Below are 56478 nucleotides of genomic sequence, written 5' to 3'. Positions count from 1 at the left end.
GACATACCTAAAGGTATTGAATACAGCTTGATAGATTATTGTGAACTAGTCGATTGTACAGGCCGTTGCATTCGAGACGATAAAGCAGGCCACATAGCGCACCATAACAATCCAATTCTAGAGCGAATTGGACTCAATTCAGAGCAGTGGTTAATCCTCACTACAGAGTTTGAACAACACTTTCATACCGCAGTTGGCAGTGAACACATGTTACAGCAATTCAAACAACACACCGACCATCAGCGAATACGAGGGATGGCAAAGGCTAGAGTGTTACTTCAACAAGCCTAAATCCCTTCAAAACAAATTAAGAAATTTAGCGAAATCAATTGGCGACTCATGGTGCCCGCAATTTGAGTTTAGTCACAGATTTGGGTCAACTTCCTCCTATAAATGCACAAATCAGCGCTAATTCTAGATTTTAGAACCATAAGTGATAGTAACGCTCATATTTTATGCTTGTTGAATTCACTGTTTTTGCGTAATTTATAACAATGAGTGTCTTAGTTAGTTTAATTAAGAAATTTAGCGAAATCAATTGGCGACTCATGGTGCCCGCAATTTGAGTTTAGTCACAGATTTGGGTCAACTTCCTCCTATAAATGCACAAATCAGCGCTAATTCTAGATTTTAGAACCATAAGTGATAGTAACGCTCATATTTTATGCTTGTTGAATTCACTGTTTTTGCGTAATTTATAACAATGAGTGTCTTAGTTAGTTTTTCTGCGATGAGTGTCTTAGTTAGTTTTTCTTAGTTAGTTTTAGCGCTCCAAACCAGCCCATTACGCGGGCGTTATGTGCAAAGGATAGATATGGCTGATCTAAGTTGGATTGATATTGTTGATACTGCCGTTAAAGTTGGTTTTGGCGCTCTTGCAAGTGGTTTAGCTACATACAAAGTAACTAAATTGCGCCTCAGTCATGAAAATAAGAAGATTGTTTTTGAAAACAAAGTAGCAATTCTTTGCGATATCGTACGTTGCGTCGAAGAATCAACTAACATCATAAATGATTTCTCTCATAAGTCTCGTTCGATCAGTTTACCTAGTGGTTCTGAGCAAGTTCTAATCGAAAGTGAAAAACTCATGAAAGGCTACACCAAAATGGGTGAAGCACAGGGGCTTTCTCATATGCTTGGATTAGATAAAATGAGCTTAGAAATAGATAAGCTTTGTAGCTCTCTGAATTCTCTTTATTGCCTCATAGCTGATAGCCCCGCTAATTTTGATATAAATAATGCTACAGAAAAAATACTTGTAATTAACGCTAGTTTGACAGCTTTACGTAAAGAGACTGCTGAAGCATATAGTAGTATCGGTATATGAACTAATTGCACATAACAAGCTAATAAATAAGGACAAAAAACAGTTGGCTGTTTTCGTTCCTCAACATTTTAGCCAACAATTTTTTGCCCATTATTAGGGCGTTATTGACCATCCGCTAACCATGCAAACTGACACTTCAAGCCTCTCAACAGCAAGATCCGCTTATGGCACTAAGCAGAGATTCCCAATCAAGTTTGGAATGACGGGACTTGGCACTTCGCTGACGGATAGATATTTGTAAACTAAACATACGCAAAATTTATGAGCAAGCTCTGTTGAATTCGGCCTAGTTTTGTCTCTATTTACAATATAATTGTCTCCATTCAATTCCGCTTGACTCCATTTTCCATCCAATAAACCATTTATACGTTTTGCCCAGCAACCCAACCTGAACTCCAGGCCCATTGGAAATTAAAGCCTCCTAGCCAGCCGGTGACGTCTACAACTTCTCCGATAAAATACAAGCCTTCAACATCTTTGGCCATCATGGTTTTTGATGAGAGTTGATTGGTGTCAACGCCGCCTAGAGTGACTTCGGCGGTGCGATAACCTTCGGTGCCATTGGGTTTTAGTTGCCACTGATGAAAGGCCTGTGCGGCTTGTTCGAGTTGTTTACCTTGGTATTGTTTTAGGGGTTTATTTTCAATGCCTAAATAGGGTAAAGCGGCTTGCACGTATCGTTTGGGGTAATGGTTGCCTAAGGCGGTGCTTAGTTGTACTTCTGGTTGACTTTGAAGGGTTTTGTTCAAATCAGCCAATAAGTCGCCATTGGGAAATAAGTCGAATTCTACAGTTTGTCCCGGCTCCCAGAACGAGGATATTTGTAGCACTGCAGGGCCACTTAAGCCTCTATGGGTAAAGAGGATGTTTTCGTTAAAACTAGTGTTGTTACAACTGGCGCTGGCATCTAAGGAAATACCGCTTAGCTCTGACAATACGCTTTTGTCTTGTTCGTGCAAGGTAAATGGCACTAATCCGGCTCGGGTTGGCTTAACATTTAATCCAAACTGCTCCGCTATTTTATAACCAAATGGGCTAGCGCCGAGTTTCGGCATAGACAATCCACCGGTGGCGACCACTAAGGATTCACATTGATACAGACCTTTTGCGGTGTTGAGGGTGTAACCAGACTCAGTTTTTTCAACGGACAAAATTTCGCATTGATTGGTGACTGTTACATTGGCTTTTTCACATTCGGCTAATAACATATTTAAAATGTCTTTGGCGCTGTCATCACAGAATAACTGGCCCAAAGTTTTTTCGTGGTAGGCAATACCGTAGTCGGCCACCAGACCAATAAAATCCCACTGGGTATAGCGGCTTAAGGCTGATTTACAAAAGTGTGGGTTATCTGACAAAAAGTTTTCGTGACTGGCGTACATGTTGGTAAAATTACAGCGGCCACCACCCGACATTAGAATTTTGCCTCCTAAGCGCTTTGCATGGTCGAGAACCACTACATCACGACCACGTTTGCCAGATTGCGCGGCACAAAATAAACCTGCGGCACCGGCACCTAATACAATTACATCTACACTTTTCAATTTTTGCTCGTTGCTAACATCGCTTTTAATAGGGCGGAATTATAAGGTATTAATAGGGCATTAATAAGGGCTGTTGTTACGGATTTGGCATTTTGTAGAAAGCCAAATAACAAATGTTGATTTGTGCTGAGTTAGGAATTCTAAAAGTAGGAACTATAGCTAGTGTGAGTACTAACTATAGTTCCTACAAATGGGTTAATTTTAAGGATTAAATTTTTGCCACTGTACTACGCAGTAGCAAATCGTTTGGTATGGTTATCAGTGCTACCAAACAAATATTGAATAGTGGTTAAGCGTTTAAATATATGACCTACATCAAGTTCGTCTGTCATGCCAATGCCACCGTGAATTTGGATTGATTCACGACCCACTAAATTGGCCGCTTTACCTATACGGCTTTTGGCTGCTGATATGGCTTTGGCGTCAACGCCTTCGTTGCTATCCATTTTTAACACCGCCATTAGCAAAATTGATTTTGCCTGTTGGTGTTCAATAAACATATTCACCATACGGTGTTGCAGTGCTTGGAAAGAGCCGATGGTATAACCAAATTGTTTTCGGGTTTTTGCGTACTCCAAAGTGCGTTCGTTGGCTATTTGCATAGCACCAACGGCTTCGGCACAAACAGCTAAAGTAGCTTTGTCGATAACATTGTTTATGGCGGGCAAGGCGTTATCTTGATCACCTAACAATTCAAGAGTCGGGGTGTTATCAAACCAAATATCTGCCGCTTGATGACCATCTACATTGGTATAACCTTCGCGTTTAACACTTGGGTGATTAGCATCCACTAAAAACAGGCTGATGCCATTGTTGTCTTGGGTGTCACCAGAGGTGCGCGCTGCCACTACTAAGGTTTCTGCGTTATTACCATTGAGTACCACTGACTTATGGCCATTAATGACAAACTCACCTTGAGTTTCAGTCGCGCTGCATTTGACATTATTTAAATGGTAGCGACTTTGTGGTTCTGCATAAGCAAAAGCCATTTGTAATTCACCAGCCATAATCTTCGGTAAATACAGGTCTTTTTGTTGTTGATTACCAGATGCGGCAATTAGTCCGCCGGCTAGCACAGCCGTGGCAATAAAAGGTTCGACTACTATACCTTTGCCAAACTCTTCCATGACAAGGGCAAGATCAGCCATAGAGCCGCTTAAACCGCCATCTTCTTCTGAGAATGGCAACATTAGCCAACCGAGTTCTGCAAATAAACTCCAATTATCTTGACTGTATCCTGCTGCTGATTTAAGTATTTTTCGACGTGTTTCAAAATCGTAATCATTGAGAATAAACTTCGATACACTATCTTGAATCATTTGTTGTTCGCTGCTTAACGAAAAGTCCATAGTAAATTCCTAATGCTTATTAAAGGCCTAAAACGGCTTTGCTGATAATGTTCGTTTGAATTTCGTTACTACCACCGTAAATGGATGTCTTACGGTTATTGAAGAAAGTTAACGCGCTGTTTGCCGCTGTATCTGGGCCAATGTGTTGCCCGTCAAATCCCTCTTCGAATTGTTGTGGCACATAAGGCATTGAGTAGTACGCCGCCGCTTCAACATATAGTTCATCAATGCCTTGGATTATTTGGGTACCCACAATTTTTAAGATTGACGACTCTGGTCCAGGGGCTTTACCGGTACTTATCGCAGACAGGGTGCGTAACTCAGTGTATTCCAGTGCTAATAAATCTATTTCTAGGTTTGCTACTTTTTGCGCAAAAATAGGGTCGTCCATGAGTTTGCTATTGCCGTCATCAGAGGTTTCAGCCAATTGTTTTAACTGAATCAGACGGTCTTTAGATGGCGCCACGCGTGCAATACCGGTTCGCTCATGGGTTAGCAATACTTTGGCGTATGTCCAACCTTGACCTTCAGCACCAATAAGGTTGTTGGCAGGAACGCGAACTTCATCAAAATGCACTTCGTTGACTTCATGACTTCCATCAATAGTGATAATCGGAGAAACCGTAATTTTAGGGTCGTGCATGTTTATCAGTAAAAAGCTGATGGCTTCTTGGTTTTTAGCACTAGGTGGTCCGGTGCGTACTAAACAAAATATCCAATCGGCATGTTGGCCTAAAGTGGTCCAGGTTTTGGTGCCGTTTACTATGTATTCGTCACCGTCTCTGACTGCTGTTGTTTTAAGCCCGGCAAGATCAGAACCCGCCCCCGTTTCTGAATAGCCCTGACACCACCAGACTTTACTGGCCAAAATATCAGGTAAAAAGCGCTGTTTTTGTTCTTCATTACCAAAGGTATAGATAACAGGGGCAACCATTTTTAAACCAAAAGGGATGACATCAGGGGCACCAGCTTGGGCACATTCATTGTCAAAAATATACTTCTGGGTGCTAGTCCAACCGGTTCCGCCGTGTTCAACGGGCCAGTTAACGCCAGCCCATCCTTGCTTATGCAATATCTGTTGCCATTGCACGTATTCTTCTTTTAATAGGTGCAGTCCTTTTTTGATTTTTGACGAGATGTTTTTTGGCAATTTTTGCTGTAAAAATTGACGAACTTCTTGTTGAAATTCTTTTTCTTCAGCGCTGAAATCTAAATTCATTTTGCGAACCCTTGGTTGTACTCAATTTATTGAACGTTTTATTGATACCGAAATACTGTGACTGACAATCTACTGATTTGCAGATCACCTAAAGCCTTTTTATTAACGTCTATCCTATGAATTAAGTTTTATTTTGGGAAATTATTACTATTAATAATGCTGCATAAGCAATCTGCTAGGCACAGTGAATATTTAGAGAAGAAGTGGTTGAATGCTTAAGTTATTTAGAATTACTGCTTAACTACTAGATCCAACCGTTGAATCTAAATAGGTCATGAATACTTTGCTGGCGTTAGAAAGGTAATGGTTTTTTCTCCACGCCAGGCTTAACTTAAATTCGATCTTGGGTTCAAAGGGTATTGATGTCATCTGCTGTTCGTTTTGTAAAATTCGCGACAGGCAAGTGGTAATACCCACACCGTTACGCACCAAGGATTTTTGCAATTCAATAAGATTGGTTTCCATACGCACATCGAGAGTGAGTTGTTGTTTTTTTGAATACTGACTGACAACTTCACGTAAAAAATATCCTTCGTGAAACAGCACTAAGGGTTGTTGGCAAAATTGTTCAAGTGAAATGGTTTTTTCAGCTGCTAGCGGGTGAGAGCTAACCATACCAGCAACAATTTCTTCATCTATTAGTTCAGTGTATCGTAACTGTGGGTTTTCTATATCCCCCCGTACTAAGGCTAAATCCAGTTCGCTATTGAGTAACATTTTTTCTAGCGCAGCTGTACCTTGATCTACTAATTGAATTTTTATTTTCGGATACTTTTGCTTAAATTCGGTCAATATTTGCGGGAAATAATAAGAACCCATCATGGCGGGTACACCAAAACGAATCGTGCCGCTTTCTAGTTCTCGTAATTCTTCTAATTCTAACTCGACTTGTTTGGCCTGACTTAGCAGTTGCGAAGCCAATTTATATAATACTCGACCTTCAGCGGTTAATAACGAATGTTTGTCGGCCCGATTAATGAGTTTTAAGCCAACTTCTTGTTCGAGCTTTTGTATCGCAACCGTTAATGCAGGTTGTGCTATACCTAGGGTGCGAGCGGCCCGAGTAAAGTTGCCTAACAAGGCTAATTGGCAAAAATACTCAAGACGCTTTAAATTCATATAATTTCAAAATGATAGTTAAACGTTATTAAAAATATAAAAACTATATATTATATTTATTTAATTTTTAAGCATAGAGTAATCCGATAGTTCAATTTACTACCTGTAACGATATTTAAACGGAGTCATCCAATGAGCCAAAACCTCACCCCCTATAACTGGCAAGATCCGATGTTTCTTGATAATCAATTAAGCGAAGAAGAGCGCATGATACGTGATACCGCTTATGATTATTGCCAACAAAAATTGTTGCCACGGGTGCTTGAAGCCAACCGACACGAACGTTTTGATCGCGAAATAATGACAGAACTTGGAGGCTTAGGCTTACTGGGTGCGACTTTGCCAGCCCAATATGGTGGCAGTGAAGTGAATTACGTCAGTTATGGTTTGATTGCTCGTGAAGTTGAGCGAGTTGACAGCGGTTATCGTAGCGCCATGAGTGTGCAGTCGTCTTTGGTGATGCACCCTATCTATAGTTACGGTACTGAAGCGCAACGTATGAAGTACTTACCTAAATTGGCCTCTGGTGAATGGGTGGGATGTTTTGGTTTAACTGAGCCAAACTCGGGCAGTGATCCTGCGTCTATGACTACTCATGCTAAGAAAGTGGACGGTGGTTATGCTTTAACGGGTAACAAAATGTGGATCACCAACTCACCTATAGCTGATGTGTTTGTGGTGTGGGCAAAGCTTGAAGGCAAGATTCGTGGTTTTGTGCTTGAAAAAGGCATGGCGGGTTTAAGCGCACCTAAAATTGAAGGTAAATTCTCGTTGCGTGCGTCTATAACGGGCGAAATTGTGATGGACAATGTGTTTGTACCAGAAGATAACATGTTTCCTGAAATCAAGGGGTTGGCTGGTCCGTTTGGGTGTTTAAATAAAGCGCGATATGGCATTGCTTGGGGCTCTATGGGCGCGGCAGATTTTTGCTTTAATGCGGCTAGAACCTACACACTAGACAGAGAGCAGTTTGGTCGGCCCCTAGCTGCAAACCAGTTAGTACAAAAGAAATTAGCGGATATGCAAACCGACATCGCCTTAGGTTTGCAAGGCTGCTTACAAATGGGCCGTTTGATGGATGCTGAACAATGCCCAGTTGAATTGATTTCTATGATGAAGCGTAACAATTGTGGCAAGGCTCTGGATATCGCACGTGTTGCCCGTGATATGCATGGCGGTAATGGAATCAGTGATGAATTTGGGGTGATTCGTCATGTGATGAACCTAGAAGCAGTGAATACCTACGAAGGAACTCATGATGTGCATGCACTCATTTTAGGCCGTGCCATCACTGACATTCAGGCTTTTTACTAACATTTATGACAGTTGTTGCGCTGAGCAAATGAGGTAGGCCAATTGTTTAGCGCAACTTTGAGTTTTATAAATGAGATAAAGCTTCAATTAATTATAGCCGTGGGGCTATTTCATCTTGAATGATGGATACCAGCGATGGGTTCTGTACATCGTTGGACCACAACTCAAATACCTGAAAACCTTGGTTGATAAAAAAGTCCATCTCAAATCTAAAGGTTTGTTCTGAGGTCCAACCTTGGCCTTGATCAAATCGTTCTGGGCTGGTGGTAAAACTACCAATTGTTTGGCACAGTGCAAAGGATAAAACCGTAGCTTGCTGGGCTATATGATAAACCTTGTATTCTAATTCGTTAGGGTTGGTCGCCATTCGCGACGCACACCACCAAATAGCCACGCCGCAGCGAGAGCCTAATTGCTCATAACAGTGTTCAAAGGCATTATCGGCCAATTCAGACGAATTGAAGACTTCGTGGATTTCCATAATCACAGAAGTAGTTGGGAATGCTTGGTTGTACATATCCATTACGTCATTGTACGCAGTGGATAACCGTTCTGGTGTATAACCTGCAGCGGTATATTCTGCTTCGTCTACGCGCCAATGCATTTCAATGCCGTTAGTCATTGCAGCATAACTAAAATAAATTGCCGAAAGATTAGGGTGGTCATCAAATTGTGCACCTAGCTTAGCCAGTAACGCTTGTTTGAAACCTTGATATTGTTGATCCCAAGGTAGACAGGTTTGATGAGTCTCTTGGTCTCGAAAAACAAAATTAAAAGTCTCACATTGGTCGAGTACGTATTGAGGTATTTCATTACTGTCAAGAATCGCCAAATGTATATTGGAGTCATAAATTGTAGCTTGTGCTAACTCACGTTCTATGGCGGAAAAATCAAATACTCCTTCTGATGGGTTGACTACTTTCCACGCGACTCTGATCAAGGTGCCTGAAATGTAGTCTTGCCCTTCAATATTTGGCTGCACTATGGTGTCGGATTCATTGTTGGAACGGATAAACCCAGCGCTATGGAATATGCCTTGGGAAATAGCTTTAGGTGGGTTTTCGGGTTCGGGCTCTGGTTGCGGCGGGGTGACAACTGGAGGATTATTCGAAGAATCAGCAATCTTAGCAGAATCTGAACTGCCACCGCAGCCGACTAACAGCAAAATCACGAAGAGCACGGAACATGCCCCTACAAAATTAACAAACCAATCTTCATGTACCTTGCTGTTTAAATGTGAATGTTTCATTTAACTCAACCTTGTAGCTTGAATGTGCAATTGATTAAACAGCGGCGTATAGCTAACTCACTTTATACTTAAGATAACTTAGGTCAATAGGTAAAAATCTATACTGAAACACTTTTTAGCTGTTAATCAGGCGTTGCTTCGCTAGAAATTGATTGTATAACTTGAATAAATAGTAAATGTGGTTGGTTTTATACTCTCTTAAAAAAACTTGTCACACTTTTTAAACTCACCGTGCCTTAGATATGTTGGTTTTATTTAATACATAATAAGGAAAGTATCATGTTCAAATCTATGCAAGCAAAAAGCAGGCGTTTTTGGTTAACCTTTACTGTCGCATTTATCTATACGGTTTTATTTCAAATGGCTATCAGCGGCGTTTTGTTTGCCGCAGAAAATACGGCTTCAAACAAACAATTTGTTGCCAAAGTAACAGGCGCTGGTAAGCCTGTTATTCTTATCCCGGGATTAATGTCTGATGGTAGCGTCTGGCAGGATTTAGCTAATGCGTTATCAACCACTTACCAAGTGCATATTATTAATTTAGCTGGGTTTGCTAGCACGCCAGCCAATGATAAACCTTCACTGACACAGGTTAAGCAGCAGCTTTTAGATTATGTGGATACACATAAATTGCATAAACCAGCGGTGATTGGACATAGCCTAGGCGGATTTATGAGTTTTTGGTTAGCCTCTAGTGCTAACACTCAAATAGGCCCAATTATATCGGTAGACGGCTTGCCTTTTATTGGCCCAGTATTTACCCGCACAAATGCAACAACGGTTGCAGATTTAGCAGGGCAAGCACAGCAAATAAAAGCCATGTACGGCAATATGTCGCAACAACAACTGATACAGCAATCCCGTTACGGCTTATCGATACAAGCCAGTAGCGATGAAGCTAAAGCGAAAGTTATGGACATGGTAAAAATCTCAGATCCTAAAACGGTGGGCGAAGCAATATATACTTTAATGAGTCAAGATTTAAGGCAAGAGATTGCCAAGATCACATCACCTGTTTTATTGTTAGGTGCATCGGGGGGCTTTAGTACAGATGATCAACACGCAGCTATGCAAACTTTGTATGCACAACAACTACAGATGTTGCCAAAGGCGCAGTTGGTGATGAACACTCGTTCTCGACATTTTATTATGTATGACGACCCGCAGTGGCTTGAAGAACAAGTCACTACTTTTTTAGGGAGTCATTTATGAATACCGCTGCACACTCGACCTTAAGCCTTCAAGATCAAAGTTTATTTAATGATGTTGAGCTTGCACAAGATGGCGACCAACAAGCATTTGGGCGCTTAATAAATCAAACACGTAATTTGGTAACAAGCATTGCTTTATCTATTGTTAAAGACTTAGACAATAGTGAAGACGTTGCTCAGCAAGTCTATATTGGTGCTTGGCAAAATATGTCTGAGCTAAAAAGTAGCAGTAGCTTTTTGCCTTGGTTACGGCAGATGACACGCTACAAAGCCCTTAATTTTTTGCGAGACAACAAAACCCGCCAAAAAGTAGCGGGTGAAGAAGCAGATCTAATATTGTCGCAGTTTTGCGATCCTAAGTTAGATGTCGATAGCAAGATTGAGCGCGAACAATCAAATGTGATCTTAGAGGATTTCATTAGCCAATTACCTGAAGAAAGCCGAGAAATCGTGCTGCTTTATTACCGAGAGGAACAATCCAGTAAACAAGTTGCGCATTTACTAGAGCAGAGCGAAGCCAATATTCGCAAAAAGTTATCACGAGTAAGACAATTATTACATGAGCAAATCTTGCGTAAACACGGCAAGTTGTTATTAAGTACCGCACCTGCCTTAGGATTTAGCAGTTTGATTTTAGGTGCTATCACTACCAGTACACCTGTGGCGGCCGCAGCCATGAGTTCAGCGGCAGCAGGCAGCAAATCAGGAATGTTACATAAGTTAGGTCTGTTGCTAGGCGGGTCGATGATAGGTGCTCTACTTGGCATTCTCGCTGTGCGCGTTAGCACGTCACACTTACTGAAAAAAGTCTCAAGCGAAGAAGTTAAAGCTAAAATTCTTAACTATCGTAAAACAGTGACCATCTGGCTGATTGTTAGTGGCTTGATGTTATTGGCAAGTTACGAACTAACAACTGGCTGGTGGGCTCCGGTGACAGCCTATTTACTGTTTGCTAGCGTACTTTTTTATCTAGTCACGCGTTTACGTATGGTAGTAACCAACGAAATTTGCCAAGCGGAATCTACCACCACCAAACAAAAAAATATGCGACTACGCTTAGATATCTGTTATTGGTGCGGCTTAGTTTTAGGATTTGGCGGTGGTTTTGTAGGTATGATAAGCGGATTAATCAATAGCGGACGATTACTGCTTTAAAGTGGCGATTCACTTCTTCCTAATTTTTATGTGAAGCGGTTCGGTGTAAATAACCAAATAGCTTGGTGTTATTTGTAGACGTTTGCTGTTCTCTGCTTATTGAGTTGTCGCAAAATTACTATCAAGCTATCGGCTCGGAAAACGACAATGAAATTTAGTTAGCGCTTTTATTGTTGTTTTTTGAGCGGATAACAAACTTTATTGCCCCATAAGAAATAAACTGAGAAATTAACTTTCCGATAGCAGCGAAAAATACACCTTCTCATTGACTGCCTACATACTGCAAAAAACCAAGGATTTAATGCACAAAAAAATTGCACTATTTCTACGGCTATCAGAATAATAATAATCCACTCTAAGAAAGACGAGTGTTTGTGATTTTGCTCGGCTGCCAGCATTTCGTGTAGTTCGTTGATGGTGGATAACTTCATTGTCAGCAGTTCTACCCGTGGTTTGAGGTCTAAGTAGCGACTGACGGTAAGGTATTTTTGTTCTTGCTCGGGGTATTCCCAGAAAAACTCTGGGGTATCAAGTAGGTTGAAGTGCAATAAAATATCACTTTTGGTGCTGAATAACTCACCACGTAACATCGAGAGTTTTTTGCGACTCAAGGGAATCTTACCGGTATTGGCAAGGGTGACCGACAGATAAGCATTGTCTTTAATGGTGCGCTCGGCGAGCACTTCAAAGCGGCCTAGTTTAGCAGATTGTGCCAAAGCATGACTGACTGATAGTAAGGCCATGGTTTTGTAATCGGGTAAAATAAGGTGGTCGTCTACCATAGAGAGGTTAGCGTTTTCTGATAGTTCGAACACATAGTGTTCGCGGTCTTCTTGTATGTTACGTTGCACAACATAGCCGTTGACTATTTCGGCTAGTTGAAGTTTTTTGCTGTCACTTATGCCCCAAGATACGACCACTCCGTAATCAAAAACAAAGACTTGGCCTTTAGGTGTGCTAATGCTCAATGCGTCGCGGAAACGTTTTACAAAGTAGGTTTGGGCAATTTTTTCACTTAGGCCTTTCAGCTGAATAGAATCGCCTAACAAGACTATATCTACTTGGTTGGTCGCAAAATTTGTGGTCATTATTATTCCTCAAAATGGTCTTTGGAAATTACCAAGGCGGTGCGTAACTTGGTTTTTCCGTAGCTCGACAACCTAACAAAATCGTCCAAGGCAACAGGAATATGCTGGCAGTCAAATCCTGATGCATGTTGTTCTGGTACGCTGGGATCATGGAGATACAAACATTCTTCGTCTATTGCAGTAATCGCTACCCAGTGGGGAACTTTGTATCCATCCATTCGATAAGTGCTAATTAGACTCAGTACTTTGCAGCCCTCCATTAGGGCATTTTTTAAAGCGTGCAAATCGAAATCTGCGTAGACTACGGGCAAGTTTTGGTGTTTGGCCCGTGTTTCAAATTGTTGTTCGATTACCTCAACTGTGTGTTTCTTCACGGCTTGGCGTACCCCCGAAGTAAACAAAGGTAAGGCTTGATTGATGTAAACTTGGGTTTTGAACCCTCTTTTTTCTGCCGCTAAGGCTAAACCCAATGGGTGGCAACCTCCGTGCCCAGACATCATAAAAATAGTCGTGGCTTCACGCCATAAGTCGAACTCTAACGGTTGCCCCATTTGTATTTTTTCAGATAGACTCGCCATCGCCATCATTAAGGCTGCTGGGCCACAGGTAAAGTCTGTGGTTTGTGCATACCAAGGATAAGAGGGAAGTTGTTTGTGCTTAGCCACCTGACGGATAGGCTTTTGCATTCTGAATGCATCGCCATTGTTTTCGTAGTAGTGAGCATAGTCACCAAATATTTTGTATCCCATAGACTCATATAAACCTATGGCGCGAGCATTGGTTTTGTCTACTTCTAATCGTAAGAATAATTTACCGGCATCTACAGTGTGTTTTTCTAAGGCCAACATTAATTGGCGACCTATTCCTTTGCCTTCAATGTTTTTATCAATGGCAATGGAATACAGGCGCGCCAAACGAGTGCCCTTGCGCATGATAACCAAGCCATAACCTATGATTTGCGTCTCTTGCTCGACTACCATAAACACGCGATGTTTGGCTTTTATCCAATACGAAAAACTACGTTTGCTTAATCTGTCGGTGTCAAAACAGCGTTGTTCTAACGCCACTAAAGCAGTTAGATCTGCTGCTTTGCAATCTCTAATAGTGAATGCCTGTGAGTGGTCAAGCTGGCTTTTATCCAGTTGCATATTTTGCATCACTAACGGCCTCTTTGTTCGAGGCGATTGGCAAATTCTTGCATGATTTGCATGTATAACTCATATCCTAAGTAACGATCTTCTACACCTTGTTCGATGCTAGGGTTGTCGTTCACTTCTATGACATACACTTTGTCATTCACTTGTTTTAGATCCACACCGTATAAACTGCTACCTATAAAGGAACAGGCGTTGACTGCGGTTTCTAATACTTGGCGAGGCACTTCAAAGGTGGCCATGGTTTCAAAATCACCCGACGAAAAACGTTTTGCGCCATGGTTATAGATTTGCCAATGATTTCTGGCCATGTGGTATCGGCACGCATATATCGCGCGACCATTTAACACCCCAATGCGCCAGTCGTATTCGGTATACAAGTATTCTTGAACCAAGATGATTGCGGAATCGGCTAGTATCGAACTCAATTTTTGCTCAAGAGCGAGTCGGTCAGCTACCTTAAAAACGCCTTTAGAAAAAGAACTCTCTGGCAGCTTTAAAACCATAGGGTAGCTAAACTCTTGTTCTAGTTTCTCAAGTGTGGAGTTGCTGGCATCAGACACAAACAATGTTTTGGGTGATGGCACCGAGTTGTAACTAAAGGCATCATGCAAGAATACTTTGTTGCAGCAACGTAAAATCGATGTGGCGTCGTCTATCACTACCAATCCTTCCTTCTCGGCCTGACGAGCTAATTGATAGGTGTGATGACGGATTGCGGTAGTTTCACGAATAAACAGCGCGTCATAACGGTTTAGCAAACCGATTTCATCGACACTCACTAATTCAGCGTTGATACCAAATTTATTGGCAGCCTTCACAAAGTGTTTCAACGCTTTTGGGTCGCTTGGTGGGGTATCTTCTTGATGATTAACCAAGATAGCCATGTCCCAGCGATAACGTTTACGGCTCTTGTTACTGCGCCACACATTGTTGGTGAAGTTGTTTAGTCTTAGTTGCAAGCTTGCTTGTTGTTCAAGGTTCAACTCTTCAAGGGCACCTAAACGGATAGTCGCTAGCAACTTTTGCTCTTGCCAATGTAATGCCAACTTTAAAATAGGCGCAGGGTATTGCTCAAATACGTATTGGGCAATTTTGTTGATGTGTTCGTCAGCGTGCCAACCAAAATAAACCAGTACATCGCTAGTTGTATTTTTCGCAAAGCTTCGAGCCGTCGTTGCTGGGATAACGACTACTAAGCCTTCTGATTGGCAAGTTAAGTCATTAATGGTGCTGACGCTAGGTAATACCTGGTGTTGCCGTGCTTCGGCTAGCAAAGAGCAATAGTAGCCCTGACTCAAATATTGGGTGGAGTCACATAAGTTAATTAATCTTGTTGTAACGTTTCCCTTTTTTGGAAACTCAGACAAATACTGATTAAAATTCACAATCATTGCGTTAGTGTTTTCGATAACTGAGCTATCGTTCGAAACAATGAGGTTTTTACGCATTTTATGTATCCAACACCTTTAGTAGAAGCCGTTTTTAAAGCGACGAAATTTCGCGGATACTACTTCTTTTGATGGTTTTGTGAATACTTTTCGAAGCTAAATATTTTAATCGTCAGGAACAAATTAATTGTGGCTAAAATCACCACGCAATAGCAGAATAGCGCGGGCCTTTTTAGAGGTTTTATGGTGTTTCTTGGAACTCACAAGGTTCTAAAATTTCTCTTTGCTAATGTGTGAATTTTTATGGATATTCGTTTCTTAGTGACTTTTATGGAAGTAGCGCAAACCAGGCATTTTGGTAAAGCTGCTGAAAATTTGTATTTGACTCAGTCGGCTGTCAGCGCTCGTATCAAACAGCTTGAAGAGTACTTTAACTCGGCGTTGTTTGTACGAAACAGAAATAGTCTGCAACTGACTGCGGCTGGTGAAAAGTTATTACCTTTTGCCTCCTCCTTAGCAGCAACTCTTGAAGAAGCCCGTGCCGCAATGAATGAAGAAAGTATTCAATATTTGAGTATCGCCAGTACTAACAATGCATGGGATATGTATCTAAAACAAAACCTCGATGAGATAAACGAACATCTTGATCATGTTTCATTCAGAGCTGAAATTTGTAGTCAAGAACAACTGAGTCGTATGCTTCATGAACATAGTATCGATTTGGCTTTAACCACTTTACCTTTTAAATCAGATGACGTGGAAATTCTCGAACTAAGTGAATCATCGCTGTCACTTTATTGTTCAGTTGCGATAACCGAACAACCACTCGAACACCTGAATATTGCCTTGGATTGGGGGCAAAAAGTCAATGATTCACTTGAAAAAACCTATCCAGAGATTAAAAAGGCGAGCATGCGGACAAGCTCACTTCAAGTGGCATTGAGTTATTTATCGACAAACAAAAGCGCGATTATTCTTCCTGAAAAAATCGCTGAAAATTTGGTTAATAGGGGGGAGCTACGAGAGCTTGAATCGTTAACACCATTAACGGTTAAGTGTTATTTGATTTATTTAAAACAACCCAAAGATGCGAGACTTAAGACATTTATTGACGTATTCAAAAAAATGACTGAAAAATAACAAGGGCGCTGACGCACCCTTGTTTTAAGGAGGTAAATTTCTCGCGTTAGACTAGTTTGGTGAGGGGTTGATAACCTTCCGAGTCTAATTCTTCATTCACACATTCCAGCAAAAATACTGGTAACTCTTTGCCATCGGTACCGTCTTCTTCAGCTAATTCTGTGCAATATTGTTTGAGCTCTGCAATCAATTCTTTGTCTGCTTCAGGACGCTCATCTGCAAAAACTGCTGTTGTTAATAATAAACCTAGTGTTAACACTACTTTTTTCATCATATTCTCAATAGTTTGAATATTCATTAATGAAAGTCGGCGGCTTGGCGGCGTCTTTCATCGGCTCTTCTTTGGGATAATTTTTTGCCTTTTTTGGCGTCAAACTCGAGTTCATCGCTATATTCGGCATTAAATCTATGCTTTGCAGCTCCATTCATTTTGTCGCTATCATTTTTTTTAAAATGAAAATTTTTGCTCATTACCCTGTCCAAAAAATGGTTGTTAGAAACTACGCACACTACGCACTTAGTTCAGGAATATTATTGAGCTAATTATGGCGATTGGACAACGAAATAATTTGTTCTTAAAGAGCAAAAAGATTGTTCAAAGTATTGACGGACATTTGTGAGCTATCGACTTCGAGTTTTACCCAAGTGCACAGGGGGATTGCCGTTTTTTGACTTAGTTTGCGTTTTGAATTAGATAGACATCGAACCTGTTGGCTTTACCTAACATTTCAATTTCTGGCTTTTTACCCGACAAGTATGGTGCTCCTGAGGGGCGTTTAACTACTACTCGTTTTTTAGCCAGTAACAATGCTGGCTCTAGCAACAAGTCGGCGTCTTCATCTGGGCCAAGTAGTTGCTGAAATAAACGCATTTCTTTTTTAACCGCGGCGCTTTTTTTACGGTGCGGGAACATAGGGTCGAGGTAGACTACGTCTGGGCGGGTGCTCTCCCATTTGTTCAAAAGTTCTATGGCGACACCATGAACTAGCTGCATTCGTTTGGGAAGCCAGTTACATAACTCTTCAGCAACGGCGGCGCGGTCTAGGCCATCTTGTAATAGCGCGGCAACAACAGGTGAGCGTTCAATCATATCAACTACGCACCCTAAACTGCTAAGCACAAAGGCATCTCTACCTAAACCGGCAGTGGCGTCTAAGATCCGCACACACTCTTGGCCTTTTAAACCAACGGCTTTGGCGATGGACTCTTTTTTTCCGCCGCCATGCAAACGCCGGAAGGTAAGGGCGTCGGAACTGAAATCTACTTTAACTGCGCCTACTTTAGGCTCATCTAACTGCCGTAGTTCGAGATGAGAAACTTGTTGTATTAATGCTAACCCCGCATTGACATTATCAACATAAGTAAGCCCCCACTTTGACGCAGTGTATTGCGCTAGCTTGATTAATTCAGGCGTTGCACTTTTGGGTACAGTAACGGGGATGTTTTCTAAAACAGGACTATGCATGACCAAATTGCTCTTTGTTACCCAGCCAACGATTCACAATAGCTTGGGCATTGCCTGGATAGTGCTCCCATAAGTGATTAGCAATATTTTGTATCTGGGGGATAAGTGACGCATCGCGGACCAAATCAGCAATTTTTAAATCCGCTAAACCAGTTTGTTTAGTGCCTAATAATTCGCCCGGACCACGGATTTCTAGATCTTGCTGTGCAATGTAGAAGCCGTCGTTAGATTCTCTGAGCACAGCTAAACGTTTGTTGGCCGTTTTAGACAAAGGACTTTGATACATTAAAACACAATGGCTTTCTACCGAACCTCGACCTACACGACCACGTAATTGGTGCAACTGAGCTAGCCCTAAACGCTCTGGGTTTTCTATGATCATCAGACTCGCATTTGGGACATCAACACCCACTTCAATAACTGTGGTGGCGACTAATAAATCCAACGCACCGGCCTTAAAGTCGGCCATGATTTGCTGTTTTTCATCAGACTTAAGCCTGCCGTGTACTAATCCCACTTTAAGCTCTGGCAATGCCGTACGCAATAAAATAGCGGTGTCTTCGGCAGCTTGGCTTTGTAAAAATTCAGATTCATCTATTAGGGTACACACCCAATAGGTTTGTCTACCTTGCTCAACGCTGGCGTTACGCACACGAGTAATCACGTCTTCACGCCGAGAGTCGGGTAATACTACCGTTTTTACCGGTGTTCTACCTGGGGGCAATTCGTCGATCACTGACGTATCTAGATCGGCATAGGCCGTCATCGCTAATGTACGCGGAATGGGAGTGGCCGTCATAATTAGCTGGTGTGGAAAAGCTCCTTGAGATTCACCTTTTTCACGTAACGCTAAACGTTGATGCACACCAAAACGATGTTGCTCATCTACTATGACTAACGCCAGTGAAGAAAAAACGACGCTTTCTTGAAAAATGGCATGGGTGCCCACCACCATTTTAGTTTCATTATTAGCTAATTGGCTTAACACTTTTTCTCTGGCTTTACCTTTCAACTTGCCGGCTAACCAACCCACTTCTATGCCTAAAGGCTCAAACCATTGCCGAAAATTATTCGCATGTTGTTCAGCGAGTAGTTCAGTAGGCGCCATGAGTCCCACTTGATATCCAGCAGCAATTGCCGACAAAGCCGCCATCGCAGCAACCAAGGTTTTGCCCGACCCGACATCGCCTTGTACCAAACGCATCATTGGACTATTTTGTTGCATATCGTCTTGAATATCAGCTACGACACGTTGTTGGGCATTGGTCGGCCTAAAAGGCAAATTCTCCAAAAATTGATTGAGCAAATCAGCACTAGGTTTGATTGGGAAGGTTGCTTGTTTTTGGCTTTGCTGCCGTACTTTTAATACGCTCAAATGATGCGCCAGTAATTCTTCCATAACTAAACGTTGTTGGGCTGGGTGTTTTCCTTCGTCAAACAATGACAAAGTTACATCGGGTGGAGGACGGTGAACTAAATGTAAGGCGTCAATTAAACTAATTTGTTGTTGATATAAACCTTCAGGTAATAGTTCTGCTAAACCTCCTTTGTCCAAAAGTTTTAAGGCTTGCTCGCTTAAATTTCGTAGCGTAATTTGTTTAATACCGTCAGTGGCTGGATAAACAGGTGTAAGGGATTCCTGCATTTCATTGGGTTGATCTAAACGGATATTTTTGTATTCTGGATGCATTATCTCTAGGCCATATTTACCGGCTCGGACTTCACCAAAACAACGAATAGTAGTGCCTACTTCGAGATTGTTTTTTTGGGCTGCAGAAAAATGGAAAAAACGTAAGGTTACCGTACCTGTTCCATCAGTGATTCTCACGACTAACATACGTTTACGACCAAATTGGATATCGCAGGAGGTTACTTCACCTTGGATACTAGTATGCAAGTGGGGTTGTAAATCTGCGATTGGATAAATGCGAGTCCGGTCTTCATATCTAAGTGGTAAGTGAAATAATAAGTCTTGCACAGAAACAATTGCCAATTTTGCTAGTCTTTCTGCCGCTTTTGCCCCCACACCTTTTAACTCGGTGATTGGCATTTGCGCTAAGCCTTGCATAACACGCCATAGATTTTGGGCCTTAGGCATTTGGGATAATATTTAACAAGACAAATGGCTAGTCGCCAAGAGATATTCACAGAGTTTCCTGATGTTGGTAATTCAATTACACCTATAATCGAAGAAATGCACAACCGAATCAAGCAATTGCTGTTGTATTGATACCTAAAGTAGGCAAAGCTAGGACGCGTTTTTACAATTCAGGATCATTAAAGTGCTGCAAACTCGTTTATTTTTTATATTGGTGATGTGCTTTCAATTTTCAGTTCACGCCTCACAAAACCACGCTCAGATTATCAAGGTGTTAGATTCTTTCCACCAAGCTGCAAGTGAAGCTAATTATCGGCAGTATTTTGATTTATTATCAGATACTGCTGTTTTTATTGGTACTGATGGTGATGAGCGCTGGGGTAAAGGTGCGTTCGAGGACTTCGCTAAACCTTATTTTGAAAAAGGAAAAGGTTGGACTTATATTCCTAGAGATCGTCACGTAACCGTTGCTAGTTCGGGTCAATTTGCTTGGTTTGATGAAATGTTGGATAACCAAAGTTATGGTGAATGTAGAGGCACTGGTGTGTTGGAATTGACTGATAAGGGGTGGAAAATCAGCCAGTATCACTTAACTATACCTGTGCCAAACGAATTGGCAAAAGAGCTAGTACAGCAGATAAAAAAGCTCCCTAGCAAACCGTGAATGACAGCGAAGCAATACTGGATTACTCCAGCGCCCTAAAACTTCTACATTGTCGTTATTGCTAAACCATACTCATCTCGACGATATAATTTTTTTAGAACAAGTGATTTTTTTAAGATTGAAATGCAATAAGCGCGTTATAATATATCTATAATATGGAGGCGAGATGCTAAGGCCCATATGATTTTACGGTGCTTAAGTATTTGTATGTCTATAACACAGTATCAAACTAAATGAATGAGCAATTAGTACAAAATATTCAATATCGTCGCGATGTGATGCGAGTTTTGGTGTCGTTTACTTGTATTGGTGGTTTGCTATTTTCAGTAGTGAACTTCTATCGTGACATCTATATTCTCGCCGCAATTGAGTTTGGGTTTGGTATTTATTCGGTTTTCTTGTGGCGCATCATCCCAAGCACCCCTAACTTCTCTAAATGGGTATTGTTGTACATTATTCCTTGTTTTCTAGTCATCTTGTACGCGCTTTATCTGCCGCAGTCCTCTGAAGCAATGTTTGTTTGGATTTTGACTATTCCTTTGGTGTCCTATTTGTTAATTGGGCGGCAACAAGGTTTTTGGGTCTCGGTGTTTTTTATTGTGTTGGGTATTATCGTTTATCATTGGCGGTTTATAGACGCCAACAATAGTTTCACTTTAAACACCGCAATCTCCATAAATGTGTGTTTCAGTGCTGTTATGTGTATGGCTATGGCTCATGTTTATGAGCTCAACCGTGAGAAAAATGAACAACGTTTACTTGAGTTAGCAGGGACAGATAAACTTACGGGGTTAGCAAATCGTTTGAAATTAGAAGACGGTTTTCAGCATTATTCATTACTGAGTAAACGACACAATATTAATTTTATTATTGCACTGTTCGACTTAGACTTTTTTAAAAATATCAATGATCAATACGGACATGATATCGGTGATAAGGCCTTATGTCATGTGGCAGATTTTTTAAAGAACAATAAAAGAGAAAGTGATTTGTTGGCGAGGTTTGGCGGTGAAGAGTTTTCACTGCTAATGACAAGCTCTGATTTAGATGAAGCCTACAAACACATCAATTTAATGCGAGAAAAACTATCACAGCACCCTTTCATTTGTAACAATCATAATATTAGCATCACTATGAGTGGTGGCTTAGCGACATTTGGAAAAGATGGAACTAGCTTGGAGGCGCTGATGAAAAAGGCCGATGCGCGCTTATATATGGCTAAGGAAAATGGCCGTAATTGCATAGTGACACAAGATCAAAAATAGCATCGGCCAGTATTTTACCAAGCCAGTTACTACTGACTTGGTATATGCCTATTTGCTACAAAGATAGTTTTGCGGCCTGATAAAGTAGTTCAGGCGAAAGGCGAGTTTTAATATTGGGATTAACATAACTGAATACCACTTTACCTGTGGTATCTAAAATAAACACAGCGGGTGCGGGTAACACGGCTCTGCCTGTAGCCTTTTCGTTGTTAAGATTAATATCCCAATTCGATTTATATTTTGTTCGAGTTTCATCTGGTACATAAAAACCAATCCCGAATCCACTTATTGCTTCTAACTCTGGGTCTGCCAATAAACGCACTGTAAATTTGGTCTGTAATTTTTGCTGTTGTAATTGAGCAGGCGTTTCTGGAGAAATGGCTAATATTTGGTAACCTAATTCATCAAGTGGGCCCTCAATGTCCTTCAAACCTGCTAGTTGGCGATTACAATACGGACACCAGCCACCTCGATAAAAAATCAAAACAGTAGGTTTTTCCATGGTTAGCGCCTTTAAACTGACAGGATCGCCATCTACCGTTTGTAATTTGCTGTTTGGTGCAGATTGACCAATTAATAATGGGGTAACGTTTTCGGCTGACTCTGCAATTTGGGTTCGGTCTAGTGCGTTGGACGTGTTTGAAAATAATCCAATGGTTAGAATTACGATTAATACTGATAATGGTTGTCTCATAAGTCTCTCAATTAATGGTGGAATCAAACTGGGAGGACCCAGTATTTTCAAGAATACTTTCAGTTACGATTTAATAACTGCAAAATAATCGGAAAACAGTGTAGTCAGATAATATACAGAAATCTGCCATTCGATAATGGTTACTAACCCGAGCTCAGGTTAACTAAATTTATACTGCGATTGAACGCTGCATTTGTGCCCACCAAGTGTCGCTTGCTTGTATTTGACCTTGGTCATCTACATAAGGGTAATCCAAACCTTTTTGGTCGCATAGCTTTCGTAACCTAGGAAAGCCGCTTTCAAATAGCAGCTTTTGGCAAGCTTGTTCTGATAACTGTTGATTATCATACATACCAGCTAGTTGTCTTTGCCTCTGGGCTTCATACAAAATAAGTGCTGCAGCAACTGATACATTGAGTGATTGCACCATGCCTACCATAGGAATAGTGATATCGTGATCTGCCAAGGTTATGGCTTTGGGAGTAGCCCCTTGTTTTTCTTGCCCTAATATAATCGCCGTTGGTTGGGTATAGTCGATCTCACGAAAATCCACCGCGTTACTTGATAAGTTAGTGACCAACACCTGCATGTTTTTTGATTTTAGATGGGTTACTGCATTTTCGATGCAAGAGTGCTCTTTGGTGTATACCCAGTTTTCGCTGCCCATTGCGGTGCTTTTACGAAATTGAGGCTTTTCATCCCAGACTGCGTGTACTTCAAAAACGCCAACAGCATCACAACTACGCACAATAGCCGAGACATTGTGCGGTTTGTTCAACTGCTCTAAACATAAGGTTAAGCTAGGTTGGCGTAAGCGAAGAAATTGCCTAATCCGCGCATATCGCTCGGCCGACATATAAATATCTGTAGGCATAAAGCTACCCTTATTCAGGTAACTCCATTACGCCATCTATCTCAATTTGTACACCTTTAGGTAAGGCACTAATTTGTACCGCTGCACGAGCAGGATAGGGTTGTTTAAAATACTGGCTCATAATTTCGTTAACTACAGCAAAGTTGGATAAATCGGTTAAGAAAATATTCACCTTTACTAAATGGTTCAAAGAACCATCGTCAACCGCTTCACAAACCGCTCGCACGTTTTTGAATACCTGGTGTGCTTGCTCTGCAAAATCTTCAGATATCACTTCCATAGTTTCAGGTACTAAAGGGATTTGTCCCGAAAGATAAACTGTTGTACCGCTTTTAATTGCTTGGCTATAGGTGCCAATAGCTTTTGGAGCCTTGTCAGTATGGATTACGGACTTAGACATAATTGTGACCTTCTTTTATGTTTAATTGGGTAAGTGGATTAGGGAATGCCTAATTTTGTTTGGCTTGACTGTGTCTAGATACCCGCTGCACTTCAGGCATAGTACGGATTTTACGCATAACATTAGCCAGTTGTAGCCGATTCTTAATGGTTAACTCAATATCTATATAATAAATGTTGCTTTCTTTTTCTTCTGTTTGTAATCCAACAATGTTGGAACCACAGCTTGCAACCCTATTGGTTAATGTTGCTAAGGTGCCTTGATTATTAATCAACTCTATTCGTAGCGCTCCATGAAAATTACCATGAACATCATCACCCCATTGCATGACCAATACTCTATGGGGTTCTTCTTTACTTAATTTACGAATATTACTGCAACCGGTTTGATGGATAGTCATGCCTTTGCCTGGACTTAAAATAGCAACAATTTCGTCATCAGGTATAGGGTGGCAGCATCTGGAATAGGAAACCAATAACCCTTCGGTGCCGCGAATAGCCACTTTATTTTGTTTATCGGACAGCTGAGTGTTGTCGCCTAATAAGCGTCGCGCGACTATTGCGCTAAGTTCGTTGCCTAAGCCAATATCCGCCAATAAATCCTCAAAATTATCGTGTTTTGTTTCGAGCACCACGCGGTCTATATCTGCTTGAGGCAGTTTATCTAGTTTGACTTTGCCCAAGGCATGTCTGAGTAAGCGATTACCCATCACCACGGCTTCTTCAGATCTTTGATTTTTCAAATAATGGCGAATACGAGCTCTTGCTTTGGCGCTGACGACGAAGTTAAGCCAATTCGCATTAGGTTTGGCTCTGGGTGAGGTAATTATCTCTACGGTTTGTCCGTTTTCTAATGGTTTGCTCAGTGAAAACGCTCGTCTTTCTACTTTTACACCTACACAAGAATTACCTATATCAGTATGTACCGCATAGGCAAAATCCACTGCAGTTGCGCCTAGTGGCAATTCGATAATTCTACCATCTGGTGTAAACACATAAATTTCGTCTGGAAATAAATCTGTTTTTACGTTTTCAATGAACTCAAATGAACTACTGGCACTTTGTTGTAGTTCAATTAACGACTGCATCCACTTTCGTGCTCGCACTTGGGCAGTGGTATCGTTACTATCTTTGCTATCTTTATACACCCAATGTGCTGCTACACCTTTGTCAGCCATTTGGTCCATGTCGTTGGTTCGTATTTGAATTTCGACAGGAATACCATGGGGACCAATAAGTGAAGTATGTAGTGATTGATAACCATTCGTCCGTGGGATAGCGATATAGTCTTTAAAACGGCTTTCAATAGGCTTGTATAATCCGTGCATGGCGCCTAATGCTCGGTAGCAGTGATCAACTGAATCTACTACTACTCTAAAAGCATAAATATCCATCACCTCGTTAAACATCAACTCTTTGTTTTTCATCTTGCGATAAATCGAATAGAGATGTTTTTCACGACCTGAAACTACCGCATTGATTGCTACCGAATTGAGCCGAGACTCCACTTCTTTGCGAGTGTTTTCAATGACTTCTTTACGATTGCCTCGGGCTTGTTTAACTGCTGATTTAAGAGCGCGATGCCGCATTGGATACATCGCTTGGAAACCTAAATCCTCTAACTCATTTTTTATATCGTGAATACCGAGTCGATGGGCAATTGGGGAGTAAATTTCTAATGTTTCTCGGGCAATACGACGACGTTTATCAGGCCGCAATGAACCTAAAGTACGCATATTATGGGTACGGTCGGCTAATTTGATTAAAATGACCCGGATATCTTGGACCATGGCCATCATCATTTTTCTAAAATTTTCTGCTTGGGCTTCTTGGGTACTACTAAAGTGAATTTTTTCTAATTTGCTGACACCTTCGACCAGTTCGCCTACCGTTTCGCTAAATTGACTGCTCAAATCTTCTTTATTGTGGTGGGTATCTTCAATGACATCATGTAATAACGCAGCCATAATCGTTTCATGGTCTAAACACATGTCGGCTAATATACCTGCTACCGCAACAGGATGAGTAATATATGGGTCACCGCTAGAGCGCATTTGCCCACTGTGGGCGTCTCTGGCTACAATGAAGGCTCGCTGAATTTCCGCTACCTTTTCGGGTGGCAGATAGGCTTCAAGTTTTTGTTTTAAACCCTCAAAAAGATACACTTTAAACGCTTATACAATGATTCATATGGCTTAAGAATACGGGGAATTTGGCGGGATGCCAACGGCTAAACATCAGATTGATGTAAAGCCGTCACAAAAAGAGAGATTTACTGCTCTTGTAGGATGTTTGCTACAGAAGTAAATTCGGCTTGATCTTGCGCTTCTTGATCGCGAATATTTTCTGCTTCTAGCGTATCTGCTGTTACTAAACCGAGTTCAATTTCTCGCAAAGCAACTACAGTAGGCTTATCTGTGCCACGTTCTACCAAAGGATCTTTACCTTCAATAGCAATTTGGCGAGCACGACGAGCAGCCACTAAAACTAAATCGAATCGGTTGCCAATTTTATCTACAGCATCTTCAACTGTTACGCGGGCCATGATGATCTCCGTCGGGTGGTTATATGAAAAAAAGGTCGCATAGTGTACTGATTAAAATGCAAGTTTAAAAGCTATTTGATCAATTATGATCCCAATAAATTATCAAATAATTTTTGGTGGCGAATAATTTGTTTCTCTTTGCGTAGTCTGCGAGTGGTTACTATCGCGTCTAGCTCAGATAATGCAGCAGAAAAATTATCATTTACCACGACAAAGTCAAATTCATGATAATGAGAAATTTCTGACACTGCTTTAGTCATACGTTGCTCAATGATTTCCGCTGAATCTTGTCCACGTTCGGTTAAACGTCTCTTCAACTCTCCCTTGGAAGGCGGCGCCACAAAAATGGTAGCCGTATCAGGTATTTGAGCTTTAACTTGACGCGCTCCTTGCCAATCAATATCAAGAAACACATCGATTCCTTGGCGTAAGGTTTCTTCTATGACAATTTTAGACGTGCCATAATAATTGCCAAACACCTCTGCATGTTCAAAAAAGGCCTGTTGTTCTATCAGTGACTCAAACTCTGCGTGGTCGACAAAATGATAATGTACCCCGTCAACTTCTCCGGGGCGTGGTGCTCTTGTAGTATGAGACACCGATACTTGCATCGCATTATTGTGTGCGTCTGTCGCTGGGTGTTTTTCTAGAAGGGCTTTGATTAAGCTAGATTTTCCGGCTCCTGATGGCGCCGCTAGAATAAATAAATTTCCAAGGGTTTGAGGCATTTTTTTGTCTTAAAGTGATTAATAATTTGTGTGGTGATTGGTTAGCAATGTTAGCATATTCTTATTATACGCAATATGCTGATGTGGATATCTAACCAAATAATCGTAAAATACCACTTCTCAGTAAAAATATGGGTGCAAGCAACATGAATGATAGTTTATATCATCAAATGACCGATGATTTGTTGATTGATATTGAACAAATGCTCGATGAGTGTGAAGTGGATATCGATTATGAGTCAGCGAGTAGCATACTCACAATGATTTTTCTAAATGGCTCAAAAATCATTATCAATAAACAACCTCCATTACATCAATTATGGGTGGCGACTAAATATAATGGCCATCACTTTAATTTTCAGAATGAGCAGTGGATAGATGAGCGCACTGGCGTAGAGTTTTGGTCGTTTCTTGATGATGCTGTGTCTAAACAAGCAGAAGCAGACGTCAAACTTAGAAAATAACCTAGCAACGAGAATACGTAAATGAGTCAACAAGCTTTACCCTATGTAGAAGTTAACCCTGATGTTAAAGCAAAAGCCACTGTAATATGGCTTCATGGCTTAGGTGATTCGGGAAACGGGTTTGCTCCTATAGTGCCGGATCTAAAATTACCCAGTGAATTAGGGATTAGGTTTGTGTTTCCACATGCGCCTACCCGCCCAGTCACTATCAATAATGGTATGTTGATGCGTGCTTGGTACGATATTACAAGCTTGGACTTCAACCACAGGGCAGATAGCCAAGGGGTAAAAGAGTCGTCTGCTTTTGTCGCAAATTTAATTGAGCAGGAAATTGCTCAAGGGATCCCCGCTAACAAGATAGTGTTAGCGGGATTTTCACAGGGTGGTGTTATAGCGCTACATCTCGGTACACGCTATGAGAAAACATTGGCAGGTATTATGTCTATGTCGAGCTATATGAGTGAGCCAGAAAAGCTAAAAGAAGAGGCGCATAGTGCAAACAAAAATACGCCGATTTTTGTGGCCCACGGGTCTCACGATGATGTGGTTCCCGTTTTTATGGGTAACGCCGCATTTAAAGTATTACAAAGTAACGGTTACCAAGTCACATGGCACGAATATGCAATGCAGCATAACGTGTGTATGCAGCAGCTAAATGATATTTCAAGCTGGTTACAGGAAAAATTAGCATAATTTACTGTAGGGCGTGTGATACTTTTTTACGTTATTTTGAATGATTTTTTACTTAAGTTTGCAAAATGGATGCAAATATCTCTCCGTAAAACTCAACCGCAGCAGCTAACATTTTAAGCTGTTGCGGTAACTATAAGTCGCGCAAAATAATCAATGGGTAGTTCCATGACGATTTTCAAAGCGTCACTTTTTGACACCAAAATCCCTCCACCAAAAATTAAGATGAAAGTTTACTTATCGTTATCCGGTTTAGTCTCACAAGAATTATTGAAATTAGCGGATTGAGAATTTAATGCATAAATTGATGAAATATTTAGTGGCAACGATTTTTACACTTGTAACTTTACCTGCTTTAGCGTTAGACGATGCGGTGAATACAGGGTTCTTTAACAACACTGCGATTGAAGGTTACGATACTGTTGCGTATTTTACCCAAGGAAAACCAGTCGAAGGCAATAAGAAGTTTCAAGTATTATGGCGCGATGCTAACTGGCGTTTCTCTAGCCAAAAGAATCTAGAATTATTTAAACAAAATCCTGAAATGTACGCAGCTCAATACGGTGGTTATTGTGCTTGGGCAATGGCTGATAGCAAAACTGCTGGTATTGATCCTAACGCTTGGCATATCGAAGACGGAAAATTGTATTTGAACTATAACCAAGAAATAAAAAAAGATTGGCTTTTAACCATAGATGCAGACATCGTTTCTGCGAATAAATATTATTCTGAAATTACCAATGTGAAAAAATACCAAGACAACTAAATTAAGTTTTCACAAATCTCAGCCCGTAAATTCGGGCTTTTTTTTGGACAAAAAAAAGTGCAGAGTTAATAACTTACGCACCTAAGCATATTTTGGAGAACACGGTGAAAAAATTCTCGCTGCTATTAATGATTTTATCGTTGGGAATATTTAGTCAATATACAATGGCACAGGTAGAGCGTAGTCAATTGACTAGTAGTATTGAAAATAGAGAGCCCACTGACGATCTTGAGGGGGTGGTGCAGGGGCATGTTGATGAGATGAAGCGCGTTTACTTTTTCACCCAAGTATCTGGACTCGCTAATAAACAGATTATTCACAGATGGTTGTATCAAGGTGAAGAGAAAGCGGCCGTCGTATTAAATATTGGTAGTGATAATTGGCGTACTTATTCGAGCAAGCGCCTACCCAGAGATTGGCAAGGAAAATGGCAAGTGCAGGTATGGCAGGGGGATTTAATGTTAATTACCCATCATTTCGAAGTGGATTATTCTAAATAGTTAAAAATAGTCAGTTTTAATCGGGCCGTAATTTAGTCAAATGGCGCAGTTGGTTTGGTTTATCGAGTCGCTCTAAATACAAGGGGCTGTTCAATAACTAACCAGATGAGAGTATGCTTTAACTTTATTGTCTAATTTGAGATTCCTGACTTGGTATTTAACTTAAGCAAGAGCAATAGTAATATTTTGCCTTGCGTTGTTTTCTATATTTATTTTCTGTGTACAAGTCCTTTGGCTAGTGCTGGAAATTTTGTGATTGGTGTCGAAGACCTAAGCTATTACCCTTATTATGATTTCGCTTCTAACAACACGTCTTTTTCAAAAGTCATTTTTGACCGGTTTGCCCAGGAAAATGGACACCAGATAAGTTACCTGCCGCTACCCATCAAACAGTTTCCTAAATGGTTGTACGAAGAAAATATAGATTTTAAATTTCCAGATAATGTTAGGTGGCAGCAAAGAAATAACGAGCATCATCTGCCTATATATTTTAGTGATGAGGTTGTGGCTATGACCGCTGGGACTTTAGTACTGGCTAAAAACAAAGATAAAGATCCCGATTTCTTTAAGACCATTGGCATCATTGCAGGTTTTTTTCCTACTCTTTGGGCAAAAAAAATCGAGCAGGGCAAGGTTAAGCTCTATGAAGACTCAAGTTCCAAAATATTGGTTAAACATCTTGTAAACGGTTTATTAGATGGTTTAGATATTGATCTTGCGGTCGCAAATGCGGGATTACAAAGTTTGCAAATTCAACAACCTTTGGTGGTCAGCGAAAAACTGCCTAAGCAAATTTTTGCGTACCAAATTTCCACAGTTAAATACCCAGAAATTATTGAACAGTTTAACCAATGGTTAGTGAAACGACGTGAATATGTAGAATCTGTTAAGGCGCAGTTTGGAATTTTGACAATTGAACCACGCCAAGTTAACAACCAAAATCCATAAGTTTTCTGATCAAATAAAATTTCTAATTTAAATATAATTAGGCTTTTAGTTGGGAAGTTTTTAACCTTTCTGATTTTAACGAGATAGCGAGATGACAATAAGTGTAATTAGAAGCGCTAAAGTACAAGAGGCGCAATTACTTAGTGATTTAGCGCTCCGTTCAAAAGGACACTGGGGATACGATGCCGATTTCTTATTGAATTGCAAAACAGAATTAACCTACGATCCAAGCCAGCTGTTATCACCAACATATAGTTTTAAGATAGCGGAGCTAAAACAACAGTATATTGCTGGCTTTTTTGCTTTGAATTTTTTGCAGCCTGAGTTTCCTGAACTCGAAGCTTTATTTATCGACCCAGAATTTATCGGACGAGGATGGGGAAAAAGACTGCTAGACGCCGCTGTCTCTGTGGCACAACACCACCAAGCGCAACGTATAAAAATACAAAGTGATCCCTTCGCTGAGGATTTTTATCTCGCAAATGGCGCCATAAAAGTAGGTGAAACTGAATCTCAAAGTATTCAGGGACGCTTTTTGCCTTTACTTGAAATTTGTCTTTAGCCAAGTACTCAAATTACTCGTCTTTCTGGTAACATGTATCGAGTAATTTTTAGTTCAGGAAGTTTCATGTCAACACGCATTATCCGTATCGCAACACGAAAAAGTGCTTTAGCGTTATGGCAAGCCGAATACGTCAAAGCGGCGCTACTCAACGCCCATAAAAATCTGCAGGTAGAGCTCGTTCCTATGTCGACTAAAGGTGACAAGATCCTAGATACCCCTTTAGCTAAAATAGGGGGGAAAGGCTTGTTTATTAAAGAGTTAGAAGTGGCCATGACTGAAGGTCGTGCAGATATTGCCGTTCATTCTATGAAAGATGTACCTATGGCTTTCCCAGAAGGGTTTGGATTGCATGCTATTTGTGAACGAGAAAACCCGTTTGATGCCTTTGTATCTAATCACTTTAATTCACTCCAAGAGCTACCCCAAAATGCTGTTGTAGGGACCTCAAGTTTAAGACGTCAGTGTCAAATACGGAAAATTAGACCCGATCTGGTGATCAAAGATTTGCGCGGCAACGTTAATACCAGATTAAGTAAACTTGATGCAGGGGAATACGATGCGATAGTGTTAGCTGCGGCAGGTTTGATACGACTGGGTATGCAACAACGTATTCAATCCGAGATTCCTGCACAATTATCACTACCAGCGGTGGGGCAAGGAGCAGTAGGCATTGAGTGTCGCAATGATGACGCTGAATTGATTAACTTGTTAGCGCCATTGAATCACACTGAAACCGCCATTCGAGTCAAAGCAGAGCGCGCTATGAACGCCAAACTAAACGGTGGTTGCCAAGTGCCAATCGGCAGTTTTGCTGAGTTAAATGGACCACATATCACGCTGCGAGGATTAGTTGGCTCGGTCGATGGCAAAGTATTGTTGCATGCGAAACATACTGATGTGCTTGAAAACGCCGAAACTTTGGGTGAACACGTTGCTCAGTTGTTACTTGAGCAGGGGGCAGGGGATATCCTCAGCGCGTTATATGCGGGTTAAGTTGTGACCTTTTTGTTACTTAGACCTCAAGCTAAATGTCAAGCTAGTGCGCAAGCATTTAATATAGCGAAGTTGCCAGCTGTGGCTTGTGGATTGATTGATACTGTTTTAGATAACGACTGTATTGCTGAATTACCTTTAAGAATTGCTGATTTGCGCAATTTAGCAGCAACAGAAATCTATATAGTGGTGACAAGTACCGTGGCGGCGCAACAATGTGTGCTGCTGAAAAATCAATGGCCCGCAAATGTATGCTTTTTCGCAGTTGGCGCTAGCACCGGAAATATTTTACAAAAAGCTGGTTTTGACACGATTGTTCCACAAGCGCCTAGAACTGAAGGTTTGCTTAACCTTGCAGAGCTTAACGATGTGGTTGACAAAAATATTGTTATCATGAAAGGTTTCGGTGGTAGAGAACTGCTTCGCGATACTTTGACAAGCCGCGGTGCAATTGTCTTGGAATGGGAAGTGTATAAAAGGGTTAAACTAGACTTTCCAGTTTGCACACAAGGCTGGCAACAGGACCAAATCCGTTGCATTATTGCTACCAGTGGCGAAGTTATTCAGGCTGCCTTTGAGTATTTTGAGACAAATTGGCTGCAGAAGTTAAACTGGATAGTGGTAAGCCAAAGAACTGCAGATATAGCATCTAAACTGGGTGTGTCCCAAATAAGTATTAGCCGAGACGCCAGTGACCAGGCCCTAATTCAATGCGCAAAACAGTTGATTGCCCGCGCAAGACATTCTTCGGAGCATTAAATGGCAGATGAGAACAAGTTAACCCCGTCAGATGAAGCAAAACTGATAGCGTTAGAAAAACAATTAGCTAAAGAAAAAACGGCTAATCCGTCCGTAAAAGAAGAGTCGGCCGCAACATCTAGCAATAAAACTACACCTAAGCAGCCTGCACACTTTGCTGCAACAGAAAAGAAACAAGCTAGCGTTAAACCCAACAAAAGTGACGCATCACAAGGTAACTCAAAATTGGCACCGAAAAACAAAACAGGCTTTTTGTGGTTCTTCACTATCGTCAATTTACTGGTGCTGGTGGCCGTTCTTGGCGCTGGTTATTGGGCTTGGATGCAATGGCAGGTTCAAAGCCAACAACAACTTGATGCTTCAGTTGCTCAGCAAACTAGTATGGAGCAACGGCAACAAAGTATGCGACAGCAGCGGCTTAGTTTGGAACAACAACAAAATGATATTGCTGAATCTATCGCCTCTAATCAACTTGCCAAGAGGGATTTGCAACAGCAAAATCAAAGTTTGCAAACTAGCTTACAGAACTTAACCGAACAGCTGCAAGTTACCAGTGCACAAGTTCAAACTAATCAACGAAATTTGGCTGATATCTCCGGTCGTAGGCCGGCTGATTGGTTGTTAGCGGAGGCTGACTATCTAATTCGAATCGCTGGACGAAAACTGTGGTTAGAGCATGATGTAAAAACTGCAATGATGATGTTGGAATCAGCAGATAGTCGAATTCAAGATCTAGACGATCCCAGTTTGTTACCTTTACGGTCTATGATTGCTGAGGATTTACTGGCTTTACAACAAGTAAACCAGGTTTCAAGCAGTTCAATTGCAATCGCGATAGGGGCCATGATTAATCAAGTAGACAATCTACCTTTGGCGTTCTTTCAAAGGCCAGAAGCTGAGGTTGTTGACGATAGCATCACTGAGTCTATCGGTGATTGGCGAGCAAATTTAGCGCGTAATTGGAGAGAAGCAACTAAAAACTTTTTCAGCTTTAAAAAGGTGACTACCGAAATTAAACCGTTTATGTCGGAACAACAGCAATGGTTAGCCAAAGCGCAACTTAAGTTTGCATTATTGCAGGCACAAGTGGCGGTGTTACAAGAACAGCCAGCCGTTTATCAACAGGTATTGCAAACCGCGCAGAATACATTAATTGAATCTTTTGATATGAAAAAAGACGGGGTAGTGCGCTTTTCTGAAAGTTTAAGTCAGCTACAAGCAACCGACTTTGAAAAAAATTATCCTCAACAATTTAAAGTCACACCTTTAATAAAAGCTCTAATCGAAGAGCGCTTAGAAAGTCGTTTTGTGAACGGAAGTAATTAATCATGAGGCAATTAATAAGAATATTTTTGGTTTTGGTTATTTTGCTTATTAGTGTAGTGATTGCGGCGATGATATTTGATGATAGTGGCTACGTTATGGTCGAATTTAACGGTTGGGTCGCTGAAATGAATGTTTGGTCACTTTGCCTATCTCTGATTGCTATTTTTGTCGGACTTATGTTAATAAATTTATTGGTCAAAGCCTCTTTGGCAGCAGCCTCTGGCTCAAAGAACTGGCTTGGGAATTGGGGGAGTCGTAAAAAACAAAGAGCCTTTACCGCTGGTTTAATTGCAATGGCTGAAACCAATTATTTGATTGCTAGAGACAACTTCAAAAAAATAGAAAATGAAGACTTCGATGGCATCAATCTACTCGCTGCCGCTGACGCAGAGGTTCAACTAGGCAATTTAGAGAAAGCCAAAAGTTATTGGCGTATGGCTAAAACCTATGAAAAATCTGCTTTGGCAGCGAATTTGTGTTTAATTCGAGACGCTTTACAGCACTATCGGTCAGATGAGGCGCTAGAGCTGATCCACACTCTAAGTGAAAAACAACAGGCACAAACACCAGTATTAAGACTTTGGGCGCAAGCGTTAACCCAGGCAAACAAGTGGCAAGAATTGAAAGACAGGTTAAAAGGATGGAAGAAAGCTCTTGGTGATGATTACGACGTGCTAATGCAACAAGCCTCTAAAGGTAACTTTGCTGAAATAGCCAGTAAAGAAGGAGCGGAACAACTAAAAAGGAACTGGCAATCGTTACCACGTGCCACTCGAAAAGATCCAGCTCAACAAGCTGCGTACACACAAATGCTTATTGACCAAGGAATGCACTTCGATGCTGAGCAAGCCTTACTGGAGTTTCAATCGTCTTCACCGCATCCCTTATTAGTGCCTCTGTTTAAACAAATAAAATTGCCGAATCCATCGGGAGCAATAAAGAAACTCGAAAGTTGGATAAAGAATGACGACCTGAATGTCGAACTGTTATCAACGCTCGGTCATATTGCGTTTAATGCAAATGACAAACTTTTAGCAGAAAAAGCCTTAGCGAAGGCAATTAAGTTAGGTAATCGACAGGAAGATTTAGTTTTGATGTCGAGTATCAAAGAATCACAGGACGATCAAAAACAAGCGTTAACCTTATATAAACAAAGCGTTGAAACTCAAACAACCCAAGCTAAGGTTAAGTGATTGCAACCTAATAGACATATATTATTTATCGCAGTATTAATAATATCGTTTCAACTGCATGGAAAACAAACGTCTGTTAGTTCTAATCCAGAGACGAAAGGCGTATTTGAACTTGTTACTTTGGGCAGTACAGGTGGAATTCAAGATGGCAATCTCAGTGCTTTCTTACTAAGAACTTTATCTGAACCTAATTACATTGCCCTAGACGCAGGTACATTGACTAACGGTATCAACGTTGCGCTCAGTAATAATGCTTTTGAAAATCTCCCTATGCAGACAGATAATACTTTGTCTACAACAGGTAAAATTTTACATCATCACATTAAAGGTTATTTGATTAGCCATGGCCACCTAGATCATGTGGCTGGTTTATTGGTTGCTTCACCTGAAGATAACAACAAACCGATCTACGGGCTGAAGTCGGTCAACCAAACGATGAGCGATACTTATTTTAATTGGCAAGCCTGGGCTAATTTTACCGATAGAGGCAAACCACCCTTGTTAAATAAGTACCAGGTTATAGATTTAGTGCCTCAGCAAACTACGAACCTCAAAGGTACCCAACTAAAAGTCAAAGCATTCAGTTTAAGCCATCCCTTAGAATCAACGGCATTTGTGATTGAATATGAAGATAATCTGTTTGTATATTTTGGTGACACTGGTCCAGATAAAGTCGAAAAGCAAGGAAAGCTCGCTGTCGTTTGGGAATATTTAGCTAAGCAAATGCGAACCAAAAAGCTTAGAGGGGTAGTTATAGAAGTCTCGTTTGCTAACGATCAACCGGATAATTTACTATTTGGTCACCTTACCCCTAAATGGCTATTGTCAGAAATGCATTATTTCTATTCATTAGTTGCCGACAAGCAGCAAATTAAGGATATGAAGGTTATCATCAGCCATATTAAATACAGCCTAAAAAGTGGTACTAATCCAAGACTTAAAATTCAACAAGAATTGAATCAAGGAAATACCCATGGTTTGAAGTTTATACTTGCCAAACAAGGACAACTCCTTATATTGTAGAATATATTTATCATATTATTTTCAAGATGTTACCAATTAGTTGGCAAAATTCAGATGGAAAAACATGCTTGACGATTACAATTGTATTAAACTGCTTCGTGCCGAGAAACTTATGATTATCGACGACTGTTTCTTATATTTTTCAGGGGTTATAAATGATTAGTTGTATGGACAATAAAATAAAATTATCAGCTGCTGTTTTAGTAGCTGGACTAGTTTTATCAGGATGTGGTGGTACTGGAGGAGGTACAGCTGGAAAAACAACTTCAACAGAGGTCAATAAAACTAAGGGAGTTCAGAACAATAAAATTTACGTAGCTGAAGTCGGTTTGACTCCCAGACAACGCTTTAGTAAAGCATTAGAAAAGCTCGAAAATGGCGAAGATGGTCAGGCGTTGGCAGAACTAAACGCATATTTAGAAGCGGTTCCTAGAAGTAATAGTGCGAGAAACTTGGTGGCACAAATTTCAACTGACTCAAGTCAATATTTTCCTGCAGAACATTTCAAAGTAAATTTAACCTCAGGCACTAGTCTATCTACACTAGCAAAAAAATACTTAGGTTCAGCACTAAAGTTTTATGCATTAGCTAAATACAATAATATTGCTAACCCTAGTCGTGTGAATATAGGGCAAGAAATTAAAATCCCAATGACACAGCTGGCTAGAGCGCAACGTGACAAAGACGCAGCCCAAGAACTTGAAACTCCTAGCGTAGACAATGAAGATGCTAGTGTTGATTTAGCAATGCAAGAAGAAATCAATGAGCTAGAAGAATCTGCTGAAGCGGTTGAGGATTTAGTCGAGTCCTCTGAAATACCAGTTGAAGAGGCAGTATTGGAAGAAGTTATTCCAATAGCCCCAGCAGAAACAGCGGAGTCGGCCTTAAGTGATCTAAAAGAATTGGCTCAAAATATGGATTATCAAGCTGCAATTGAAAAGTTAGCGACGCTAAGTACTTTTGGTAAACTAAGTAATGAAAGTAGAGATCTGGCTATATCAACATATATTGGACGAGCCAAAGAAATTGCTGAAACAGATAATGTGTTAGCTGCCACATATTTTGAAAAAGCGGGGCAACTAAATCTACAAAAAGAAGAACCCTTTAGTGCTTTCGAAAACTTCAAAATGGCCACAGATCTAGACGATCAAAATGACCAAGCGATGGAAGAAATGTTGGTATTGCAAAAAGAAATCGCTGATAAATACCACAGAGAGGCATCATCAGCATTTCGACGTCAAGAACTCGATTTAGCAATTGAAAAATGGGATATGGTTTTGAAGGTAAACCCAGACCATTCAAGTGCTAAGTTATATCGGGCACAAGCCTTAGAGCTAAAAGAAAAATTGGATAACCTCAATCGAAATTAGAGCCCTCAGCGGGACAAGAGCCCTCAGCGAGTAAAGAATCTTCGTCTAAAGTAGACTCTTTACTCGCATAACACCCTCAATCAGAATTAGAATCAAGCTTCTGGATTTTCAGTAAATTCTCTCTAATCTTTATGGCTCGCTGCATTAGTTGGCGAGCCTTAACGTTGTTGGGCTGATATTTTAGTGATTGTTCGAAGTAATTAATTGCTTCATCTAAGTCCGTTTTAAAAACTTGATTAGCTAATTTCAAATACCTATTGGCAATAAGCCCAGACAGCTGATCTGTTTTCTTTTGGAGGTTGGGTAACTTTTGACCTTTAACTGCAGCTACTTGCAATGCTTGTTTAAAGAACTTGATAGCTTGCTTTGTATTGTTGCGTTTTTGTTGTTCCTCTCCTAATTTCGAATACGCTAATATTCGATATTCGTTTGGAAGCGGGTGTTTAGGATAGGTGTTTTCAAACTTATCAGCTAGTTGCAATAATTCTTGATATTTCTTATCAGAAACGTACTGCTTTCCCTGTTCAATGTAGTTATTGAGCTGGATTGAAATTTTAGCTTCTTGCTGTGTTTCAATAAAATACTTCTTAATGTTTTCTGTTTTTGAACTGGCTTTCTGATATGCGTAGTTCCATTCAAACTGCCGTAACTCTTCGATCGCTATTTGATTATTAGGGTCTAAGGCTAATATTTTTAGGTAGACCTTGCGCTCCAAATCTTGATCTCCCGAAGCCTTAGCTTTATCTAGAACCGCTAATTGCCGAATGACGCCATCTGATATAAGAAGCTCAAGTCGAAGTATATTTTGTTTGACCACTTCGTCGTCAGGATAGGCTATCTGCAAAATTTTCCACTGTACCAATGCCTCTGCATAACGTTGCTCTTCTTCTAAGGCATTAGCAAGAGGACTGCGTTGTTCAAACATTGCATTGTTATCAACAAAGTTTGTGTTACATGAACAACAAAGTACTATGGTGGCTACGCAGACGATTCGCTCAATCATTTCAGCGTCACAGTTCTATATACATCGAGACTTTTCTTGAATGTATTTAAACTATCTCCTCCATATATCATGGTTCTATGCAATAAATATGGGGCCGAAAACGAAGGGTTGCTACCTTTATGTACAGTGACTGCAAGTTCGTAATCGTTTTGTTTTAGCAGTTCAACGACTCGTAAACTGCTATTCCCATAGGGGTAAGCAAAGTGGTTAAATTTTTGTTTAGTTTTTCGAACCAATACTTTTTCAGCACCTTCTACTTCGATTTTTAGGCGAGCTAAATAATCCTCTTCTGATTCGCCAAGTGGTAATGGAGATAAACTGTCATGGGATTTTGAGTGGGATTGTATGTCTACCAAAGGTGAATTACTGAGGTATGTTATATCTTGCCATTTGAGCGCTCGCCCGGCTCCAATAAAGTCAGGATACACAAACATTGTAGAGGGGAAGTTGTATTTTTTGAGAATGGGATAAGCTACTTCTAGATAACTCCTATAACCATCATCTATGGTTATTACAACAGACTTCTTAGGTAGTTCTTTTTCACCACTGATAAACTCACCCAAGTCGCTTAGCGCTAGTACTTTATAACCATTAGAGGCAAGGTAGTCCATCTGCTGCTCAAAGTCTGCGCGGGGTACAACCATCTTATTTTTGCTTTTACTATCTTCAGTAAATTGGTGATAACACAGAACCGGTACACGTTGGTAGCCGTCAACAAAAACACCAGAACTATTGATCACTTTTTTAGGAATCGCTATATAGCTACCTGAAGAGATAGTTGTTTGCGGATTATATCTTTCGAGAATTTCTGTGTATTGTTTTCCTCCTAAAAACTCTTCCGCAAGCGACCCGAACGTATCATTATTATCTGTCTGTAAAACGATAAAATCATCGTTACTTGCTACTATTTGCCGTTCTACAGTTGAACAGCCAAATAACAAAATAGGCAAAAATACGATTAGAAAATATCTCAACTTTTAGCACTCTGGTCAGAATCAGCAATCGCGTCCTTAGTTGCAGCGTCTTCAGTTTTTACTTTAGCCTTGGCGGGCTTTCGAGGAGTTCTGCGTTTTGCTGGCGGCTTTTTAGTTGGAAGTGGAATTTCTTGCTCCGTAGAGCTAACTTCTGCATCGATTTTTTCAGATTTGCTATCTGCGGTGCTTGGTTCTACTTTTACATCGTCGCTTTTCGTCGATTCGCTTTTCATAATAATTTGGCTAGAAGCGATAACTGTCTGATCAGGATTTTCTTCAATCACAGACTCAGTATCCGGGGTTTCGCCTTGAGGTTCTTTTGGTGGATTCTTTTCATCGGACTCATTTGACGCAATATCTAGATTGATCTGGCTACTGGAAATGATGGTTCTATCAGCGTCAGCATCTGCCACAGAGTCAATATTAGACTGAACCTCAGAAACTTCAGTCGGCTCAATATTTTCCTGTGCTTTTGGTATCGCATCCTGATTAGGTTTGTTTACTAGGTCAATTTGACTGTTGGAAATCACAGTTTCATCTGGCCCTAAATCTGCTGATTCACTTTCTTGCTTCTCAACTTCTTTAACCTCAGCTTCCGAAGCATGTGAACCAGTATCATCCGGTTTATCTGCGGTGACCCCTGTCTTATCTATACCAGTCTGTGCTAACTCATCGGTAACTTCTGTGTATCTATCTTGAATCGCAGCTGCCATATTATTAAAGCAGTCAAAAACTTCACCTATCTCATCATTTCGTGTCAAAGATATTCTGGTGTCTAAATTACCTGCCGCAAACCCCTTCAAAGATTGGTTTAATACTTTAAACGGTCGAGCGATTAACCCACCAAAAATAAACATCACAACAGCAACTGAAGAGGTAGTAATCAAGGCTAGAATAAACATCAAAGAACCAGTAATACTCTTAACCTCATCCAAGCCATCTTGAGACAACCCTAATATTATTTGACCCACTTCAGTGCTTTGAAACAAAATTGGAGTTCGTATATTAAAGATATTCTTACCATCAGCTGTTTCAGTGCTGGTTGTATGCACGTCTTCCGTTTCACTGACTAGTACATCATTTTCATTGGGTTGGTATATCTTACCTACTAAGGTGTTATCACTTGCGCCACGAACAATTCCTGATCTGTCAGTTACTATCAAATAGGAAAAAGTGTCTCTACTCGCGGCATCACCAATAAAGGTTTCTAAGGAAATCCAATCTTCGCTCAGTATGGGTATCGCGGTTTCTGTAGAAATAAATTTTGCAAACGAAGCACCAGAATCAACCGCTTGTTTAGTCATCGCCTTAGATTGCATGTTAAATACAATGTTGATGCTAATAAATGATACCAAGCCCACAATTGCACCAACAGACAAGGTCCAACGTATTTTTAAAGGGATATATTTATGTTTCTTTTGTTCGGCTTGTTGGTCGCTTAAAGTGCTTAATTCTTTGCCCAATGCCTCTGCTAGTTTGTTTCCGGTTTGGAATCGCTTATCAGGAGACTTTTGTAGTAATTTTTGAATTATCTGACGAACGCCAGCAGGAATTTCGGGGCAAAGAGTTTTTAGCGGCTCAGGTTGTTTTTGAGCGATCTGTATCATCAGTGTGGCCATATTACCGGCGTCAAATGCTTTGTTTCCGCTAAGCATTTCGTACATGATTGTGCCTACCGAGAATAAATCCGAACGACCGTCAACAGGATTACCTAAAGCCTGTTCTGGTGACATGTAACGTGGCGTTCCTAACACAGAGCCAACCTGAGTCTTTTGAGATTCTTCAGTTTCGTTCATTCTTGCTATGCCGAAATCTGCAACTTTAATGGACTCGCCATCGGGCATAACAATAATATTATCGGGTTTAATATCGCGATGAATGATTCCTGATTTATGGGCATAATCAAGAGATTTAGCCAATTGTAATGCGATAATCAGGGTTTGCTTGAGTGAAAGTTTCTTCTCCTTTTTAAGTACTTCACCTAAGTCGCTGCCGTCTAACAACTCCATCATAATATACGGAGCGTTTTCAAATTTACCTACATCATAAACGGTCACAATCCCGGAGTGTGAAAGTGCCCCGGCGGCTTTTGCTTCACGTAAAAATCGTGATAAATACTCTTCATCTACGCAGTGATCTTCTTTGAGTACTTTAAAAGCAACTGAACGGTTAATTTCGGGATCGTAGGCTCTGTAGACTTTAGCCATAGCTCCTTCACCAATCATTTCCTTGATTTCATAGCGCCCAATTGTTTTGTTCAACATGTTTTCTTCCACTAAGCGACCTTCTATTTTGAGAATTAATGCAAGAATGGCTTCAATATTTAAGAAAATTCGTGCAGAATTTGTACTTTAGTCTACCTAGAAAAATACCAGCAATCAAAGACATTTGTATCTATAATGACTCGAGTTTGTTTGAGGAAGAAGTTAGGACGACTTAGCTGTTCGAAACCTGTAAAGTGATTTATATTTGGCTGCACTGGAAACAAAAATTATGCTTGAACGTTCATGGAAATCGGTTGGGAAAACAGATATTGGTACTATTCGAAAAGTTAACGAAGACGGATATCTAGACAGTTCTCAACAAGGCATGTGGTGCGTTGCTGACGGTATGGGCGGGCATGCTAAAGGTGATGTCGCTAGCAAAATGATTGTCGATAGTTTGCGAGATATTGCTGATTCAAATAGCTACCCTTTGGCTACGCAGCAAATCATGCATGTATTACAGGACGTCAATACACGTTTAGTGTCGATGGCGAGTGAAAAGCAGGCTGTTATCGGCAGTACAGTAGTGGTTCTGGTTTTTGACCATCAATTCGCCCATTGTATTTGGGCAGGCGATAGCCGCATTTATCGCGTTCGTAATAATAAACTCACGCGACTTACACAAGACCATAGCCAAGTAGAAGAGTTAGTCCAAAAAGGACTTTTAACCCCTGAAGAAGCTGAGCGTCATCCAAATGCTAATGTGATTACCAGAGCGGTTGGTGCGAGTGACGAGCTAGACTTGGATATAGTGAGCGATGTCAGGCTTGACGGGGATAAATATTTTTTATGTAGTGATGGACTAAATAAAGTCATTGATGATGCTGAGATTGAGCAACTGTTGCTTACAACACCATTAGAATCTATTGCTCCCCTATTGATTAAAACTTCATTAGAGCGTAATGCTCGAGATAACGTTACGGTTATTGTAGTGGATAATCAACAGTCGTTGGAGATTGTTGATGGAAGTGAAAATATCCATTCCAACTTTTCAAATTTGGACGATACCTTACCCTTAAGTCGATGAACTGCTAGAGCTGTAACTAGCTCTCTTGGTTCTCACCGGCAATTAAGAAAGAGTAATAATTGTCGGTAGGTGGCATTCCAGAAAAATAGCGTATTTGAGGATCTACACCTTCAGTATTTCCCATCGACCAAATCGACATATTGACATTTTTCTCTCTCATCAATACCTCTAAAAATGACTCGTTACCCAATGTGAAATCAAGAGCATCAATCTCGGTTATACATGCTAACTCCATTACTGAGCTCACTGTTTTCAATGGTGCACTTAGACAGTTAGATTCTTGCACGCTTTCATAGATTTCATTTAGGACACTGGTTATTTCGTCAAGATCCGGTTTAGTATTTTCTAATAAGCTTAAAGCAAAGTCTTCTCCAATTTCATGAATAAGATCTATTTTTCGAGCCATTACAAAAGGATTGACTTGTGAGTCTGCTTGGCAAACCACTGTAAAAGGGTAGCAGCGCCCAGCTTTGTCTACACTTGGCATAATAAAGCCAGCTACCGTTGTTTGGCTAGCCGAATCTTGGTTAATAACAAAGCGCCATATCGGGCTATTAAAGTAACTGGTCCTCCAGGAGTCGCCTAATTGTTCGCGAGATGAACTAAGAGACTGCAATACCCAATTATCCCAATATTTTATGAACTCGGGACATACATTGCGCTGTATAAAATCACCATAACCTGGGAGTTTTCCAAAATATCCAATTTTCATTTTATATCACTAAAATTCGCTGATGCATTTGAAGTTAGATAACTGGGAAATGATCAACGGATTGGTTCTTCCATTTCCTGTTATTTCATATATTGCTTCGTATTCATTTTTAGTAAATGTTACTTCTATCTTATTTTCATTGATTCTCTTGTTCTTTGATTCATCAATCAATTTGAATAGTGCGAACAAACCAGCTTTGCTTTCCCCAACATCGCTACCATCACGTCGTTCAAAGGCAAACTGACTACTTGAACCAAAGTCTTGTGGCGGCCAAACGATATTTGTACTCGAAGGACGTCCAAATTGATAACTCATACTTTGGCCATGTATCGACATTTTGAATTTTGACAGCCGAGAGTCTAAGTAAATCGGTTTAAAGGCTAAGGTTAGTTGTGGATTATCACTGCCATCTGAAAACAAACTATCACGGATTTTATTGATTTTTTCAAAAAACGGTAAAACATCGTTATTAAAGCCATAGGTTCTCGCAACGTTTTCTTTCCATTGATAGGGATAAGAATTGCTTCTGATTAACGGCTGTATATGTTTAGTGAAGAACTGATAGATGCTACCCGACGAGCCGAATAATTGAGATAAATCCCTCAGGCTTGCGTCTGTTGTAGCGGATCGCTGAAATGGGTATTTAAACTTAATCAAATCATTACATTTATTAAATACACTTTGCTGCCACAGTTTAGCAATCTTCAACCTTTGGGTCTGATCGCGCATTGCCTTTATGTTGGTTGCCATTTCCTCGCCCCATCGGTTTAATGGTGCTGGCTGGCTATACGCGAAGGCTTGTAACGGCTTGAGGATGTTGTCGTTTACGCTAACTTCTTCATTTCTTAAGTCAAAGTTTAAGGAGACTGAGATATCGGAAATAATGGTTGTCATTTTTTGTAGTACGACAGTTTTTTGGTCTTGACTTAAGAGTTCATGCAGTTGGCTAAACTGAGACGTAATTAAATACTCCGGTGTATCAGTACTGCGTAGACTGTTTAACCTGTTAGCTTTATTCAACGCTCTATCTACGGTTGAAGATAAGTTTGCTAAGTTTGATTCAGAACTTATTTCTACAAGTTTAGTGGCCTGGGATACAGATTCAAGTAGCTGAAATAGTGGAGAGTTTAATCCGCCTGCAAGTTTCAATGCAGAATCTAATGCGGCCATATTTGTTGTTCGTTTTACAGAAACCGATTGTAGTAAGTCTTTCCAATTATTGACGTAGTCTCTGGCGTACGACTTCTCTAGTTGTGTTGTTAACGCCCCCTTATTGATCACATTACCTTCACCTAAAATCCATGTTTCTGATTCTAACTGGTTTAAATAATTTTTAATTTCACTGCCGAGAACCTGCGAGAATATCTCTGGCGTAAAAAAGCGCGGGATAGTTTGTATATCGTCTCTAGAGCTGGTGAGTAAAGTACGCCAGTCAGAACCAGCCAATTGGGCCATAGACAACATATCTTCCGACTTGTTTAGGTAGGCTATTTTAAATTGGTCATAATAAATATCTGATATTGATTGTGATTGTAAGATCCGTCTCGAATCATCCACTAAAGAGTTATCGACACTAGCAAGTGACATATCATTCTTAACTAGATTATTAACGTGAGCGCTAACCTGCACATATTCTGTATTGGTGAAAAAACCTTGATTGTTAAGGTTTCTATGTAGCCAATAAACTAGAAAAGTTCGGTCTCTTTTATCAGCATTTGCTAGCATTAAGTACGCTTTTAAGGCTTGATACTTTTCACTTACATTCTCACTACTGCGTAATTGGAGCTCAACTTGCCTTTTTACGTAAGGCATAAGTACAGACGACAGTAGTCTATTGTAACTAGCTGTTAGGGCGTTTTCCAAAGAGCTCGATTGGGCTAGACCTAAACCTGAAAACTCAGTCTCACTTTGTTCCACAAACGCCGCTATATTATCAGCAAAGTCGTTTAATGCGGGTATATAGGTTCGTAAGTCAGCACCACTAGACACCGAACTTTCATACTGTTTGCTCCAGTTGTCTACTGATAATTCACTTTGCTCAATATATCTTGCATTGTTCCCAAAGCTAATGAAAAAGCCGATAACAAGTAAAAGTGTGACGACACCTGCAGTGGCCATAGTAATACGTTTAATCAAACTTTTTCGTTTGTCATGACCCACTAATACACCAAATTGATCAGATTCTGGGAAGATAACCTGTTGCAGTAGTTCCTTGATAAAATAACTACGCTGATCGTTATTCCATAGCGCCTTGGCTTTACTTTTTAGACCAAACGCCGATGAAACTTTAGCAATAATACGATCAATAGGGGCACCATTTTGTGTTCCGCTAGTAAAGTAGATCCCCCTAACAATTCCGGTTGTCAATCTGTCATCAAGCTTAGCTAGGTTGCCTACTATATTATCTAGGGTTGGTTTTAAAGAAGAAAACTGGTCGCTAAAACTGTAAATAAGTGATTTACGGTTTGGATCCCGTTCTAATGAAATTCTCTGCCATTGGCGCCTGGTAACAGACTGAGTTAATTGTCTAAACTCTTCGGAAAACTTACCTAATATATCACCTTGAATACTGTCTTCCTTAGTAAAGGTAATACCAAATGCTTGCTCTCTTTCTTTATGTGAAAAAGTCTCATAAAATTGGCTAAAACCAGCAAGCATATCTGATTTGGTAATAATGATATAAACTGGAAATTTGGTCTTAAAAAAGTCATTTACTTCAGCGATGCGTTTTTTCATTTGTAAGATGTGTTGACTCATTTCGTATTCATTCATACTCATTAAGTCAGACATGCTAAAACTTACCAGCAAACCACTAATTGGTTTGCGGCGATACTTTTTAATTAAACCTAGAAAATTATTCCATCCAGTTTGATCGGCCTTTTGATGACTATCTTGGGAGCTATAGCGGCCGGCAGTATCCAATAATACTGCGTCTTGTGTTATCCACCAGTCACAGTTCTTTGTTCCTCCAACACCTTGTACTGCTTGATTTCCAAGCTCATTAAATAGTGGGAATTGCAAACCAGAATTAGATAACAAGGTAGTTTTACCACTGCCGGGCGACCCTATTATCATGTACCAAGGAATATCAGTAAGGGTGTTCTGACCGCCTTTTTTGTTTTTTAGTAACTTGAAGGCTTCATCAAACTTATTTTTTAGTTCTGCGGACTCAGAGTTAATAACGTCATTTAGTCCATCCTCTTCTGTAATGTCTTTAACTAAATTTTGTTGTTTTTTCATTTGTCGGTGATATTTAACAAATTGCACCAGCAGATAAATAAACAAGACTACGAGGATTACGATAATTCGCGTGCTTAACGCTGCTAACGGGTAGAATTCTGCGAAGGCAAAGTAGGGCCCTGCAAACAAAATAAACAACGAAAAAAGCAGGAAAAAGACGACAGGAATAAACCATCTGCTAGAAGTTATTGCTTTAATTTTTTCCATTATATGAGTTCATCCTTCAAAATAAGGGTCAATTCTACGCGGCGGTTAATGCTTCTATTATAATCACTATCTTCGCTCACTAATGGTTGTGTATCAGCCACACCTCTGGTCATGGTATTAAACAACTGTTGGTTACTAGTTGTTAACCATCTGGCGATTGCTTCTGCTCTTTTACGAGAAATTACCCAATTGGAATCTGGCTTACCTGTAGAGTCAGTATGCCCAACAACTAATATTCGATCGGCATAATTTTTAATTGCATTGACCAACACGTTGACGTCGGGTAATGAATTCTCATTAATGGCGCTGCTTCCCGATCTAAATAAACTAGGGCTAATGAAACGTATGAAAATCTGCCCGTCTCTTACATCAACCGACACTATTTTGTTGTCGATATAGACGGCTAACATTTGCTTTAATGAGTTAGCAATTTTATTTATGTCTATACGAGGCGCTTCAATGTTGGTGGGTTGAGAAATGGGTTGCTCCCAACCAATAGATTCTATTTTTTGATATAGAGGTTCTACTTTCGCTTTTAAGCTTGATAAAAACGCTATATAGACAGCAATTAAAATAAAACCAAGAATTAGAAAAAACACCGGAAGCGGAAACCCTTTAACGAAACCTGTTTTTAGATCACCAACTCCTTGCCAACTAGGAGACAAATCACGACTGATAGGACGAATTTGTTCTATTGGTGAATACAATCTTTGACTTATTTCCAGTAATTCGGATTCACCTTGTTTTGAAAGGCGGTATTTTCCACAAAATCCAGATGACAAACACACGTAACATAATTCAATCAAATCAATGTTACGCTGTGGTTGTTCCAGCAGTTTATTAACTATTAGAAAAAACTTTTCGCCACCTGACGTTTCATTGTGATACTTGCTTAGTAAGGTTTGATTACTCCAAGCACTTTCTGATCCCCAAGGAGTCGACAGTACCAGCTCATCAAGCAAGCAACATATGAGGTAACGCGATGTTAGCGCCACTTCTTTACTTAAATTAAATTGGTTAAGTTGTTGATCAAACTTGGTAATTAAAGCTTCGATGTCTCTGCGTAACTGTTCAATACTATTGCTAGGCTCTAACGAGCGAATGTGACTCGCCAAAATTATTAAATCGCTTGCAGAAGATAGAATGATATTCTCACCGTCAAACTGTGCAGAGGCATTTAAATTGACTTGTGCTGTTGAACTTGGGCTACTGGGCTGATTCAACTCTGGCGGTGAAGGTCGGAACGTTTGTGTGTTTGCCGATTTCCGTCGTCCTCCTGGATTCGGAATAATCATAGTCCTATCTTCGTCTTGCATTGTTATTTGCTCCTGATGGCCCAAAGTTCAATTTTTAAATTTGGAAATTTGGTGCCTACATGTAATGCGATGCCGCCAGATTCTGCCAATGCAGTCCAATATTCGCCATTCTGAATCAATTCATAATATATAAAATTACGTTGATAAGGAATTTCTCGCGGCGCTACTGCTAAGTTATTGAGTTGAATTCCTGGTAATTGCACATTCACCAACTCTTTAATTTGTTCAATAGCACCAATTTTGATTTGCGCTTGAAAGTACTTTCGAAGCTCATCGGTTGAAAGATCTGAGGTCACCGCAAGAATAAAGGATGCCGAAGAAAACAACGTTTTGTCGGCGATTACCCCAACACTGATACCGTACTGTTTTTCTTGTAGCGGTATGTTGATAGAATTTTGCTCAAGGACAACACTAAATACTTGTCTCAACTCCTCAATTAATGTGTCAAACACCTGTGTTAGGTTGGTGTGTTGATAGACTGGTAACTCAGGAGTCATTTTATCTGCTTTGATAAAGGTGCTCATATCTCCAATAAGACTAATAAATTTTTCGTATAATTCGTATGCAGATAAGCTTTCTGTTTGTTCTAAGTGGATTAAAATAGGAGAGTGCCGATTAAGAGTCTGCAGCATTAAAAAGTCGGTTACTTCTGTCGTTGTGGCTTTTCCTGCTACCGATACACGTGATGCTAAGGCGCTTATGCGATGTTTAACCAATTTCACCAGTTCACTTAAAAAACTAGCGATATAAGTGTTGTTCTTAATATTGAGACTAGGTTCAACAAAGTTTGCTTTTAAACTAACGTTATTGCTTGTACTTACATCTTCTATGAAGGCAATTGGAATACAACTGAATTCATTGTTGTCATCTTTGTCAGTTCGCAAACAAAAACTCAGTCCCGATACTTCAACTATTTGCTGAGTTGAGGATATACCCGATATATCTCGCACTTCATGTTCGGCTATTGAATACCGACTTTGAATTGCACTGTCACGAGATGTTTCAGTATTTCCGTTACGTCTGATAGGAACTGCTAAATAGATAGTTGTATTCAAAAAGTCTTGGTTGATATCTAATGCCAAGGGCAAATTATCGATGCTTGGGAAGTTAAAGTAGCTCCCATCAGGCAAAATACCTTCCGCTGTATTGACACAGAACTTACCGTTCTTTAGGTGCGACTTATCAATTTCAATCGAAGATATGCCCCAATAATGAGGCCGGCATAAAGAACTGATATATCTTAACTGAGATTCATGATATCTGGATTGTTGCTGAAAATGATGGGGTTGAAGCATCATCCCTTCTGACCAAATTACCCTCTTTTCCCATGCCATATAAACCGATCCTTTATTTATTGTTTAAATTAATATCTAAATTTCAACTACCCGAACAGATAGCTTTTCAATCTTAAACTCGATGCCAGAGTTTCTCCAAAAACTGCCTTCTGGTACCTCTTTTATAGTTCGCCATGTCACCATATCGGTACTACGATAACCAACCACTACACCTATATATTTAGCATTCTCTGAAATTTTAAGTTCAACTTCTTTCTTGCTTCCGGGATCAATTAAGTATTCGTTTAAGGTAATGTATTCTGTTCCGAGAGCATTATGATTACTTTCAAAAAGTTCATCATAGCTGGCATTTTCAAAATTAATTCTATTAGTTAATTGATAAATCCGCACAATCACAGACGATGGGCGACCCGCAATGTCGGGGTTGATGTCTTTTGATGCAGTAATGAAATAATTAAAATCCACAGTGTTTTCAGTGGTATTTGTACAGGCGAAAAGTTGTAAACATAAAAATATGATGCCGATTTTTCGTATGTGCCTTAACATGCTTCTTCCTCTTTATTTGTCAGTCTTATAACGATTAATGTGAGATTGGTATGAATCTGAGAAATAAGTCCCGAGTACCTCATTAATATTCTCTTTTACACTCTTTGCAAGCAAAGGATGTTTTTCTTTGTAAATTTTCCAACATTGAGAATTAGAATTTAATCCTTTAAACATTTGGGATTTATTGTTTACTTGAGATTCAATGTCTTCGGGGGAAAGTTGTGCTAGCACCCCGTCTAAGGTGCCTTGCAGTCCCGACATAAATGCCATTTGGTGCAATTGAATATCTTGCATAGCCTCATCATACGAGGCCCCTACAGACATATACCCCTTTTTTTTCTTCAGTAGCAACATTTCCAAGGTATCAACCGGATCAATTGAAAATTTTATCGGGTTATTCGATTTGGGTTGTATCAGTGTTGCAGACATTCTGGATTCTTGCTTAAAAGCGGTTCTACTGGCTAACAGCGACATTAAACCTTGAGTCGTGGATAACAATATAGTCGCAATGTCTTCGGCAAAAGTGTCGTGATCAATCGATGCCTTAAATTCTTTCGATAGCCCTAACTTTTGATATAAAGAGTCAAAAAAGTCATCGTTTGTAGTTTTTGATACTTCTTTTGAATCTGCACCTGCATTCGACTGAACTTGTTCAGTAGCAGGTGGCTTAGCTTCTAGAGGAGCGGATTCTATCGCTGGCGTAGTTTCAAATATAGGAGTGTTAATTTGTGGCGAAAATTCGGAGGCATTTTGCTGTACATTAGATTGCACCAGCTTGTTTACTTCGGGACTTTCTGCAACGGTGACAGGCTCTACAGCAACTTTATTTTCAACAGGAGGCTCAAAGTCAGAAACAGGAGACATAGTGTCAAACATTTCCCAATCATCGGGTATCAGTGCTTCGTCCGATTTTATGCTTGGGTTATTGGTGTTGTTTCCTGACGGAGCATCAAAAGGAGAAGGTGATGGGCTTGTTTTAAAAGGATTAGATTGTTCATCAAAATTCGAAAAATCACTTTCAGTAGTCGATTTGACTGGTGCAGATAAAATATCTCCTAACCCTAAATCGTTCTCCGGTTGCGGTGTATCAAAGAGGTTTTGGCTTTCTGCTGCGCCGGAATTGACCGCACTGTCCGGGATTTGGAAAGGTGATTGTTGGAAGGGTGTTGGTTCTTGTGGTGGAGGTGCAGCGGCATTTGTGTCCATAACTAAGCCCAACAAATCTCCTTCACTTTGTTGAGTCTGAAATGGATTCGCGCTGACATTTGTATTGGGGATCTCAAGACTGATATCTTCGACCTTAACCACATGTTTCCCAATCACTAATGTGTCCATAGCCTGAAGCATGTGTTCATTGCCGTGCCCTAAAGGAGTACCGGCTCCGTTGACAACTACACCATTGCTACTGACATCCGTTAAGACAAATTGTTGATTTCTATAGGAAACCACCAAATGTTTCTTAGAAACGAATCTATCGCTATCTATTAGGGTCCAATCGCAATCCTCAGACCGACCAATAGAACCACCTAGTTCCGTGAAGTCATGGTTATCGTTTTGACCTATTTCACTGCCCGATACAATTTTAAGTTTCAAATACGGCATAGCTAAAAACTAATCCCTCTTGTCAATTTATAATGAAACATAACGTCAAATCCACCTTGAATATCGCAGTTATCTTCCGATGATAACAATAAAATTTCAATTAGGTAATAAGCACGTTGGGCAAGAAATAAACTAATTTTCACTTAAAACCAAATTTCCTATAAATAGTTGTATCTATTACGAATTTAGGTAAAGACTCGGGTCAAACTAAGGTGTTTTATTATTTGTTGGTATTTTTTTTAACGCGTTAAACAATAACTCAAAGCCAACCTCAAGGCACCATTACTTTGGTACACCCGGGGTTCGTAATTGAAATGACGCCAGCGAAAGTACACATACACTTACTGGTATTATTTAAGGCTGGAAAATTAGCAATCATTACGGTGGACGACCCAGGAGTCCAAGGACTTGGTGTTACTGGTGTGCACGGCATAGGTGTTAATACACCCAAAGCTGCGGCTGTAGCCGCTGCAACTGCGGGATTAGCAGGTGACTTACACATTCCGAAAGGCATAATATTAACAAAGGGTTTATTATCCATAATATTAGCTGCTGGTTTGCCTTCAGCCATGGTTCTATTTTGAGGTAACACCATTAATGAACTAGGAGCTAGTCCCATAGTACACATTAAACTGGCACCCATATTGACTTCAATAGCCATGTTTACCCTCCCTTTTTATCGTTACTTAAATATTTGTTTAAATATTCGCAATAAAATTATGCCTAACAATCTTAATTAATCTTAACCACACTACCTTTGATGGTCGCCACGCCACCTGATTCGAAGTTACCCATGGCTCCGGCTTTGACTTTGGTATTTGCACCCGATTCCGTATCGAGATTTTTACCCGCATCAAGTTTAATGTCGCCTGACGTTTCTATGGCTATTCCTGAAGAACTGATAGCGATAGTTGACTTACCTACTTTCAACGTAATGTTGTCAGATGCTTCGATACAAATATTGGTACCTTTAATGTAGCTATCATCTGTTACTTCCATAGAGTGATTGGATTTAAAAACCTCAGCTACGTCCCCTGTTACAGTAAGTGAAAGAGACTTTGTGACTTGTTTGGCTTCTTTTCCAATCACCTCCAAATGTCTATCTTTACCAATTTTTTCAACATGGTCAGCTTTGACTTCTTCACTGCGATTGTTTTCAACTAATTCAACTTGATCGTTTTTAACAATCAAATGACGATCATTTCCAATCGTCTCAAAACAGTCATTTTTTATATTAATATCTTGGTTTTTTTCGCCATGAACAAATATTTGTTCTTCGCCTTTTTTGTCTTCTAGGCGAATTTCGTTAAAACCGCCGCCTCCTTTGCTCGAACGCGACTTTACTCCTGACATGGTGGCATTTGCAGGTAATTCATAGGGAGGCATAGTGCTGCCGTTGTAGACACTGCCAATAACAATTGGGTTGTCCGGATCACCGTGAATAAAATCAACTAATACTTCTTGTCCAATTCGTGGAATTTGGATAGCCCCCCAATTTTTACCCGCCCAAGTTTGAGAAACTCTTATCCAGCAGGAGCTTTTTTCATCGGCCTTAGCATATCGATCCCAATGGAATAGCACTTTTATTCTTCCGTATTTGTCTGTCCATATTTCTTCGCCACTCTTTCCAACCACTATTGCAGTTTGTGGGCCGGAAATTCTAGGTTTTATGGCTAAGCATTGTGGTCTATAAGCAACTTTCGCCGGAATGGCTTTAAAATTAGAAGTAAAGGTTTCTTCGTCTTCTCCTGAAGTTTCAGTAAAATACTCTTCGGATTTGAGGACACAATGAAACTTCACTATTATGTAGTTGTCATTCTGGTCGTCTCTGTGATGATCTATTAACTTAAATTGACTGCCAGCGTATAAATTTCTAGCGTTACCTTCACAATATTTCTGTTCATAGTGAACGTTTTCTTTTTCCATTAATATTTTGGTGTAATTGTTTCCTTTTGATTGCTCGGTATATTTTCCTGGGTAATTAAACTTTTGTAGTGAAGATAATGAGCCAGTTTTGGGATCAGCAGTAACAGAACTAAGATTTTTTGACGGGGTAGTAAAATCAAAATCGCCTAAACTAATTCCACCAGTTCGAATTTTCCGATAATTCTCCCATTTTACAATCCCCTCAACATCAATAATTCCGGCACTTTCCTCTTTTTCATAAAAAGGAATGTCTCCAACATCGGGTTGCACTGAACTATCATCGGCCAACACCATTGAGTGTTTACCGTTGGTGTGTGTGAAATAGTAGTAAATGCCTTCCTGTTCCATTATTCTCGAAACAAAATTGAAATCGCTTTCGTTATACTGAACAACGTATTCTTGTGGGGAATAAGAACCCGTAAGTTGATTTTCAAAGTCTGAAAAACCTAGGTCTTCGAAAACAGATTTAATGATATCTGGATAAGTTTTTTCTTGGAATATTCGACAATTTTCACTCAAGGTTAAAAGCCAAAACCAAGGTTTTAAAACCGCTCCAAAACATGCTGTTCTATCGATATTCTCCTTTTGGAAAAACTCCGTAACAATCCCATTAAAAAAACGACTCTCGTCTTCTGTTTCTAATCGAATGGTTACATTCTGGCCAAGAATATCGTCTAGAGATATTTCTTCGTCATCACTTACAAGTTCAACTTCTATGTTAAAAGGTCTGCCAAGCTCTTCAACGATCTCTGCTTTTCGAAGCAATAATTTACCGTCACCCAGAGGTGTTGAAATAGCTAATAAACTACTTGATCCTGACATTTTCAATTCCTTTAAGTAGTCACAAATTTTGTAGATTTCAGGAGCTTCAAATCTGCGCTACATATTGATAATAGTTATCTCTAATTTTGATGTATTACATTTTATATCGCGTTTTAACACTGACTATTCATGAACGGGTTTTTGAATGCACAAATATAATACATAGCATAGTCAAACTATAACGCGTCTACTTGATAAAATTTATACAATCCTACACTGCTTTGCAAAATATGTAACTGGCAGCTCAATTTATTGACTTTGATTATTTAAGTTAGATTAATTATTAGGATTTTTTTATTTGTTCTCGAATAATATGATTCTTAGAAGCAAAAAATTTCTCTTTGCATTAATCTAAATTTGTATTAGATTTGACCGAGAAATAATCAAAACAGTCTAAGGAAAGTGCTAGATGGATTACGATCAAGAGATCATCTCCGATATTTCGGGTGATACGGTATGCGGTGTGAATCTTGAAGATGACTCCGGATTTCAGAATTTCTTTTTCGAATCTCAAGGAACAGCAGAACGTTTTGATGGCAATTCTACTATCCCTGCCGAACCTCCAGAGTGGCGAGCAGTAAAAAAACAAGCGCTTGAGTTTATGAAGAAAACTCGTGACTTGAATCTTATTAGTGTTTTGGCTCAATCGGCTTTAAATACTGAAGGAATATTCAAATTTGAACAATGTTTAAATGGTTTGTCGCAGTTAGTAAAAAACAAATGGCAAGATGTTTATCCAGAATTAGATGAAGATGATGGCGACCCACTAGAACGAATTTCAGCGATGGGGCACCTTTCAGATAGAAACTTCGTTATCAATACCCTTAGAACTTTACCGCTTGTACATTCCAAAATCTTAGGGAATGTCACTTTGCAGCTAATTGACAATGCGATTAGCCCGTCCGAGAGCAAAAAAGACGATAGTACTGAAATAGAATTATCCCAAATTATCGGGATCTTTAAAGAATCCAATGTCGAAGAAACGACGGCTTTGTTTCAATCGGTTAATCAATGCGTTGTACATTTAAATGATATTAATCAAACATTCATTGAGCATGCAGGCAATGAGTATAGCGTTGACTTCGATGCTCTAATCTCTGAATTAAATCAGGTTTCCAGTGCGTTAAAGAAGTACGGCAATCTCGAAGTTGAAGTAGTGACAACAACGGACGAAGGCGTTGAGTCTTCCGAAGGTCAGCAGACCGAAGGTGTTACTACTACTTCTGCTGGAAGCGTAAATTTTAATAGTGCGAATATGAAATTAACTTCACGACAAGACGTAGAGCGTTGTTTTGATTTAATTCTTAGCTACTACAATGAATACGAACCCTCGAGCCCAGTACCGATTTTAATCGGTCGCGCAAATAAACTGGTGAATTTAGATTTTCTGGATATAGTTAAAGATATTTTCCCTGATGCATTAACGCAGGTTCAGTCACTTGGCGGGATTTCAGATTCAGAATAAGATTCGAATGATAATTTCAAATAGATAAAGCCCAGATAAAAACATATAAAAATTAATTAATAATATTAAGGAGAATTAACGTGTCTAGTGGTCAAAAGTTTATCGGTCGCAATAGAGCGCCGAGAGTTCAAATAGATTATGACGTAGAGCTTTACGGTGCAGAGAAAAAAGTTCAAATTCCTTTTGTTATGGGTGTAATGGCAGATTTAAGTGGCAACCCAGCAGAGCCACTAGCACCAATTTCAGAACGCAAAATTTTAGAAATCGATGTAGACAATTTTGATGATCGTCTAAAAGCAACAAAGCCAAGAGTTCAGTTATCTGTACCTAACACTTTAACTGGAGAAGGTAACCTAGCGGTTGAGTTGAACTTCGAAAGCATGGATGATTTTACCCCAGCATCAATTGCAAAAAATACTGACGGCCTGAAGCAATTGTTAGAAGCCAGAAATCAACTTTCTAATCTAGTGACATACATGGATGGTAAAGA

The 56478-nt window shown here is 40.1% G+C and carries 51 protein-coding genes and 1 pseudogene (1 of these 52 only partly in view); 23 read left to right on the top strand and 29 right to left on the bottom strand.

Annotated elements, in window-relative coordinates; genetic code table 11:
- A pseudogene (locus tag KO534_RS16905) lies at positions 1-291 on the top strand (transposase); the annotation flags it as partial.
- Positions 292-814: 523 nt separating this feature from the next.
- On the top strand, positions 815-1327 hold the full coding sequence (locus KO534_RS16900) for a hypothetical protein (RefSeq protein WP_215931160.1): 513 nt from the start codon (positions 815-817) through the stop codon (positions 1325-1327).
- A gap of 362 nt (positions 1328-1689) precedes the next feature.
- Here the strand turns inward: KO534_RS16900 and KO534_RS16895 are convergent, their stop codons facing one another.
- The 4 genes from KO534_RS16895 to KO534_RS16880 all read right to left on the bottom strand — a co-directional run bounded on the left by KO534_RS16895 (position 1690) and on the right by KO534_RS16880 (position 6558).
- Positions 1690-2871 carry an NAD(P)/FAD-dependent oxidoreductase gene (locus tag KO534_RS16895; RefSeq protein ID WP_215931158.1) on the bottom strand — a complete coding sequence of 394 codons (1182 nt, stop codon included), beginning with the start codon at positions 2869-2871 and terminating at the stop codon, positions 1690-1692.
- A 227-nt stretch (positions 2872-3098) separates the two neighbouring features.
- Positions 3099-4220, bottom strand: coding sequence for an acyl-CoA dehydrogenase family protein (locus KO534_RS16890; RefSeq protein ID WP_215931156.1), 1122 nt, complete (start codon positions 4218-4220; stop codon positions 3099-3101).
- Between the two features lie 19 nt (positions 4221-4239).
- On the bottom strand, positions 4240-5439 hold the full coding sequence (locus tag KO534_RS16885) for an acyl-CoA dehydrogenase family protein (protein WP_215931154.1): 1200 nt from the start codon (positions 5437-5439) through the stop codon (positions 4240-4242).
- 237 nt (positions 5440-5676) lie between these two features.
- Positions 5677-6558 carry a LysR family transcriptional regulator gene (locus tag KO534_RS16880; protein ID WP_215931152.1) on the bottom strand — a complete coding sequence of 294 codons (882 nt, stop codon included), beginning with the start codon at positions 6556-6558 and terminating at the stop codon, positions 5677-5679.
- Positions 6559-6690: 132 nt separating this feature from the next.
- On the opposite strand from KO534_RS16880, the gene KO534_RS16875 reads away from it, so the two are divergent.
- Positions 6691-7872: an acyl-CoA dehydrogenase gene (locus tag KO534_RS16875; RefSeq protein WP_215931150.1), complete on the top strand. Its 1182-nt coding sequence runs from the start codon at positions 6691-6693 to the stop codon at positions 7870-7872.
- 91 nt (positions 7873-7963) lie between these two features.
- Here KO534_RS16875 and KO534_RS16870 read toward each other — a convergent pair whose 3' ends face one another.
- On the bottom strand, positions 7964-9121 hold the full coding sequence (locus KO534_RS16870) for a hypothetical protein (protein WP_215931148.1): 1158 nt from the start codon (positions 9119-9121) through the stop codon (positions 7964-7966).
- A 279-nt stretch (positions 9122-9400) separates the two neighbouring features.
- On the opposite strand from KO534_RS16870, the gene KO534_RS16865 reads away from it, so the two are divergent.
- Complete coding sequence (locus KO534_RS16865) at positions 9401-10333, top strand: alpha/beta fold hydrolase (RefSeq protein ID WP_215931146.1); 933 nt, start codon at positions 9401-9403, stop codon at positions 10331-10333.
- Positions 10330-11487 carry an RNA polymerase sigma factor gene (locus KO534_RS16860; protein WP_215931144.1) on the top strand — a complete coding sequence of 386 codons (1158 nt, stop codon included), beginning with the start codon at positions 10330-10332 and terminating at the stop codon, positions 11485-11487. The genes KO534_RS16865 and KO534_RS16860 overlap by 4 nt, the downstream gene beginning before the upstream one ends.
- 167 nt (positions 11488-11654) lie before the next feature.
- On the opposite strand, the gene KO534_RS16855 is transcribed toward KO534_RS16860, so the two are convergent.
- The 3 genes from KO534_RS16855 to KO534_RS16845 are packed head-to-tail and all read right to left on the bottom strand — an operon-like array spanning position 11655 to position 15180.
- Positions 11655-12575, bottom strand: a complete 921-nt coding sequence (locus tag KO534_RS16855; RefSeq protein ID WP_215931142.1) for an RMD1 family protein — start codon at positions 12573-12575, stop codon at positions 11655-11657.
- 2 nt (positions 12576-12577) lie between these two features.
- Positions 12578-13723, bottom strand: a complete 1146-nt coding sequence (locus tag KO534_RS16850; RefSeq protein WP_252732236.1) for a GNAT family N-acetyltransferase/peptidase C39 family protein — start codon at positions 13721-13723, stop codon at positions 12578-12580.
- An 11-nt stretch (positions 13724-13734) separates the two neighbouring features.
- Positions 13735-15180 (bottom strand): RimK family protein, encoded by a 1446-nt coding sequence (locus KO534_RS16845; RefSeq protein WP_215931138.1) that lies wholly within the window; start codon positions 15178-15180, stop codon positions 13735-13737.
- Positions 15181-15423: 243 nt separating this feature from the next.
- Here KO534_RS16845 and KO534_RS16840 point away from each other — a divergent pair, with 243 nt between their 5' ends.
- The gene (locus KO534_RS16840) at positions 15424-16260 is read left to right on the top strand and encodes a LysR family transcriptional regulator (protein WP_215931136.1); all 837 of its coding nucleotides are present in this window, start codon (positions 15424-15426) and stop codon (positions 16258-16260) included.
- A 46-nt stretch (positions 16261-16306) separates the two neighbouring features.
- Here KO534_RS16840 and KO534_RS16835 read toward each other — a convergent pair whose 3' ends face one another.
- The 4 genes from KO534_RS16835 to recG form a co-directional block, all read right to left on the bottom strand.
- Positions 16307-16558, bottom strand: coding sequence for a hypothetical protein (locus KO534_RS16835; protein ID WP_436836589.1), 252 nt, complete (start codon positions 16556-16558; stop codon positions 16307-16309).
- Positions 16558-16731, bottom strand: a complete 174-nt coding sequence (locus KO534_RS16830) for a hypothetical protein (protein ID WP_215931134.1) — start codon at positions 16729-16731, stop codon at positions 16558-16560. Before KO534_RS16830 ends, KO534_RS16835 begins: the two co-directional genes overlap by 1 nt.
- Before the next feature lie 202 nt (positions 16732-16933).
- Complete coding sequence (locus KO534_RS16825; RefSeq protein ID WP_215931132.1) at positions 16934-17725, bottom strand: class I SAM-dependent methyltransferase; 792 nt, start codon at positions 17723-17725, stop codon at positions 16934-16936.
- Positions 17718-19793 (bottom strand): ATP-dependent DNA helicase RecG, encoded by a 2076-nt coding sequence (gene recG / locus KO534_RS16820; RefSeq protein ID WP_215931130.1) that lies wholly within the window; start codon positions 19791-19793, stop codon positions 17718-17720. Before recG ends, KO534_RS16825 begins: the two co-directional genes overlap by 8 nt.
- A gap of 214 nt (positions 19794-20007) precedes the next feature.
- Here recG and KO534_RS16815 point away from each other — a divergent pair, with 214 nt between their 5' ends.
- Together KO534_RS16815 and KO534_RS16810 are read left to right on the top strand one after the other, a co-directional pair.
- Positions 20008-20487, top strand: a complete 480-nt coding sequence (locus tag KO534_RS16815; RefSeq protein ID WP_354667949.1) for a nuclear transport factor 2 family protein — start codon at positions 20008-20010, stop codon at positions 20485-20487.
- Positions 20488-20720: 233 nt separating this feature from the next.
- Positions 20721-21752 carry a GGDEF domain-containing protein gene (locus KO534_RS16810; protein WP_215931128.1) on the top strand — a complete coding sequence of 344 codons (1032 nt, stop codon included), beginning with the start codon at positions 20721-20723 and terminating at the stop codon, positions 21750-21752.
- 55 nt (positions 21753-21807) lie between these two features.
- On the opposite strand, the gene KO534_RS16805 is transcribed toward KO534_RS16810, so the two are convergent.
- The 6 genes from KO534_RS16805 to gmk form a co-directional block, all read right to left on the bottom strand.
- Complete coding sequence (locus tag KO534_RS16805) at positions 21808-22446, bottom strand: peroxiredoxin-like family protein (RefSeq protein ID WP_215931126.1); 639 nt, start codon at positions 22444-22446, stop codon at positions 21808-21810.
- Positions 22447-22615: 169 nt separating this feature from the next.
- Positions 22616-23302, bottom strand: a complete 687-nt coding sequence (gene trmH, locus KO534_RS16800; RefSeq protein WP_215931257.1) for a tRNA (guanosine(18)-2'-O)-methyltransferase TrmH — start codon at positions 23300-23302, stop codon at positions 22616-22618.
- A 28-nt stretch (positions 23303-23330) separates the two neighbouring features.
- Positions 23331-23720 carry a RidA family protein gene (locus KO534_RS16795; protein WP_215931124.1) on the bottom strand — a complete coding sequence of 130 codons (390 nt, stop codon included), beginning with the start codon at positions 23718-23720 and terminating at the stop codon, positions 23331-23333.
- Positions 23721-23769: 49 nt separating this feature from the next.
- Complete coding sequence (spoT, locus tag KO534_RS16790; protein ID WP_215931122.1) at positions 23770-25884, bottom strand: bifunctional GTP diphosphokinase/guanosine-3',5'-bis pyrophosphate 3'-pyrophosphohydrolase; 2115 nt, start codon at positions 25882-25884, stop codon at positions 23770-23772.
- Positions 25885-25991: 107 nt separating this feature from the next.
- Entirely contained in the window at positions 25992-26264 is a 273-nt protein-coding gene (gene rpoZ, locus KO534_RS16785) for a DNA-directed RNA polymerase subunit omega (protein ID WP_215931120.1), read from the bottom strand.
- A gap of 83 nt (positions 26265-26347) precedes the next feature.
- Positions 26348-26992 carry a guanylate kinase gene (gene gmk, locus KO534_RS16780; protein WP_215931118.1) on the bottom strand — a complete coding sequence of 215 codons (645 nt, stop codon included), beginning with the start codon at positions 26990-26992 and terminating at the stop codon, positions 26348-26350.
- A gap of 146 nt (positions 26993-27138) precedes the next feature.
- Here gmk and cyaY point away from each other — a divergent pair, with 146 nt between their 5' ends.
- From cyaY to KO534_RS16720, 12 genes are all read left to right on the top strand, one after another.
- The gene (gene cyaY / locus KO534_RS16775; RefSeq protein ID WP_215931116.1) at positions 27139-27456 is read left to right on the top strand and encodes an iron donor protein CyaY; all 318 of its coding nucleotides are present in this window, start codon (positions 27139-27141) and stop codon (positions 27454-27456) included.
- Positions 27457-27477: 21 nt separating this feature from the next.
- Complete coding sequence (locus KO534_RS16770) at positions 27478-28149, top strand: alpha/beta hydrolase (protein ID WP_215931114.1); 672 nt, start codon at positions 27478-27480, stop codon at positions 28147-28149.
- 292 nt (positions 28150-28441) lie between these two features.
- A complete protein-coding gene (locus KO534_RS16765) occupies positions 28442-28912 on the top strand; it encodes a YHS domain-containing (seleno)protein (RefSeq protein ID WP_215931112.1) in 471 nt (156 codons plus the stop codon).
- Between the two features lie 104 nt (positions 28913-29016).
- Positions 29017-29412 (top strand): DUF2914 domain-containing protein, encoded by a 396-nt coding sequence (locus KO534_RS23775; protein ID WP_215931110.1) that lies wholly within the window; start codon positions 29017-29019, stop codon positions 29410-29412.
- Between the two features lie 252 nt (positions 29413-29664).
- Positions 29665-30360, top strand: a complete 696-nt coding sequence (locus tag KO534_RS16755) for a hypothetical protein (RefSeq protein WP_215931108.1) — start codon at positions 29665-29667, stop codon at positions 30358-30360.
- Positions 30361-30451: 91 nt separating this feature from the next.
- Positions 30452-30922, top strand: coding sequence for a GNAT family N-acetyltransferase (locus KO534_RS16750; RefSeq protein ID WP_215931106.1), 471 nt, complete (start codon positions 30452-30454; stop codon positions 30920-30922).
- A gap of 66 nt (positions 30923-30988) precedes the next feature.
- Entirely contained in the window at positions 30989-31918 is a 930-nt protein-coding gene (gene hemC, locus KO534_RS16745) for a hydroxymethylbilane synthase (RefSeq protein ID WP_215931104.1), read from the top strand.
- A 3-nt stretch (positions 31919-31921) separates the two neighbouring features.
- Positions 31922-32677, top strand: coding sequence for a uroporphyrinogen-III synthase (locus KO534_RS16740; RefSeq protein ID WP_215931102.1), 756 nt, complete (start codon positions 31922-31924; stop codon positions 32675-32677).
- Positions 32678-34003: a uroporphyrinogen-III C-methyltransferase gene (locus KO534_RS16735; protein WP_215931099.1), complete on the top strand. Its 1326-nt coding sequence runs from the start codon at positions 32678-32680 to the stop codon at positions 34001-34003.
- A gap of 2 nt (positions 34004-34005) precedes the next feature.
- Entirely contained in the window at positions 34006-35196 is a 1191-nt protein-coding gene (locus KO534_RS16730) for a heme biosynthesis HemY N-terminal domain-containing protein (RefSeq protein WP_215931096.1), read from the top strand.
- On the top strand, positions 35197-36219 hold the full coding sequence (locus KO534_RS16725; protein WP_215931094.1) for an MBL fold metallo-hydrolase: 1023 nt from the start codon (positions 35197-35199) through the stop codon (positions 36217-36219).
- A gap of 155 nt (positions 36220-36374) precedes the next feature.
- Positions 36375-37589: a LysM peptidoglycan-binding domain-containing protein gene (locus KO534_RS16720; RefSeq protein WP_215931092.1), complete on the top strand. Its 1215-nt coding sequence runs from the start codon at positions 36375-36377 to the stop codon at positions 37587-37589.
- Between the two features lie 76 nt (positions 37590-37665).
- Here the strand turns inward: KO534_RS16720 and KO534_RS16715 are convergent, their stop codons facing one another.
- From KO534_RS16715 to KO534_RS16705, 3 genes are read right to left on the bottom strand one after another with little or no spacing between them, the layout of a single operon-like run.
- Positions 37666-38592, bottom strand: coding sequence for a hypothetical protein (locus KO534_RS16715; protein ID WP_215931090.1), 927 nt, complete (start codon positions 38590-38592; stop codon positions 37666-37668).
- Positions 38589-39566: a polysaccharide deacetylase family protein gene (locus KO534_RS16710; protein ID WP_215931088.1), complete on the bottom strand. Its 978-nt coding sequence runs from the start codon at positions 39564-39566 to the stop codon at positions 38589-38591. Before KO534_RS16710 ends, KO534_RS16715 begins: the two co-directional genes overlap by 4 nt.
- Entirely contained in the window at positions 39563-41830 is a 2268-nt protein-coding gene (locus KO534_RS16705; protein ID WP_215931086.1) for a protein kinase domain-containing protein, read from the bottom strand. Before KO534_RS16705 ends, KO534_RS16710 begins: the two co-directional genes overlap by 4 nt.
- A gap of 229 nt (positions 41831-42059) precedes the next feature.
- Between KO534_RS16705 and KO534_RS16700 the strand changes: the two genes are divergently transcribed.
- Complete coding sequence (locus KO534_RS16700; protein ID WP_215931084.1) at positions 42060-42857, top strand: PP2C family protein-serine/threonine phosphatase; 798 nt, start codon at positions 42060-42062, stop codon at positions 42855-42857.
- Positions 42858-42873: 16 nt separating this feature from the next.
- Here the strand turns inward: KO534_RS16700 and tagF are convergent, their stop codons facing one another.
- The 8 genes from tagF to KO534_RS16660 form a co-directional block, all read right to left on the bottom strand.
- Entirely contained in the window at positions 42874-43569 is a 696-nt protein-coding gene (gene tagF / locus KO534_RS16695) for a type VI secretion system-associated protein TagF (RefSeq protein ID WP_215931082.1), read from the bottom strand.
- Between the two features lie 9 nt (positions 43570-43578).
- Positions 43579-47016 carry a type VI secretion system membrane subunit TssM gene (gene tssM / locus KO534_RS16690; RefSeq protein WP_215931080.1) on the bottom strand — a complete coding sequence of 1146 codons (3438 nt, stop codon included), beginning with the start codon at positions 47014-47016 and terminating at the stop codon, positions 43579-43581.
- Positions 47016-48332 carry a type IVB secretion system protein IcmH/DotU gene (gene icmH / locus KO534_RS16685; RefSeq protein ID WP_215931078.1) on the bottom strand — a complete coding sequence of 439 codons (1317 nt, stop codon included), beginning with the start codon at positions 48330-48332 and terminating at the stop codon, positions 47016-47018. The genes tssM and icmH overlap by 1 nt, the downstream gene beginning before the upstream one ends.
- A 2-nt stretch (positions 48333-48334) precedes the next feature.
- Positions 48335-49666, bottom strand: a complete 1332-nt coding sequence (gene tssK, locus KO534_RS16680; protein ID WP_215931075.1) for a type VI secretion system baseplate subunit TssK — start codon at positions 49664-49666, stop codon at positions 48335-48337.
- 36 nt (positions 49667-49702) lie between these two features.
- Complete coding sequence (tssJ, locus tag KO534_RS16675; RefSeq protein WP_215931073.1) at positions 49703-50173, bottom strand: type VI secretion system lipoprotein TssJ; 471 nt, start codon at positions 50171-50173, stop codon at positions 49703-49705.
- Positions 50174-50185: 12 nt separating this feature from the next.
- Complete coding sequence (gene tagH, locus KO534_RS16670; RefSeq protein WP_215931071.1) at positions 50186-51775, bottom strand: type VI secretion system-associated FHA domain protein TagH; 1590 nt, start codon at positions 51773-51775, stop codon at positions 50186-50188.
- 271 nt (positions 51776-52046) lie between these two features.
- A complete protein-coding gene (locus KO534_RS16665; protein ID WP_215931069.1) occupies positions 52047-52436 on the bottom strand; it encodes a DUF4280 domain-containing protein in 390 nt (129 codons plus the stop codon).
- A gap of 71 nt (positions 52437-52507) precedes the next feature.
- On the bottom strand, positions 52508-54523 hold the full coding sequence (locus KO534_RS16660; RefSeq protein WP_215931067.1) for a type VI secretion system Vgr family protein: 2016 nt from the start codon (positions 54521-54523) through the stop codon (positions 52508-52510).
- A gap of 409 nt (positions 54524-54932) precedes the next feature.
- Between KO534_RS16660 and tssA the strand changes: the two genes are divergently transcribed.
- Complete coding sequence (tssA, locus tag KO534_RS16655) at positions 54933-55988, top strand: type VI secretion system protein TssA (protein WP_215931065.1); 1056 nt, start codon at positions 54933-54935, stop codon at positions 55986-55988.
- Between the two features lie 80 nt (positions 55989-56068).
- On the top strand, positions 56069-56478 hold the 5' portion of the coding sequence (gene tssB / locus KO534_RS16650; RefSeq protein WP_215931063.1) for a type VI secretion system contractile sheath small subunit. The gene runs 97 nt beyond the window's last position; the window shows 410 of its 507 coding nt (coding positions 1-410); it begins with the start codon at positions 56069-56071; the stop codon falls past the right edge of the window.

The organism is Paraglaciecola arctica (assembly GCF_018861065.1).
GTDB lineage: Bacteria > Pseudomonadota > Gammaproteobacteria > Enterobacterales > Alteromonadaceae > Paraglaciecola > Paraglaciecola arctica_B.
This window is presented reverse-complemented; position numbering and strand designations above follow the sequence as displayed.

Bases quoted from the DNA above. Each gene is read 5' to 3' on its own strand.
- KO534_RS16900 (WP_215931160.1), top strand. From the start codon at position 815: ATGGCTGATCTAAGTTGGATTGATATTGTTGATACTGCCGTTAAAGTT.
- KO534_RS16890 (WP_215931156.1), bottom strand. From the start codon at position 4,220: ATGGACTTTTCGTTAAGCAGCGAACAACAAATGATTCAAGATAGTGTA.
- KO534_RS16885 (WP_215931154.1), bottom strand. From the start codon at position 5,439: ATGAATTTAGATTTCAGCGCTGAAGAAAAAGAATTTCAACAAGAAGTT.
- KO534_RS16880 (WP_215931152.1), bottom strand. From the start codon at position 6,558: ATGAATTTAAAGCGTCTTGAGTATTTTTGCCAATTAGCCTTGTTAGGC.
- KO534_RS16875 (WP_215931150.1), top strand. From the start codon at position 6,691: ATGAGCCAAAACCTCACCCCCTATAACTGGCAAGATCCGATGTTTCTT.
- KO534_RS16870 (WP_215931148.1), bottom strand. From the start codon at position 9,121: ATGAAACATTCACATTTAAACAGCAAGGTACATGAAGATTGGTTTGTT.
- KO534_RS16865 (WP_215931146.1), top strand. From the start codon at position 9,401: ATGTTCAAATCTATGCAAGCAAAAAGCAGGCGTTTTTGGTTAACCTTT.
- KO534_RS16860 (WP_215931144.1), top strand. From the start codon at position 10,330: ATGAATACCGCTGCACACTCGACCTTAAGCCTTCAAGATCAAAGTTTA.
- KO534_RS16855 (WP_215931142.1), bottom strand. From the start codon at position 12,575: ATGACCACAAATTTTGCGACCAACCAAGTAGATATAGTCTTGTTAGGC.
- KO534_RS16850 (WP_252732236.1), bottom strand. From the start codon at position 13,723: ATGCAACTGGATAAAAGCCAGCTTGACCACTCACAGGCATTCACTATT.
- KO534_RS16845 (WP_215931138.1), bottom strand. From the start codon at position 15,180: ATGCGTAAAAACCTCATTGTTTCGAACGATAGCTCAGTTATCGAAAAC.
- KO534_RS16840 (WP_215931136.1), top strand. From the start codon at position 15,424: ATGGATATTCGTTTCTTAGTGACTTTTATGGAAGTAGCGCAAACCAGG.
- KO534_RS16835 (WP_436836589.1), bottom strand. From the start codon at position 16,558: ATGAATATTCAAACTATTGAGAATATGATGAAAAAAGTAGTGTTAACA.
- KO534_RS16830 (WP_215931134.1), bottom strand. From the start codon at position 16,731: ATGAGCAAAAATTTTCATTTTAAAAAAAATGATAGCGACAAAATGAAT.
- KO534_RS16825 (WP_215931132.1), bottom strand. From the start codon at position 17,725: ATGCATAGTCCTGTTTTAGAAAACATCCCCGTTACTGTACCCAAAAGT.
- recG (WP_215931130.1), bottom strand. From the start codon at position 19,793: ATGCAAGGCTTAGCGCAAATGCCAATCACCGAGTTAAAAGGTGTGGGG.
- KO534_RS16810 (WP_215931128.1), top strand. From the start codon at position 20,721: ATGAATGAGCAATTAGTACAAAATATTCAATATCGTCGCGATGTGATG.
- KO534_RS16805 (WP_215931126.1), bottom strand. From the start codon at position 22,446: ATGAGACAACCATTATCAGTATTAATCGTAATTCTAACCATTGGATTA.
- trmH (WP_215931257.1), bottom strand. From the start codon at position 23,302: ATGTCGGCCGAGCGATATGCGCGGATTAGGCAATTTCTTCGCTTACGC.
- KO534_RS16795 (WP_215931124.1), bottom strand. From the start codon at position 23,720: ATGTCTAAGTCCGTAATCCATACTGACAAGGCTCCAAAAGCTATTGGC.
- rpoZ (WP_215931120.1), bottom strand. From the start codon at position 26,264: ATGGCCCGCGTAACAGTTGAAGATGCTGTAGATAAAATTGGCAACCGA.
- gmk (WP_215931118.1), bottom strand. From the start codon at position 26,992: ATGCCTCAAACCCTTGGAAATTTATTTATTCTAGCGGCGCCATCAGGA.
- cyaY (WP_215931116.1), top strand. From the start codon at position 27,139: ATGAATGATAGTTTATATCATCAAATGACCGATGATTTGTTGATTGAT.
- KO534_RS16770 (WP_215931114.1), top strand. From the start codon at position 27,478: ATGAGTCAACAAGCTTTACCCTATGTAGAAGTTAACCCTGATGTTAAA.
- KO534_RS16765 (WP_215931112.1), top strand. From the start codon at position 28,442: ATGCATAAATTGATGAAATATTTAGTGGCAACGATTTTTACACTTGTA.
- KO534_RS16750 (WP_215931106.1), top strand. From the start codon at position 30,452: ATGACAATAAGTGTAATTAGAAGCGCTAAAGTACAAGAGGCGCAATTA.
- hemC (WP_215931104.1), top strand. From the start codon at position 30,989: ATGTCAACACGCATTATCCGTATCGCAACACGAAAAAGTGCTTTAGCG.
- KO534_RS16735 (WP_215931099.1), top strand. From the start codon at position 32,678: ATGGCAGATGAGAACAAGTTAACCCCGTCAGATGAAGCAAAACTGATA.
- KO534_RS16730 (WP_215931096.1), top strand. From the start codon at position 34,006: ATGAGGCAATTAATAAGAATATTTTTGGTTTTGGTTATTTTGCTTATT.
- KO534_RS16720 (WP_215931092.1), top strand. From the start codon at position 36,375: ATGATTAGTTGTATGGACAATAAAATAAAATTATCAGCTGCTGTTTTA.
- KO534_RS16715 (WP_215931090.1), bottom strand. From the start codon at position 38,592: ATGATTGAGCGAATCGTCTGCGTAGCCACCATAGTACTTTGTTGTTCA.
- KO534_RS16705 (WP_215931086.1), bottom strand. From the start codon at position 41,830: ATGTTGAACAAAACAATTGGGCGCTATGAAATCAAGGAAATGATTGGT.
- KO534_RS16700 (WP_215931084.1), top strand. From the start codon at position 42,060: ATGCTTGAACGTTCATGGAAATCGGTTGGGAAAACAGATATTGGTACT.
- tagF (WP_215931082.1), bottom strand. From the start codon at position 43,569: ATGAAAATTGGATATTTTGGAAAACTCCCAGGTTATGGTGATTTTATA.
- tssM (WP_215931080.1), bottom strand. From the start codon at position 47,016: ATGGAAAAAATTAAAGCAATAACTTCTAGCAGATGGTTTATTCCTGTC.
- icmH (WP_215931078.1), bottom strand. From the start codon at position 48,332: ATGCAAGACGAAGATAGGACTATGATTATTCCGAATCCAGGAGGACGA.
- tssK (WP_215931075.1), bottom strand. From the start codon at position 49,666: ATGGCATGGGAAAAGAGGGTAATTTGGTCAGAAGGGATGATGCTTCAA.
- tssJ (WP_215931073.1), bottom strand. From the start codon at position 50,173: ATGTTAAGGCACATACGAAAAATCGGCATCATATTTTTATGTTTACAA.
- tagH (WP_215931071.1), bottom strand. From the start codon at position 51,775: ATGCCGTATTTGAAACTTAAAATTGTATCGGGCAGTGAAATAGGTCAA.
- KO534_RS16665 (WP_215931069.1), bottom strand. From the start codon at position 52,436: ATGGCTATTGAAGTCAATATGGGTGCCAGTTTAATGTGTACTATGGGA.
- KO534_RS16660 (WP_215931067.1), bottom strand. From the start codon at position 54,523: ATGTCAGGATCAAGTAGTTTATTAGCTATTTCAACACCTCTGGGTGAC.
- tssA (WP_215931065.1), top strand. From the start codon at position 54,933: ATGGATTACGATCAAGAGATCATCTCCGATATTTCGGGTGATACGGTA.